We start from the raw sequence: 57,298 nt of genomic DNA, 5'->3' as shown, positions 1-57,298 counted from the left end.
CGGAGGCCACGTATCCGCAGCTGGCGGCCGCCGCGCGGGAGGCGTTCGGCGCCGGCGGGACCGTCGCGGACCTCACCACCGACTGGCTCAACGACCGCGCCGCCACCGTCCGCGCCCACGACAGAACCCCGCTCGCCTGGAACGACGGCTTCTTCCGCGGAACCTCCGTGCAGCCGGCCAAGGACATCCAGGTCGCCTACTGGACCGGCAAGGAGATCGGCGCCCGGCAGCCCGGGGAGTACCTGAGCGCGGGACGCCGACTGATCAACTTCAACGACGAGTTCCTCTACTACGTCCTCGGCCAGCCCAACCAGTTCGTCTATCCCACGGGACAGCGGATCTACGAGCAGTGGACCCCGCGCGTGGTGCGGGGCACCCAGGCGGTCGACGCCGCGTACGACGACCAGATCCAGGGCGGCTACTTCGCCGTCTGGGGCGACTTCCCGAACGCGCAGACCCAGGACCAGGTCGCGGCCGGTGTCCGCATGCCGCTGCGGGCCGTGGTCCAGAAGCTGTGGGACGCGGACCGGCCGCCGCTGTCCTGGACCGGCTTCAAGGCGCTGGCGGACCGGCTCGACTGACCCCGAAGTGGACGTACGGCGCTGGTGAACCGTATGTTCCGCTAGCCGCGCGTGAGCTTCTGGGGAGAGCCGGGCGCGGCCTTCCATGTCACGACCCAGGGGGACGTCCTCACCATGCCCGACATCAGCCATGACCACTTCATCGCGCCGGCCGCCTGGCTGCGGTCGCCGATCGGGCTCGGGTGGGCCGCCGTCGCGGGACTCGGCGCGGTGATCGCCACCGACCTGTTCGCCGTCTGGGCCGACGTCGTCCTGTACGACGTGTCGGGCGACCTCGCGAGCGGCGCCCAGCTCGGTGAGCGCGCCGAGCGCGCGGACCGGCTCTACTCGTTCGCCGGCACCGCCCAGACGGTCGCCCTGCTCACCACCGCCGTGCTGTTCCTGTGCTGGTTCCACCGGGTGCGCGTCAACGCCGAGGTGTTCCAGCCCCTCGGGCACACCAAGAAGCGGGGCTGGGCGATCGGCGGCTGGTTCGTGCCGGTCGTGAACCTCTGGTTCCCGCGCCGCATCACGCTGGACATCTGGGACGCCAGCAGCCCCTGGGGCGCCCGGCGTCCGCACGGCCTGGTCAACACCTGGTGGACGTTCTGGGTCCTGTCCCTGCTCTCCGGCCGGGCCGCCTCCACCGCGAACCGCAAGGCCGACTCCGCCGAGGAGATGCACGAGGCGGTGGGGCAGATGCTGTTCTCCGACGTCGTCGACGTCGCGGCCGCGGCCCTCGCCATCGCCGTGGTGCTGCGGCTGACGCGGATGCAGCACGCGAAGGCCCTCCAGGGACCCGTCCCCCTGCCCGTCTGAGGCGCCGGACACCCCGGATTGTCCGATACGGCTGCGAACTGCCGTACGGCTGTGGTGTATTCGGCCCGAGCCGCAGCCAAGACGCCGGGGGGAACCGGAAATGGGCTACTGGGGGTATTTCGTCGTGGGCCGCAGCGCGCGGCCGCTCGGGGAGCTGGAGGCGCTCGCGGGGGCCGGAGGGCTGAGCCCGCGGACTCGGACGGCCGAGGGCTGGCAGGTGTGGGAGCACCCGGGCGCGCAGGGGGACGTCGGGTCCATGAACGCCCTCGCCCGGGAGACCGGGGCGCCCGCGCTGTTCGGGTACGTGATGGACAGCGACTGCGTGGTCGTGGAGGCGGCCGGGCCGGAGAGCGGGGCGTGGACGACCTGCCTCGCGCGGACCGCGATGGCCACGTACATCGGCGCCGGCGAAGAGGGCCTCACGCTGGAGGACTACTTCCTGGAGCCGGGGGACGCCGCCGAACGGGCCGTCGCCTGGGCCGAGGAGGCCGGGCACGCCGTCGAGGCCGAGCGGGTGCTGGAGGTGCTGACCGCGGAGGCCGATCCCTTGGCCGAAAACCTGTTCTTCCGGCTGCTCGACCGGCTCGCCGTCGTGCCCCTGTGACACTCCGGCGCCGTCGCACGCAGTAAGGGGAAGTGCGGGCTCCGTTAGGGAAGTCCGCAGGCAGAGGGGTCCCGCGGCGCCGACACGTTCCGGACGGGACTGTCGAGGAGGCGTGGATGAGTCTGGTGGAGCTGATCGCTCAGGCGGACGAGCGCGGACTGGCCGCCAGCGGGTTGGCTTGTTTGGACCGGTGCGTACCGCTGCTCGGGGGCGACGACGAGCTGCTGCGGCCCCTGTGGGCGAGCCTCGCCGACACCGGCGACTGGGCCGCGGGCCTGGAGGCCGCCCGCGGCAGGCTCGGCGCCGGTGAGGGCACCGCCGAGGACGAGGCCGCCGTCCTCGCCCGCCGGATGCTCGACGCCGCGCCCGGCGCACCGGACGCCGCCGAGGTACGGCTCTGGGCGGACGCCTGCTCCGTCGCCTCGCTCCAGATCCACCGCATCCTCGACCCCGCCGTGGACGACGACTCCGTGGACTCCCGCCGCGCGGGCCGCACCGACGGCATGCCGCCGCTGGCCGCCGCCGAACTGCGCCGCCAGATCACCGTCCTGGAGGTCCTCGCCGGCCATGGCACGGCCGGGCTGCGCCGGGCCCTGGAGGTGTCCGTGGAGGGCCGGCGCGTGCTGCGGGCGGTGGTGTCCCGACGGGCTCGCGGACGCGGCTGAACCGGGCGGGGCCACGACGACGGCAAGGGGGCCGCGCCGCACGCGGCCGCGCGCCTGAGAGGGTCCTGTGACCACCGTGCGGCGGAGCCGGGTCGGTTCTGCGACGGTCCGGCGAGGGCGGCCGGAACCGGGTGACGATCGGCCCTCCCCGAGCGCTCTTGAGGACGTGACGACACAGCACGCACAGCACGAGACCAGGCCCTCGGCGGCGATGAAGCCGGTGCGATGGGCGGCGGACGCGGTGGCGACCATGCGGGAGGGAGCGCGGGTACGGCTGGACTACTCGGCGCAGAGCCTGTGGCGCGTCGACCGGATGATCGACGACCTGCGGCGCGAGGAGCCCCCGTACGACGCCGTCGCGGCGGTGCTGCGCGGGTTCGGCGCGTACGCCGGTGAGGTGATCGTCCGCCAGACCGGCGCCGAGTGGTGGGCGAGCGGGGGCGAGCACTGGATACGGACGCCCGACGGCCGGCTGTGGGACCCGATCGACGAGGCCCGGCGGGGCTTCGCCGGACACGGGTCGCTGCGGCTGCTGTGCCGGGACGCGGTGGGCGGCGGCGGGCGCGGGTAAGACAGCCGGGGCTCAGGGGGTCGGCGGGCTCGTGGGGTCGGCGGGGCTCTTGGGTCCGGTGGGGCTTGTGAAGCGTCCGGGGCTCGTGAAGCGGCGGGGCCGGGAGGCCGTAGCCGGTCCCTGAGGTGTCCGTGTGGGCAGCGCCACGCCCGTGGCCCGTGATGTTCCCGGGGCGGCATCCGCTGGGACAGCGGGGAGTAGAAGCCGGACGAAGGGGCGGGGCCATGGGGAAGCAGATCAGGCGCGTGCCGTGCGCGAGCGGGATGCGGGCGGAGGCGGCCGCGTTCGTCGCCGGGGTCGGCGCGCGGGGCAGGCTGCCGCTGGACTACTCCGTGGCCAGCCTGCGGGTCGTCGACTTCCTCGTCGACGGCCTGGGCAAGGGCGGCGCCGACCGCGACCGGGTGCACGGGCCGCTGCTGGGGCTGGGCGCCTACGTCGGTGAGGTGCTGGTGCGCCGGGCGGGCGCGGCGTGGGTCGACCTGGACGAGACGCAGCGCGCGTACCTCGGCCAGCCTGTCGGCGTCCGGATGCCCGACGGCCGGGTCTGGAACCCGCTCGGCAAGGTCCTCAACCGCTTCGAGTCGGGCAGCCCCGAGGAGTCCCTGCGGACCTTCTACCTGACCCTGCACGGGCGGGCCCGCAGCAGGAGCGCGACCTGCTGACGAACCGCCGTGGGCGCGGCGGCCCGGGGAAGCGGGGTCTGGTGTGACGCAGTGACAGATCTGCGGCGTCCGGCGCTGTTGACCGTGGGGGAGATCCCGCCAGAGCGATCGTGCCGAAAAGGTGTGCGAACGCCACGCAACGGTATGGACGAGGACAGTTCTTGGGTCGAGGAGGGGAACCCCGCCGCGTGCAGGCCTACGACGGGGAGCTGGGCGCCGCCGTCGCGCGGGCCCAGGAGGGGGACGAGGGCGCCTTCGCGGTCGCGTACCGGATCGTGCAGCCCGGCCTGCTCGGCTACCTCCGCGGGATCGTCGGCGACGACGCCGAGGACGTGGCCTCCGACGCCTGGCTGGAGATCGCCCGCGACCTCGGCCGGTTCAAGGGCGACGGGGCGGGCTTTCGGGGCTGGAGCGCGACCATCGCCCGGCACCGGGCACTGGACCACCTGCGGCGGCAGAAAGTGCGGCCCCGGTCGGCGGCGCTCGAACAGGACCTGCTCGACCTGCCGGGCCCGCAGAGCACCCACGACCAGGCGCTGGAGTCCATCTCCACCGAGTACGCGCTCCAGCTGGTCCGAGGGCTGCCCCGGGACCAGGCCGAGGCGGTGCTGCTGCGGGTGGTCGTCGGCCTCGACGGCCCGGCCGCCGCGCGCGTCCTCGGCAAGCGGCCGGGGGCGGTGCGCACGGCCGCGTACCGGGGTCTGCGGCGCCTCGCGCAGCAGCTGGGGGACGGCAGTGTGACGGATGACGACCCCAGCACGCTGGGGGAGTCGACATGAACGACGACGACGGCGACGGGCCGGACAGGAACAGGGACAGGGACGGAACGGGCATGCGCGAAGGGCGGAGCGGCGGCGGGAGTCCCGGTCGCCGGCAGGTGCACCCCGGCGACACCGCGCCCGGCTCCCCGACCCCGGTCGAGCTGGAGACGTTGCTCGCCGCCGCGGTGCGGGACGACGTGGACCCGTACGCGGACCAGGTCCTCGGCGAGGGCGAACAGCGGGCCGTCGCCGCCTTCCGGGCCGCCCGCGACGCCGGGGCGCACCGGGCCCGCACCCGCCGCCGGGACGACTGGCGGCCCCGCGAGCGGCGCCGGCTGACCCGCTCGCTGCGGACCACGCTCTCGGTCTTCGCGGCGAGCCTCACCGTCGGCGGCGTCGCCTTCGCCGCGATCGGTACGGGCGGCCCGTCGTCCACCGAGGCCGAGGACAGGATCGAGGCGCACACCTCCGCCCCCGCCCGACCGGACACCGCCCCCTCCGCCGAGGGCCCGTCCCCCCGCCCCGACCGTCCGGACACCGCCCAGGACACCAAGGCCCACTGCCGGACCTACGAGCGGGTGCGGGAACGCGGCGCCCTCGACTCCACGGCCTGGCAGCGGCTGGTCGAGGCGGCGGGCGGCGAGGGGAACGTCGCGACGTACTGCGCGCGGCGCCTGGCGGCCACCGAGACCAAGGGCACCGAGTCCAAGGGCACGGCGGACCAGGACAACGGCGGCCAGGCCAAGGGCCAGCCCAAGAGCCAGGGCCGGTCCGGGACCGCGGGCGGAGGCGAGGGCGCGGGCAAGGGCGAGAACAAAGGCGCGGGCGACAGCGGCCCGGACCAGCCCGACACGGCGTCCGGCAAGAAGAAGCGGTAACCGCCGGACCGCAGGGCCCACATGACCTGGACCTCGACCGCGGAGACGGCCAGGGCCGCCACCCCCCACAGGAGAGGCCCCGGCCGTCGCGCGGTACGGGCCGCGCGGCGACCCGTACTTCCTACAGCGCCATGGATGCGTTTTCTGTCACACCCGGGGGCGTACCCGCATCGGTCCGGGCTAGGTGCATCTTGTACGGACATGGACGAGCAGCGGTTTCAGGTCGTAACGTGCCTTTCGCGCCGAGCGGGGAGGCGAGGGATCACCGCGATCGCAGGCGGCCTCGGGGCCGCGACCATCGACTGAGGAACCATGCGTGCTGGGGGATGACGCGGAGCTGACCGCCGCGGTGCTGTCGGCACAGGACGGGGACGAGACCGCGTTCCGGACTGTGTACCGCGCCGTGCACCCCCGGCTGCTCGGATACGTCCGCACGCTGGTCGGCGACCCGGACGCCGAGGACGTCACCTCCGAGGCCTGGCTCCAGATAGCCCGGGACCTGGGACGGTTCAGCGGTGACGCGGACCGGTTCCGCGGCTGGGCCGCCCGGATCGCCCGCAACCGCGCCCTGGACCACATACGCATGCGCGGCCGCCGCCCCGCGATCGGCGGCGACGAGACCGAGCTGACCGGGAAGGCCGCCGAGTCCGACACCGCGGGCGAGGCCATGGAGGCCCTGGCCACCGACAGCACCCTCTCCCTCATCGCCCGCCTTCCGCAGGATCAGGCCGAGGCCGTCGTCCTGCGCGTGGTGGTGGGCCTCGACGCCAAGAGCGCCGCCGAGACGCTGGGCAAACGGCCCGGAGCCGTACGGACGGCCGCGCACCGCGGCCTGAAGAGGCTCGCGGAACTGCTCGGCGCCGATCCGGAATCCGCCGAGGGGGGTCGTCCCGCACGAGCGGGGTCGAGCATCGGGGAGCTCGACGCGCTCCCGCCCCAGCGAGAACCGCACGCCCGTGCGGTGACGTCCGCGAGTGTGACGCATACGCGTCCGCGGACGCAGAAGGACATGTGATGGCCGACAAGCAGTACGGGTGGCTGGACGCCGAAACCGCCGAGCGTCTGCTGCGCGGCGAGTCCCTGGACAACGCTGTCGACGCCGCCGCCCGCGACGAGGCCGAGCGCCTCGCCAAGGCCCTCGGCGCGCTCTCCGCGGCACCCCCGGCGAACAGCGCCGAACTCCCCGGCGAGGCCGCCGCGCTGGCCGCCTTCCGCAAGGCACGCGCGGACCATGACGCGCCTGCCACGGCCTCCGGCCCCGTCGAAGCCCTTAGCCCTGCCGAAGCCCCGGGTCCCGCCACGGCCCCCGGTCGGGCTGAAACTCCCGGCCATGCCATGGCCCCCGGCCAGGCTGAAGCCCTCGGTACTGCCCCGTTCCCCGGCCGGGCTGAAGCCCTCGGTGCTGCCCCGGTCCCCGGTTCTGCCGCCGCCTCCGGTCGGGCTGAAGCCTCCGGTCGGGCTGAAGCCTCCGGTCGGGCTGAAGCCCCCGGTGCTGCCCCGGGCCCCGGTCCTGCCGCCCCCGGCCATGCCGAAGCCCCCGGTCGGGCTGAAGCCCCCGGTCCTGGCACCGCCGCCGCCCCCGCCCATGCAGAAGCCCCCGGCCCTCCCACCGCCCCCGACCACGCCGCCACCCCCGCCATCCGGCCCCCCAGGGACCATCGCGGTCCGTCCGCTCGCCCGCGGCCGCGGGTGCCCGGAGCCGTCGCCCGCCCCTCGGACGGCGACGCCGGTCTGGTCCGTATCGGCGTCCCCGCGCATCGCGCGCCGCGTGTCCGGCGTAGTCGGCCCGTGCGGTTCGGGATGGCCGCCGTGCTCGCCCTCGGCATGGTCGGAGGCGTCACGGTCGCGGCCGCAACCGGAATGCTGCCGACGCCGTTCGGCGACGACGAACCGCGCCCCGGTGCGACGGTGTCGACCGCCGCGACGACGGACCGCCCCCTGGTCTCCCCGCCGCCCGACGACGCGGGTCAGGGCGAGGCGACACCGGACGGCTCCGCGAGCGGCACCCCCGACGACCGCCCCCCGCGCTCCGACGCCGGCGGCGCCCCGAGCACCGACCCCGGCCCCGGCACGCACGACCGCGGCAAGGACGGCTTCGGGTCCCGGTGGGACGGCGCCCCGGCGGCGTGCCGGGACCTGCGCGACGGCAAGCGGCTGTCCGCGGACCGCAGCCGTGCCCTGGAACGGCTGGCGGGCGGCTCCACCAGGGTGTGGAAGTACTGCGAGGGCGTCCTGCGGACCGGCGACGGAAAGGCCGGCCAGGATGGCGGGCGCCAGGAACGGGACCAGGACAAGGACGGTCACGACGGCCACGACGGCCACGACGGTCACGACGGCCACGACGGCCGTGACGGCCGTGACGGTCACGGTGGCGACGACCGGAAGAGCGGTGGCGGTGACGACGGCGCCCCGGGCCGCGGTCACCGTCCGAACGGCGGCCTGTCCACCCCTTCGCCGTCCCCGACGGCCGATGACACCACCCCGCTGCCGAAGCGGGACGCGGTCGCCCCCGAGCCCTCGCCGAACCCGTCGTACACGGCGCTCTGACCCGCGTCCGCACAGGGCGTGGAACTTTTTTCGCGCCCGGTGTGACATTTTCGGCCGCGCCGGCGCTGACATGAGTGAGCCGACTGGTCATCGGCCGTCGCACAGAGCCGGGGTTCCCCCCGTACCCACGGCTCGTGCACCTCGGCGCGGGGGGGGGGGCGCGCCCCCCCCCCCCCCCCCCCCCCCCCCCCCCCCCCGCCCCCCCCCCCCGGGGGGGGGGCCGCCCCCCCGCGGGGGGGCCCCCCCCCCGCCCCCCCCGCGGGGGGGGGCCCCCCCCCGCGGGGGGGGGGGGGGCCGCGGCCCCCCCCCCCCCCCCCCCCCGGGGGGGGGGGGGCCCCCCCCCCCCCCCCCCACGGCTGTTCTGTTTTCCTATTGCTTTCTTATCTCCGCCAGGAATACCGACGGATGGCTCGCAGAAATTTCTGCGTACGGGGTTTCCGGGCCGGTCGGGGCTCGTTAGGCACGGCGTCAGAATTCTCTCTGGTGACGTGAGTTGCCGAAGAAAGGAACACGATGAAGTCCCTGAAGGCTGCCGCCGTTGTTGCCGGTTCCGTGGCCCTCGCCGGTGCTGCCGCGCCCGCGTTCGCCTACAACACCGCCGACGTCACGCCCACCAGCCTCACCGGCGCCGTGAACACGCTCACCAGCGGTCAGCTCGCCCCGGCCGACGTGATGCCGCTCCAGCACCAGTCGAACGCCCTCGACACCGAGAACAAGGACTCCGTGCTCAACACCGTGAAGGGCGCGACCGCCACGCTGAACAACAGCGGTCTGCTCGGTGGGCTTCCGCTGGGTGGCTGACGTATTCCTGCCGCGGGAAAGGGCCGATTCCGTGGTGACGGGAATCGGCCCTTCATGGTGTCCGGCACGCCGTCCCCCGGGTACGTCCGGCGCTGTTCGAGGCCGCGTACCTCGTTCGTGTGGACCGCGTGCGGGATGTCGCCCGGTCGGGTGAGAACGGGCCGGGTGGGCTTCCGGCCCGTCGATATGGTCGCGCGGTGACCTCAACCCGAAGCGAAACCCGCCCCTTCAACGCCGCCGACCTGGGCACGCTCGTCGTGATGGCCTGGAGCGGCGATGCCCCCGACGGCCACATGCCCTACCTCCTCGCCTACACCCTCGGGGACTCGGCGGGCGGCCCGGAGGCCGCCACGGCCGCCGTCGAAGCGCTGCTGGAGAACAACGGGCTGCCCGTCGGCGGCGACCTCGTCGACGGCAACGCCCGGCAGAACCTGCCGGTCAGCCTCCTCGTCGAGGCGGGCACGGCCGTCGTCAACATGCCCGGCTTCAACGCCCAGTGCGCCCCGCCCGAGGAGTGGCTGGAGGCGGTCGCCGAGCGCGGCTTCGCCTACTTCGTCTTCACCACCCGCCCCTGGCCCGAGGCCGAGCCGGGCAAGCCCGTCGACCCCGAGGCCCTGGCCGCCTTCGCCGGCGCCGACGACACCCTGAACGCCGCCGCGCACGTCGTCCTCCCCGCCCGCAGCCTGCGCGGCTGATGACCCGGACCGCGGGCGCCGGCCGCGGTTTCGCCGGGCTGCTGGTGCTCACGGGGGCCGCCGGACTGCTGGCCTCCTGGGTCATCACCCTCGACAAGTTCACGCTGCTCCAGGACCCGGACTTCACCCCGGGATGCAGCCTGAACCCCGTGGTGTCCTGCGGCAGCGTCATGCGCAGCGACCAGGCCTCGGCCTTCGGTTTCCCCAACCCGATGCTGGGTCTGGTCGCCTACGGCGTCGTGATCGCCGTCGGCGTGAGCCTGCTGGCCGGCGCGCGCCTGCCCGGCTGGTACTGGCTCGCCCTCGACGCCGGCTGCCTGTTCGGCGTCGGGTTCGTGACGTGGCTCCAGTTCGAGTCGCTGTACCGGATCAACGCCCTGTGCCTGTGGTGCTGTCTGGCGTGGGTCGCCACCATCGTCCTGTTCTGGTGCGTGACCTCGTTCGCCGTGCGCAACCGGTTCCTGCCCGCACCGGCCCGGGCGAGGTCGTTCCTCACCGAGTTCGCCTGGGTCGCACCGGTGGCGCACCTCGGGGTCGTCGGCGTCTTGATCCTGACCCGTTGGTGGGACTTCTGGACGAGCTGATCAGCAACACGTCGTACTACTGCGGCAGTCGGGCGAATCTTGCCCCGGTGACCGGGCCAGGGTCGTTACGAGGTACGGACGTCGAGCCACACACATCCGGAAAGGGACCGTACCTGAGATGAAGTCGACCACCCGAGGAACCATTGCCGCCGTCATCACGGGCGTCGCGGCCGCGGTGGGCGCCGCCGCGACCCCCGCCGCAGCGGTGGAGACGGTCCCCGTCCCGGTGCCGCTGGACGGCATCGAGAAGTCCCTCAACGTGGAACTGCCCAAGGTCGGCGGCGAGATCCCGCTGCCCATGCCGGGCGCGCCCGAGGGCCCGCGGTACGTCGAGGGCCGCCTCCTGCCCGAGCGGGTCATCCCGCAGCTTCCGGTCAGCGGCGGACTGCCCGGCCTCGGCCTGCACGCCCCCCTGCCGCACCTCCTCGGCGACGACTTCGACCACGTCGGCGTCGGCGCCCCGGCCTCCGACCTGCGCACGCTGGCCCCCGGCCTCGCCCTGGACGCCCCGCTGACCGCCCCGAACGCCGACAACTTCGGCCTGCCGGACACCAAGCTCCCGCAGGTGGGCGTCCTCACGCCGGTCCTCCAGACCGTCCCCGCCGCCGACCTGGTGATGGGCCCGGGCCTCTAGCTCGACCGCTCCCAGGAGCCCGCTCGGACCACTTGATGGTGACCGCGCGGGCTCCTTCGCGGTTACCGCTACGGATCAACCGAACCGGACGAGGAGCACACGATGGTCGTCAGTGTCGGCGCAGTGGCGGTGGGGGCGGAGCCCGCGGGGCAGGCCCAGGGCAGACCCGGCACGGCCCGGGACAGCCGGCGGGACGTGATGAGGGGGCTCCTCGCCGCGGCGGGCGCCCTGGTGCTGGCCCCCGTCGTCGCGGCCTCCCGGCCGACGGGACGGACGGACGACCCCGGGCGCGGCGGCTTCGACGAGACCTACCGCGGCCGGCGCATCCGGGGCGTCGAGACCCCCGGCCGCGACCTCGGCGCCGCCCAGTGGCAGGTCACCGTCGACGACCGCCCCCTGCACCTGATGCGCCGCGCCGACGGCACCTGGCTGAGCATGGTCGACCACTACCGGTCGTACGCGACACCCCTCGACGCCACCCGCGCGGCCGTCGACGAACTGTCGCCGGGACAGCAGCTGCGCGAGAAGACACATATGGGGGGCCACCACCATGGCGTACATCCGTAAGGACGCGAGCACCCTCACGAGCGCCGAGAAACGGCGCTTCGTGAAGGCACTGCTGGAGGTCAAACGGCGGGGCGAGTACGACGAGTTCGTCCGCATGCACATCGACTACTACGTCACCGACGGCGAGGGCGGGCTGCGTACGGCCCACATGGCGCCGTCCTTCCTGCCCTGGCACCGGCGCTTCCTGCTCGACCTGGAGCGGGCGCTGCGCCGCGTGGACTCCTCGGTGACGGTGCCGTACTGGGACTGGACCAAGGACCGCAGGGCGGGCGCGGCGCCCTGGACCACGGACCTGCTCGGCGGCAACGGGCGGCCCTCGGACCGGCGGGTGATGACCGGGCCGTTCGCCTGGTCCACCGGCAACTGGACCCTCACGGAGGGCGTGACCGACGAGGAGTACCTCACCCGGGACCTCGGGCGCGCCCGTGACCCGCTCCAACTGCCCACCAGGAGCGACCTGGAGGCGGCGCTGGCGGACCCGGTCTACGACGTCGCGCCCTGGGACTCGACGTCCACGAAGGGGTTCCGCAACCGGCTGGAGGGGTGGGGGAGCGGGCGCGGGCCCACCGCCTGGCGCAACCACAACCGGGTGCACCGGTGGGTCGGCGGTGTCATGGTCGGCGGCGCGTCCGTCAACGACCCGGTCTTCTGGATGCACCACGCCTTCGTCGACCTCCAGTGGTACCGCTGGCAGCGGCGGCACCGGGGCGCCCGCTACCTGCCCGCGAAGCCGCCGGCCGCCGGGAGCTCCCAGTACCGGCGAATCGTCGCGCGGCACGAGAAGCTGCCGCCGTGGGACGTCACGCCGGACTCGCTGGAGGACGTGAGCGGGATCTATCGCTATGCGTGAGTGAGGGGGCCTGCCGCTCCGCGTGGACGGGGGGCAGGGGTGGGGTGGTGCGTGCGCGGGTGACTCGCCGGGTACGCGGAAGAGCCCCGGCGCTCGGAGTGCCGGGGCTCTTCTGAAGTGACCGGAGGTCAGCGGCCGTAGCCGTGGCCGCCCTTGTGGTCGTCGTTGTCCTTGTCGTGGCCGTCGCTGACGTTGGCGCACGTGTTGCCGAAGGCCGGGTTGAGCAGGGCGATGACGTTGACGGTGTTGCCGCACACGTTGACCGGGATGTGGACCGGAACCTGGACGACGTTGCCGGACGCGACACCGGGCGAGTGGGCGGCGGCGGCCTGCGCGCCCGCGTCCGCCATGGCCATACCGGCGCTGCCGAGCGCCACGGCACCGGCGCCGAGAGCGACACCGGCAGCCTTCGCGATGCGAGACATCACGTTCTCCTTCTGAATCGGTGAGCGCGACAGCATTGCTCGCCGCCGCACTCCCCCTTCAACGTCTCCGTTCACGGCTGGTAACGGTGATCGTGTGCGGATCACCCTTTTCGAAGAGCGGTTCGCGGGGCTAGGCGGTCGGTGGACGGTCGGGACGGTGGGTGGTGGCGGTCGGTGGGCCGGGGGCCGGGGCCGTCGGTGGGCGGGGGCGGAGGCCGCCGGCGGGCGGGAAATCGCTTGGTGCGCCACCGGGTGCCTCCACTAGCCTCCCGGCATGGCTACCGACCGACTCATGCGCCTGTTCACCGACGAGACCCGGGTACGCGCCTTCGCGGCGGTGGCCCTGGGCGCCAGGACCCCGGAGGAAGCCGCGCGGACCGCCGGGCTGTCGGCGCGGGAGACGGCCCTGGCGCTGCTGAAGCTGCGGGAGCGGGGCGTACTGACGGCGGCCGCGGACAGCGGCGAACTGAGCGTGGCGTACGAGGTGTTCAGGGAGCACGCGCGCGTGGAACGGTCGGCGGACGGCACCGTGGACCCCGGCTCGGGGGACGAACGGACGCTGCGGACCTTCGTACGGCAGGGCCGGCTGGTGCGGCTGCCGGCGCAGTGGGCTCGTAAGAAGGTCGTACTCGAGTACATCGCCGAGCAGACCTTCGAGCGAGGTGTCGACTATCCGGAACGGACCGTCGACGAGAAGCTGCGCGGCTGGTGCGACGAGGGCGACGTCGACCATGTGACGCTCCGGCGCTACCTGGTGGACCTGCACCATCTGAGCCGGAGCGAGGGGATCTACCGGGTGGCCGAGGCGGCGTGAGCCCGCCTGCGGGCGGCTGCCGACGTCACGGCAGCCGTCGTACCGGGGAACCCGCGAGGTAGGCCTGGATGTTCTCGACGGCCTGGGCGTAGTACGTCCGGTAGTTGGCCTGGGAGACATAGCCCAGGTGGGGCGTGGCGAGCAGGCGCGGGGCGGAGCGCATCGGGTGGTCGGCGGGCAGCGGTTCGACGTCGAAGACGTCGATGCCGGCGCCGGCGATCCGGCCCTCGTGGAGGGCGGCGAGCAGGGCGTCCTGGTCGACGATCGCCGCGCGCGAGGTGTTGATCAGATACGCCGTCGGCTTGAGAAGGGCGAGTTCGGCGGGGCCGAGCAGGCCTCGGGTGCGGTCGCCGAGGGCGAGGTGCACGGAGACGAAGTCGCTGTCGCGCAGGAGGTCCTCCCGGCTCGGGGCGAGTTCGACGCCCACCTCGTCGGTGCGCTCCCTGGTGAGGTTCTGGCTCCACGCGCTCACCCGCATACCGAAGGCGAGCCCGACCCGCGCCACCCGGCTGCCGATCCTGCCGAGCCCGAGCAGACCGAGTCGACGGCCCTCCAAGTCGGCGCCGACCGTGGACTGCCAGGGGCCGTTCGAGCGCAGGGCGTTGCTCTCCTCGACGATTCCACGGGCGAGGCCGAGCAGCAGCGCCCAGGTGAGTTCGACGGGCGGCGTGGAGGAACTGGCGGTGCCGCACACCGTGACGCCGTGCGCCTCGGCGGCGGCGTGGTCGATGACGCTGTTGCGCATCCCGGAGGCGACGAGCAGCCTCAGCCGGGGCAGCCGGGAGATCAGGGACGCGGGGAAGGGCACCCGTTCGCGCAGGGTCACGACGATGTCGAACTCGGCGAGTACCCGCGCCAGGGCGTCCTCGTCGAGGTGGGTGGTGAAGGACACGACCTCGACGTCGTCCGAGACGGCCGACCAGTCGGCCATCTCGGTCGCCACCCGCTGGAAGTCGTCGAGCACAGCACAACGCAGCCGCACGTCTCGGTCCCTCTCTGCCTGCCCTTGGCGTGTCCCGCCCTTCGCGGGCCAGTATCGACGACGGGGCGCCGGGGACCTCCGCGTGCGGCCGGGCCCGGTTCGGGCAGCAAAAAAGCCCTCCCGGAGGAGAGCTGAGGAAAAAGCGCCCCCGGCAGGACTCGAACCTGCGGCCAAGCGCTTAGAAGGCGCCTGCTCTATCCACTGAGCTACGGGGGCCGGTGTGGTGGCCTCGTGCCTGGTGCCCGGGTGTGGGCTGATCCGTGACGTTGCCGGGGACAAGGATAGGGCTCCCCGCTCCTTGTCCCTGCTGCTTCGCCTCCGTGGCTCAATGTGGAGGTTCAGTGAAGCGGTCCTGATAATCGCAGGCAGGTACGAATCGTGCATCGCTTTTGGCGCCTCGCGCCCCGGGTGTTGTGCACTCGTTATGCCTGGACTGTGCCGTTGTCCCAGTCATCCCTTCCATCCCTTGTGTTCCCTCGGCGCGCAGACATGCTCATATGCTTCAGAAATCCCCTAAAATTGGGCATTCTTCGCATGTGGTGACCTTGGACGTACGGCCTCAGCTGCTCGACGCACTTTCCGCCCTGCGCGACCGTGTCGCCGCCGCACGCTTCCCGCTGCCCCTCGCGGGGGCTCCACGCGCGCGTGCCAACCGCGACGAACTGCTCGCCCAGCTCGACGACTATCTGGTGCCCCGGTTGCGCCAACCCGAAGCGCCGGTGCTGGCCGTCGTGGGGGGATCGACCGGGGCCGGGAAGTCGACCCTCGTCAACTCCCTTGTGGGCAGACGCGTCAGCGAGGCGGGCGTGCTGCGGCCGACCACGCGCACCCCGGTGCTGGTGTGCCATCCGGAGGACCATCACTGGTTCAGCGGGATGCGCGTACTGCGCGACCTCACGCGCGTGTGGGTGCCGCACCGGGAGGCGAGCGACGAACTCCTGCTGCCCGGCGAGGATCCCGCGCGCGTGCTGCGCGTCGAGACCGCCGACTCCCTCCCGCCCGGCCTCGCCCTGCTCGACGCACCCGACGTCGACTCCCTCGTCGCCGACAACCGCACCCTCGCCGCCGAACTCATCTGCGCGGCCGACGTCTGGGTCATGGTGACCACGGCCGCCCGCTACGCCGACGCGGTGCCGTGGCATCTGCTGCGCACCGCCAAGGAGTACGACGTCACCCTCGTCACCGTCCTCGACCGGGTCCCCCACCAGGTCGTCTCGGAGGTCTCCCGGCAGTACGGGGCACTGCTCACCAAGGCCGGGCTCGGCGAGGTGCCGCGGTTCACCGTGCCCGAGCTGCCCGAGTCCGCCTGGGGCGGCGGGCTGCTGCCGGCCAGCGCCGTGGCACCGCTGCGGACCTGGCTGGTGCACCAGACCCAGGACCCGGCCGCCCGCCACCACACCCTGGCCCGTACCGCGCACGGCGTCCTCGACTCGCTCAAGTCCCGGATGCCCGAGCTGGCCGGCGCCGCCGCCGCCCAGTACGCGGCCGCCCTCCGGCTCACCGCCGCCGTGGACGGGGCGTACGACAGCGAGTACGCGCGCGTGCGAGGACGGCTCCAGGCCGGTTCGGTGCTCGCCGGGGACGCGCTCAAGCGGTGGCGCGCCTTCCCCCTCGACTGCACCGCCGGCGAACTGCTCGACGCGCTCGTGGAGAGCCTCGCCGCCCTCCTGGTGTGCGCCGTCGGCGCCGCCGACGAGCGCGTGGACGAGGCCTGGCGGCGCGAACCGGCGGCGAGCGCCCCCGAACTGACCGCACGGGACCCGTCGCTGGAGAGCACCGAGCACCGGATCGGGCTGGCCGTACGACGGTGGCGGCGCGAGCTGGAGGAGTTCGCCGAGGAGGAGGTGCGCGACCTCGACCGGAGTGTCGCGCCCGACCCCGAGGTGATCGCCGCGCTCGTCGCCACCGCGCTGCTGGGCGGCCGCCGGGCACGCACGGCGGGCGAGGGGCTCGCCGAGCGGATCGGGGCGCACGGTGCGCTCAGGCTGCGCGACCGGGGCGGACGGCTGCTCGCCGAGCACCTGGACCGGGTGGTCCAGGCCGAACGTGAGCGCCGGCTCGCGCCCCTCGACGCGCTCGACGTACACCCCGAACCCCAGGCCGAACTGATCGCCGCGCTGTCCGTACTACAGAAGGAGAGGTGACCGTGACCGCCGTCACTGACCAGGACCACACCGATCACACGGAGGACGCCGTCTCCGAGGACACAGGCACCGCGCCGAGGGAGGGCGACGACGCCGTGGACCCCGCCGAGGAGGAGCGTGAGGAGTCCGGCGGCGAGCAGCACGCGCGCACGGCGGACGACCGGGACCCCGGCCGCGAGGAGGCACGGATGGACCGCGTGGAGCGCGCGAAGGGGCGTACGGAACGGGGCGAGGAGGCTGCCGACTCGGCGGAGAGCTGGGACGACGGGCTGATCGCGCGACGGGTCGGGGAGACCACCGGCGCCGAGCCGGTGGCTGTCGTCGAGACCCGGGGCGCCGCCGCCCGGCCCGCGGCCCCGCTGGCGTACGACGGACCCCTGCGGTCGCGTCTGGACGCGCTGCGCGAGCTCGTGGGGCTCTCCCGGACCCGGCTCGACAGCCGGACGCTCGCCGAGGCCGGGCGGGTGCTCGACGAGGCGGCGGCACGGCGCCGACTGTCCGGGCAGCACACCGTCGTCGCCCTCGCGGGCGCGACCGGCAGCGGGAAGTCCCAGCTGTTCAACGCGCTGGCGGGGGTGGCCATCTCGGAGACGGGCGTACGACGTCCCACGACGGCCGCGCCCATCGCGTGCAGCTGGAGCGACGGTTCGGCGAGCCTCATCGAGCGGCTCGGCATCCCGCCCCGGTTGCGGCGGCGCCCCCTGCAGAGCGCCGAGTCGGAGGCACTGCTGCGCGGACTGGTGCTGATCGACCTGCCCGATCACGACTCGGCGGTCGTGCAGCACCGTGAGCACGTGGACCGGATCCTCGGCCTCGTCGACGCCGTCATCTGGGTCGTGGACCCCGAGAAGTACGCCGACGCGATGCTGCACGAGCGGTATCTGCGGCCCATGGCGGGACACGCGGAAGTCATGTTCATCGTCCTCAACCAGATCGACCGGCTGCCCGGCGAGGCCACCGAGCAGGTCCTCGACGATCTGCGGCGGCTGCTCGACGAGGACGGGATCGCGCTGGGCGAGTACGGCGAACCGGGGGCCACCGTGCTCGCGCTGTCCGCGATGACGGGCGACGGCGTCGGCGAACTCCGTGAGGCGCTCGGGCAGTTCGTCGCCGAGCGCGGGGCGCCCGCGCGGCGCATCTCGGCCGACGTGGACGCCGCCGCGTGGCGGTTGCGGCCCGTGTACGCCACCGGGCGGCGCACCGGCCTCAGCGAGGAGGCACGGGACGAGTTCGCCGCACGGCTCGCCGACGCGGTGGGCGCCACGGCGGCGGGCGAGGCGGCCGAGCGGGCGTGGCTGCGCAACGCCAACCGCGCGTGCGGGACGCCGTGGCTGCGGCTGTGGCGGTGGTACCAGGACCGGCTGGAACCGACCACCGGGCGACTGCCGTTGCGCGCCCCGGCCGACGAGGAGGCCACGGCACGGCAGCGCGTCGAGCAGGCGGTGCGCACGGTGGCCGAACGGGCCTCCGCCGGGCTTCCGGCGCCGTGGGCACTGGCGGTGCGCGAGGCGGCCGCGCGGGGCTCCCAGGGGCTGCCCGAGGCGCTGGACGAACTCACCGCGCGCGCGGGACTGCCGCCGGGTCGGCCGCCGCGACCGGGGTGGTGGCCGGCCGCGGTCTTCGCACAGGCGTCCATGACGCTGCTCCAAGTCGTGGGCGGGCTGTGGCTGGTGGGCCAGATCGTGGGGTTCATGGCGCCCAACCTCGGCGTGCCCGTGCTGCTGATGGTGGCCGGGATCATCGGCGGGCCGCTGGTGGAGTGGAGCTGCCGGATGGCGGCACGCGGGCCCGCGCGGCGCTACGGCATGGAGGCCGAGCGGCGGCTCAGGGAGGCGGCCGCCGGGTGCGGGCGGGCCCGGGTGCTGGATCCGGTGGCGTCGGAGCTGCTGCGGTACCGGGAGGTCCGGGAGCAGTACGGGAGGGTGTTGGGGGTGGAGGCGGGGGTGCGGTGACCTCTCGCGAGGGCGGTTCGTGGAGTCCTCGCGAGTTCGTGGAGTCCTCGCGAGTTGGCGTACTCCTCGCGGGGGCGGTTCGCTCTCGTTCGGGTGACGCGGTTGTCCACAGGCGGGCCGGTGGTCCACAGGGCTCGGCGGGCTCGGGCCGGCGGAGGCAGTCTGGCCTCACGGCGATCGCGGCGGACGCGGTCGGCGGAGCAGACGCAGCCGTACGGGACGGGCCCGTCGGCGTATCCGGGAGGGGTTCGAGATGAACGAGACGATCATCGGCGTGGTGGGGAACGTGGCGACGCAGCCGGTGTTCCGGGAGACGGAGAACGGCGCCTCGGCGCGGTTCCGGCTCGCGGTCACCGCGCGCTATCTGGACCGCGAGAGGAGCGAGTGGAAGGACGGGCACACCAACTTCTTCACGGTGTGGGCCAATCGGCAGCTCGCCGCGAACGTGGCGGCCTGTCTGTCGGTGGGGGAGCCGGTGGTCGTGCAGGGCCGGCTGAAGATCCGTTCGGATGTGGTCGACGGCAAGAGCCGGACCTCGGCGGACATCGACGCGGTGGCGATCGGGCACGACATGGCGCGGGGCACGTCCATGTTCCGGCGGGAGCAGAAACCGGAGACGACGGGCCTGCCCGCCCGGCCCGAGCCGAACTGGGCGACTCCGGCCGACGACACCGAGGCCCAACGGGAGCCGGAGCCCGTCGCGGTGACCTGACGTCAGCGGACCGAAGTGCGGCTTATCGGCGAATGCGTACCGAACGACCCCGGTGGATTTGTCGATAAGCCCTGCCCGGCGGCGATCTTGGCGATAACGATTCCGAGTCGGATCGGTCGCCCGACGGCATCACCGGGAACCGTGGTGCGGGCACATATCTAGGATGCCGGGCAGAGCTCGAGGGGCTGCTGATTCTGCTGGTGGGACCGTTCCCCCACGTCAACGGGTCCTGCCAGAAGGGGAATTCTGTGTTTTGTGCGTTGTTGTCCGCGTGCGGGCGAGGAGCGGTCCGCGGTGCCGCCGCGACGCTGGTGTCCGCGCTGGTCGCGGCAGGTGCGCTGGCGGCAGGTGCCGGTCCGGCCGTCGCCGCCGACGGAACGGCACAGAACCAGGGCGGGGCCACCGCGACCATGGGCGGGCTGAAGACGTACGGCGAGGCCGTCCTGCACGACGACTCCGGGGACCTGGAGGTCTCGGCGGGCCTGTTCGAGATGTCCGTCGACGGCGGCGGCACCCTGCAGACGTACTGCGTCGACCTCCACACCCCCACGCAGGCGGACGCCCGGTACGCCGAGACGGCGTGGAGCGGCACCTCGCTCGCCGCCAACAAGGACGCCGGGAAGATCCGCTGGATCCTCCAGAACTCCTACCCGCAGGTGAACGACCTCGCGGCGCTCGCCGCCAAGGCGGGTGTCCCGGGCGGCCTCACCGAGCAGGACGCGGCGGCCGGCACCCAGGTGGCCATCTGGCGCTACTCGGACGCCGCGGACGTCGACGCCGTCGACCCGCAGGCGGAGAGGCTCGCCGACTACCTCCACAAGAGCGCGCGCGACCTGGCCGAGCCCGCGGCCTCGCTGAGCCTGGACCCCGCCGCGGTCTCCGGCCGCCCCGGCGGACTGCTCGGACCGGTGACGGTGCACACCAACGCGGGCAGCGTGACGGTGGCGCCGCCCGCGGACGCGGTGACGGGCGGAGTACGGGTCGTGGGGAAGGACGGTAAGCCCCTGACCTCGGCGGTGAACGGCACGGAGCTGTTCTTCGACGTGCCCGAGGACGCGGCGCCCGGCTCGGCCGAGCTGACCGTGCAGGCGTCCACCACCGTGCCGGTGGGGCGTGCCTTCACCTCCGAGAGCAGGAGCCAGACGCAGATCCTGGCCGGCTCCAGCGAGTCGACGGTCTCGGCGACGGCGAGCGCGACCTGGGCGGATCGGGGTGCGATACCCGCGCTGTCCGCGGCGGAGAACTGCGCCGAGGGCGGCGTGGACATCACGGCGACGAACGAGGGCGACGCCGCCTTCACCTTCGAGCTGTCGGGCATCGAGCACACCATCGCGGCGGGCGAGACGCGCACGGTCACGATCCCGCTCCAGGAGGACCAGGCGTACGACTTCACCATCACTGGCCCCGGCGGCCTCGAGAAGCGCTTCACCGGCGTCCTCGACTGCCGGACCCAGGGCGCCGAGACGGGCGACACGACCCAGACCCTGAGCGAGCCGACCCCCCTCCTGGCGGGCGACGCCGTGACCGGCACCAACCTCGCCGCGACGGGCGGCTCCAGCGCGACACCGGTGATCGCCGGCACGGCCATCGGGCTGGTGGTGATCGGCGGGGCGGCGCTGGTGCTGGTGCGCAGGAAGAAGACGCCTGCGCGGGACTGAGGCGCGGGGTGTCTGACGTTCCGTGACGGCTTGACTACCTGGCGGAGCCGGTCTTGAGAGGCCCTGACGTACGGGTTTCCGTCCGGGGATGGACGTCAGGCAAGATGGGGTGTATCTGCCCACTGTCAGATTTCAAGCTGCCGGACGGTTTCTCTTGGCTGAGTACATCTACACCATGCGCAAGACGCGCAAGGCAATCGGCGACAAGGTCATCCTTGACGACGTCTCGCTGAACTTCCTGCCTGGCGCGAAGATCGGTGTGGTCGGCCCGAACGGTGCCGGTAAGTCGACCATTCTGAAGATCATGGCGGGGCTGGAGCAGCCGTCGAACGGTGACGCGTTCCTGTCGCCGGGGTACAGCGTCGGCATCCTGCTGCAGGAGCCGCCGCTCAACGAGGACAAGACCGTCCTCGAGAACGTCCAGGAGGGCGTCGCGGAGGTCAAGGGCAAGCTCGACCGGTTCAACGAGATCGCCGAGCTGATGGCCACCGACTACAGCGACGCGCTGCTCGACGAGATGGGCAAGCTCCAGGAGGAGCTCGACCACGCCAACGCCTGGGACCTCGACGCCCAGCTCGAGCAGGCCATGGACGCGCTCGGGTGCCCGCCCGGCGACTGGGCCGTCACCAACCTCTCCGGTGGTGAGAAGCGGCGTGTGGCGCTGTGCAAGCTGCTGCTCGAGGCGCCGGACCTGCTGCTGCTCGACGAGCCCACCAACCACCTCGACGCCGAGTCGGTGAACTGGCTGGAGCAGCACCTCGCCAAGTACGAGGGCACCATCGTGGCCGTGACCCACGACCGGTACTTCCTCGACAACGTCGCCGGGTGGATCTGCGAGGTCGACCGCGGCCGGCTGCACGGTTACGAGGGCAACTACTCCAAGTACCTGGAGACCAAGCAGACCCGTCTCAAGGTCGAGGGCCAGAAGGACGCCAAGCGGGCGAAGCGGCTCAAGGAAGAACTCGAGTGGGTCCGCTCCAACGCCAAGGGGCGGCAGGCCAAGTCCAAGGCGCGTCTCGCTCGCTACGAGGAGATGGCCGCCGAGGCCGACAAGATGCGGAAGCTGGACTTCGAGGAGATCCAGATCCCGCCGGGCCCGCGGCTCGGCAGCATCGTCGTCGAGGTCAACAACCTCACCAAGGGCTTCGGCGACAAGGTCCTCATCGACGACCTGAGCTTCACGCTGCCGCGTAACGGCATCGTCGGGGTGATCGGCCCGAACGGCGCCGGCAAGACCACCCTCTTCAAGATGATCCAGGGCCTGGAGCAGCCGGACTCCGGCACCATCAAGGTCGGCGAGACCGTCAAGATCTCGTACGTCGACCAGAGCCGCGCGAACATCGACCCGAAGAAGACCCTGTGGGCGGTCGTCTCCGACGAGCTCGACTACATCAACGTCGGCCAGGTCGAGATGCCGAGCCGTGCCTATGTCTCGGCCTTCGGCTTCAAGGGGCCCGACCAGCAGAAGCCCGCCGGTGTCCTCTCCGGTGGTGAGCGCAACCGCCTCAACCTCGCGCTCACCCTCAAGCAGGGCGGCAACCTGCTGCTCCTCGACGAGCCGACCAACGACCTCGACGTCGAGACCCTCGGCTCGCTGGAGAACGCGCTGCTGGAGTTCCCGGGTGCGGCCGTGGTCGTCTCCCACGACCGGTGGTTCCTTGACCGGGTGGCCACGCACATCCTCGCCTACGAGGGCGATTCCAAGTGGTTCTGGTTCGAGGGCAACTTCGAGTCGTACGAGAAGAACAAGATCGAGCGGCTGGGCGCCGAGGCCGCGCGTCCGCACCGCGCCACCTACAAGAAGCTGACCCGGGGCTGATCGATCTTGCGGCACATCTACCACTGCCCGCTGCGCTGGGCGGACATGGACGCGTACGGCCACGTCAACAACGTGGTCTTCCTCCGCTATCTGGAGGAAGCCCGTATCGACTTCCTGTTCCGCCCGGAGAAGGACTTCAAGCAGGGGTCCGTGGTGGCGCGCCATGAGATCGACTACAAGCGGCAGCTCGTCCACCGGCACACGCCCGTGGACATCGAGCTGTGGGTCACGCAGATAAGGGCGGCGTCCTTCACCATCGCCTACGAGGTGAAGGACGGCGCCGACATCTACGTACGCGCCTCGACGGTGATCGTGCCCTTCGACTTCGAGACGCAGCGGCCGCGCCGGATCACCGCCGAGGAGCGGGAGTTCCTCGAGGGGTACCGGGACGACGCCGAGGAGGAGGCCGTCGCCGCATGACGGTGCTCCATCTCGCCGACGAGGGGGAGGCGGCGGATCTCGCGGCCTTCCTCTCGCGGCTGCTCCACTACGACCGTGGGGCGGCCGTCAGGCTCCAGGCCTCCGGGACCGCGCTCGCGGTGTTCGGGCGGCCGCCGTCCTTCGAGGTGCTGGCGATCCGCGCGGTGCGGCTGGCCAAGCCGTACGAGAACGGGCTGGACGCCACGCTCGATGTGACCGTGTCCGCGGGCGAGTTGCTGGAGACCGTGGACGAGACGGGCGCGACCGCCACGGTGCCGGGGTCTGTGACCGGGCCGCCGTGGGCCGGGGTGCTGCCGCCGCGTGGCGGGTGGCAACCGGTGCCGGGGCTCCCCGCGGCGGATGACCTGCGCGCGATGGTGGGCGCGGGGGTCGCCGAATTCCGGTCCCGTACGCAGCAGTTGGCGGCCGAGAGTCGTACCCGTGCCGAACTCGACCGGATCGGGCGGGAGATCTGGTCCCGGACGGTCGGGGACACCGAGCTGCCGGTGCGGGCCGTGCACGCGGCCCAGTCGCTGGGGTTCCTGCGGTCCGCCACCGAGGAGTTGGCGCTGCTGGCGTCGGGCGCGTGGCTGCGGCTGCGCACGCCCTACGGCTCGATCGCCGTGCGGCGCGCGGGACTCGGCTCCCTGGGCGTCAGCGTCCGCTGAGTCCGCCCGCGGTCGTGTCCCCCGGCGGTCGAAGCACCCCGCGGACACGTCCCCGGGTGCCCTCTCAGGCGTGCTCGCTGTCGTCCGGCCACACGCCGATGTGGTCCGTCTCCAGTTCCAGTGCCACGCGGTCCCGCATGCCCAGGGCCTCGGTGTACTCGGCGGGGAGCTGGAGGCGGCCGGCGCGGTCGAGCATGGCGTACTCGCGGGCCACGACCGTCTCGTGGCCGGTGGTCGCGTCCACCTCGCTGCGGCGCAGCACCTCGGTGGAGGTGCGGCCGTCGCGGATGGCCACCGTGCGGCGGACCTCGCTCGCCACCGCCTGGTCGTGGGTGACGATGACGATGGTCGTGCCGAGCCGCTCGTTGGCGATGCGGAACGCGGCGAAGATCTGCTCCGCGGTGTGGGAGTCCAGCTCGCCGGTGGGCTCGTCGGCGAGCAGGACGGCGGGCGCGTTGGCGAGGGCCACGGCGATCGCCACGCGCTGCTGCTGACCGCCGGACATCTCGCGCGGGTGGCGGTCCCGGCAGTCCGCCACCTCCAGCAGCTCCAGCAGTTCCAGGGCGCGTTCGCCCTGTGCCCTGCGGGCCGCGCGGCCGGACAGCCCGACCCGGCCGGCCAGCTGCATCGGCAGGCTGACGTTCTGGGCCGCCGTCAGGTAGGGGAGCAGGTTGCGGGCCGTCTGCTGCCAGACGAAGCCGACGGTCGTGCGGCGGTAGGCGAGGCGGTCCTTCGGGGTCATCGCGAGCAGGTCGTGGTCGGCGACCCGGGCCGCGCCGGCGGTGGGGGTGTCCAGGCCGGCGAGGATGTTCATCAGGGTGGACTTGCCGCTGCCGGACGCACCGACCAGGGCCATCAGCTCCCCCTCGCGGACCAGCAGATCCAGGCCCTGGAGCGCCTGGACCTCGATGCCGTCCGTGGTGAAGATCCGGACCAGGCGGTCGCAGGTGATCAGGGCGTCGTGGCCGTAGGCGGGGGTGTCGCGGGCCGAGGTCGCGCGGGTGGTCAGGTCGGCGAGGGTCGGGTTCGTGGTCACTGCGGCCTCCTGAAGTCGTCCGGCTTGCTCATCGCGCGTCCCCCGCCCTCAGCTCGCCCACCGAGCCCCGCCTCCCCGACCACCACGCCTGCACCCCGGCCACCCCCACGGTCACCAGCACCACCGCGGCGGCCGGGACCGCCAGGGAGAGCGGGGAGGTGCTCAACTCGGCCCGGCCCGCGGGCGACTGGGCGGTGGCCAGGGCGATGGTGGTCAGATCGATGCCCGGGGACAGCAGGGCCACGGTCGCCCACCCCGTCGATGCGCCGCCCACCGCCGCCAGGAGCGCCTGGGGCAGGGACTCCAGGATCAGCAGCCGCCGGCCCTGGGCGCGGGTGAGGCCCATGGTGCGCAGCCGGGCCAGCAGGGCGACGCGTTCCGGGGCCGCGCGCAGCAGGGACAGCAGCAGGGCGAGGACCGCGTAGCCGGCGCCCGCCAGCACCGCGGCCGTGTAGATGTCCTCGGCGCCCGACTGGAGCGGGGAGCCGGCATAGCGGGCGCGTTCCCGCGACCTCAGCTGGAGGTGCCCCGACCCGTCCGTCACCTTGCGCAGGACGGCCGCGTCGATCCGCGGGCCGGTCAGGAGCAGGGCGGTCGGGCGGGCCGCCGTCCCCGGCAGCGACTCCCGGTCCACGAGCAGGAACTCGGTGCCCGCGACGGCCGGGGTGCGCTCGCGGACCGCCGTGACACGGACGGTGAAGGTGGTGCCGTCCTGGAGGCGCACCTCGATCGGGCGGTCGCCGTAGGTCGCGGCGACCGTGGGGGAGGCCACCGCGGGCAGCGCGCCGCCCGTCGTCGTCAACTCGCCCTGGTCGAAGGGGCCCAGGCCCGTCCGGGAGGCCAGCGCCGTGTAGCCGGCCGGGTCCACGCCCACCAGCGGTGCCGACTCCCGGCCGTCGGCCAGCCGGGCGTCGTAGGCGATGCTCACCGCCGTCACGTCCCGGACGCCCGGCGTACGGCGGACCCGTTCGGGCAGCGCGGCGGGCAGGGGCTCGTCGGCGTCGACGCGGGCGTCGGCGCCGACGGCGAGGAGCGCCGCCCGGTCGCGGGCCTCGCTCACCCCGGACAGGACCGAGCCGCCGAAGGCCGCCGTCGTCAGGGCGGTGAGCAGGGCGAGCAGCGGGAGGACCGCGGAGGCTGAGGTGCGGCCCGCGCGGGCCAGGGAGAGAGGGGCGACCACCCCGCGCAGGCGGCCGGCTGGGCGGGCCAGCCGGCGCAGCGGGAGCGGGTACAGCCGCACCAGGGCCAGGGCCGCGATCACAGCCGTCAACACCGGTGCCACGTACGACAGTTCGCCGCCCTGCGCGCCGCGTCGGCGCAGGGTCTCCACCGCGGCCAGGGCCAGGACCAGCAGGGTGAGTTCGGCGACCGTGCGGCGCCGGGAGGGGCGTGCCGTGGCCACGTCCTCGCGGCCGGTGTGGATCCGTACCACCCGGTGGACGACGAACGCGCGCACGGGCAGCGCGGCGCAGGCGGCGACCGTCACCGCGACGGCCGCCGCGAGCGCGTACGGGGTGCGGCCCTCGGGGATCAGCAGCAGCGCCGCCGTCAGGCCCAGGGCGCCCGCGGGGACGGCCACCGTGGCCGTCTCGGCGAACAGCCGGCCCGCCAGGCCCCGCAGGGACGCGCCGCGGGCCCGCAGCAGGGCGAGTTCGGTGCGCCGGCGGTCGGCCGCGAGCCCGCCCGCCATCAGCAGCACGACGCCCGCCACGGTGCCCGCGCCGACCGCGGCGACGGAGACCAGCGGGGTGACGCCCGCCCGCAGCCGCTCGTAGCCGGTCAGGATCTCGTCGAGGTCGGTGTCCGCGTCCGTGAGCGGGCCGGTCACCTCGCGGATCCTCTGGAGCGCCGGACCGGCCTCCAGGGACGCCACCGCGGTCTTCAGACGGTCGGCGTCATAGGCGTGCAGCTGCGCGGTGTCGGGCGCCAACTGCCAGTAACGCCACGGGTTTCCGGGGGTGCCCAGCAGCGCCGGGGCCGCGTCGGGGGCGAGCAGCAGGGCGCCGAGCCAGTACTTCTCCGCGTTCGCGCCGGGGACGGGGACCAGTGAGGGGCGGTGCAGGACGGGGTGCGTCGACCAGTAGGCGCCGGCCGGGTCGCGCGGGGTGACGATGCCGGTGACCCGGACCACCAGCGGGGCGCGGCCCTCGCCGGGGACGTGGAACCGGGAGCCGACCTCGACGTGCAGGCCGGCGGCCGTCGCCGCGCTGACCGCCGCCTCCACCTCGCGCGTCGCCGCGGTCACCGGCGCCGACGCGCGCGGCAGCCGGCCGGTGACCGCGCCGACGTGGTCCGCGAGGCCCTGCTGGGCGACCAGGGTGACCTGCGCGGGTGTGCCGGTGGGCCGGGGGATCCAGCGGTCCGGCACCTCCATGCTGGTGGTGGTGCGCACGCCGTACGTCGACCGGGAGGGGTCGGGGACCACGGGCCCGGGGACCGTCGCGAGGATCTTCCGGTACTGGTCGGCCAGGGTCGAGGGGCGGACGTCGTGCTCCGAGATGACGCCGTACTCGGGCTGCGCGTACAGCTGTACGGTCGTCCGGTCGGGGCCCGCCTGCTCGACGGCGCGGTGCAGTCCCGCGTCCTCGTAGCGGTCGACCGCGCGCGGGAACGCCGCGGCGAGGCAGGCGGTGAGCGCCACCATCAGGGCGAGGGCGACGGCCGCACCGGGGGCGGCGCGCAGCCGGGTACGGATCCAGGGGGCGCGGGCTCGGCTCACGTCACTCGCCCCCCTGTTCTCGCAACGCCACCACCGGATTCGCCCGCCGTGAGGCCAGCACCCCCGTCACCACCAGCGGGGTCACCGCCACCGCCGCCAGCAGCAACACCACGCGCGGCAGCGGTAGTTCGACCAGGACGCCCGGCACCGGCCGGGTCGCCTCGGAGGTCAGGACGACCAGCGGGATCACCGCGCGGGCCAAGGCCGTGCCGAGCGCCGCGCCCACCAGCAGGGCCAGCGTCACCAGGACGCCCTGCTCGGCGGCGATCGTGCGGGCGAGCCCGCGCCGCGGGGCGCCCAGCGCGCGCAGCACCGCGAACTCCGGGTCCCGTTCCCGCAGCGACCCCGCCGCGCTCACCGCGAACCCGAGCGCGGCCAGCGCCGCCGCCACCCCGGCCGCCGCCGTGAACGCCGCCTCCGGGCCCGCCCCGAACGGGTCGTCCCGCAACTCCTGGGCGATCTCGTCCCGTACGACGACCTGCGCGGGGTCGACGTCCGGGCGGGCCCGCAGCGCCGCCGCGACCTCGGCGGGCCGGTCGGTCGCCAGCCACCACTCCGTCGGCGTCACGCTCTCGCCGTACCGCGCCCCCAACACCCGGTTCACCGACCGCAGATCGACCAGCAAAGCCCCGCCGTCGTTCACGGTCGTCGGCAGCGCCTCGACGGAGGCCACGATCCGCACCGGCAGCGTCCGGCCGCCGAACGGCACGTCCACGCGCTGTCCGGTGCGGGCGCCCGCCGAGGCGAGGTAGCGGTCGGTGGCCACGGCCGTGATCGGGGCCGGGGCGGGCTGGGCGACCCGCAGGCGGACCGTCAGCGAGGCGATGACCCAGGGGTTGTCGGGCGGCAGATACCCGGTGCCGTACGCGACCGTCGGCGCTCCCGAGCCGCTCACGCGCGGCTTGCCGGGCAGGTTGCCGCGGTCCGGCGTCTCGATGATCCCGTCGGCGAGCGACCGGGCCGCCCAGTGGGCGGGCAACTCCAGCCGCCGCACGGCCCTGTCCGGTCGTACCGCCTCCAACCTGTCCAGTGTCAGGCGCTGTTGCTGAGACCGGCCGACCGGGAGGGGCTGGACCAGCTGGACGTCCGTGAGGGTCAACGGGCCGGAGGGGACGGCCAGTTCGAGGGGGTGCGGGCGCCCGTCGCCGGTGACGGTGCCCGCCGGGAGCCGGTAGGGGGTGCCGTGGCGGTCCTCCAGCGTCACCGTCACATCGGCGGCCGTGCCGGCCGCGGCGCCGCTCAGGGTCGCCGTCAGCCGCAGCCGGGAGGTGCCCGCCGGTATCCTCGCGCCCGCCGACGCGCCCTTCGGACCGAGCCCGGCGAGCAGCGGCGCCACCGGGTCGGAGGCCAGGTCCTGGCGCATCAGCACGGTGTCGGAGGTGTGCGCGGTGTCCAGGGCGAGCACGGCCGCCGTGCGGTCGCCGGACAGCGGCAGGTCCGTGCGGACGGCGGGGGCGGCCTGCGTCACGTGCGCGACGGCCGCGTACTCGTCGGTCCGGCCGAGGCCGTCCTGGCCGTTGGCCAGCACCCGCACCGGCACCCCCGCCCGGAAGTCGGCCTGGTCGTCCTGCGAGCGGTCCCAGGAGGCGCCCTGGGCGATCGCCAGCATGCCCAACGCGACGGCGAGGACCAGCAGCAGCACCGGACCCGCGCCGCGGCCCGGGCGGCGGCCGATCTGCCAGCCAGCGAGTGCCGCGGCCAGACCCCGCCCGGCGGCCGCCCGGCGTTCGGCGAGCCGGGCCAGCGGCGGCAGCAGCCGGAGGGTGAGGACCGTACCGGCGAGCAGGGCGAGGGCGGGCGCGGCGACCAGTAGCGGGTCCACGCCGAGGGCGCCGATGGGGGTCCCCCCGCTCGAACGAAGTTGAGAGTGGGGGATGTCGTCGGTCACGGCGCCGGTGGTCTGTCGGCTCAGCTGCCCGTAGGCGACCCCAGCCACCACCAGCAGCCCGAGGTCCGCGCCCGAGTGCAGCGCACCCGGCAGCGCCCGCGCCCGGCCGGTGGCGAAGGACGAGGTCAGCGCGGGCAGGGTCACCGCCAGGGCACAGCCCAGCGCCACCCCCGCCGCCACCAGCCACACCCCGGCCCGGCCGGCGGCCGGCACCTCCAGACGCAGTCCGATCCGGGCCAGCGCGCCCTGTCCGGCGAGCAGCCGGGTCAGCGGCCCCGCCAGCAGCGGCGCGCACACCACCGCGGGCAGGGCGAGCAGCAGCGCCTCGACGGCGGCCAGACCCGCGACCCGGGGCCGGGAGGCGCCGCGGGCCCTGAGCAGCCGCGTCTCGCCCGTGCGTTGGGAACTGAGCAGCCGGGCCACCAGCAGCAGCGCGCAGCCCGCCAGGAGCCCGAGTTGGAGCGCGACGATCAGCAGGGTGGAGCGGGAGACGAGCAGCGCGCGTTCGACGCGGTCGAGGACGGCGGGCAGTTGGGTGTGCGCGGCCGTCGTCCCGCTGAGCGCGGACTCGCCGCGCAGCGCCGAGCCGCCGTCGCGGGCCGCCTCGCGCAGCGCGCCGATCCGCCCGGTCGTCAGGGTCGCGAAGTCGGCCGTCGCCAGCCACCCCGACGCCCCGGCGCTCACCCGGCCGCCGGTCAGTGCCTCGGGGGCGGCGAGCAGGGGGCCGTAGGTCGTGAAGTCGAGCTTGTTGACCCCGCGGCCGCGCAGGTCGTCCAGGAGCTGCCAGTACGGGGCGTCGGTGCGGGCGGGCCGGTACAGGCCGACGATCGTGATCCGCACGTCCGGGCCGCCGAGGCGGTCGACGAGGGTGAGCCGGGCGCCGGGCCCGAGCTTCAGCAGCCGGGCGGCGCTCTGCGGCAGGGCGACCTCGCCGGCGGCGGCGGGCATACGGCCCCCGGTGAGCCGTACCTGGGTGCGGTCCAGGGCCGCGAAGTGCGTCAGATCCGGGTCCCCGGACCTGACGGCGGCGGGCTGGAGGGAACGGGGCAGCGCGTACGGGCCCGACCGGACGAGCGTCCGCACGGTGACCGGCAGCCCGTCGAAGGTCCTCCGCGCCCCTTCGCGTACGGCGGTGTCGGCGGCCTCGCGCTGTCCGGCCGACACGTCGGCCTTGACCACCAGCGCGGTGTCGGCGGCGTTGCGGGAGTCCCCGAGGGAGTGGCGCAGCGCCGCGTCGCCGATCGCGCCCGAGTAGGCGGTGAGGGTGGCCAGGACCGCCGTGGTCAGCAGGACCGCCAGCAGCGCGGCGGCCAGCAGCGGGCGGTGCGCCCGCGCACGCCGCACGACGAACCGCGCGAATCCCCCGAACCCCGTCACCCCGACCCGGCCCCCCGCCGTGTTGCCCAGACCTCCCGGCGATGCTGTCAGAGGGACGTGGGCGTGGGTAAGCGGTTGTGAGCCGGGCTTGACCGGATCGTGATCGGAATGCGGCGCCCTACGACCGGAATCCGGGACTCAGCCGGTCAGCTCGCGGTGTTCACCATCGAGGCCGCCGCGTACGTCAGGTAGTTCCACAGCGTGTGCTCGTGCTCCTCGGACAGACCGAGCTCGTCCACGGCCACCCGCATGTGCTTCAGCCAGGCGTCGTGCGCCGCCCGGTCCACCTGGAACGGGGCGTGCCGCATCCGCAGCCGGGGGTGGCCGCGGTTCTCGCTGTACGTCGTCGGACCGCCCCAGTACTGCATGAGGAACAGCGCCAGCCGCTCCTCGGCCGGGCCCAGGTCCTCCTCGGGGTACATGGGCTTCAGCAGCGGGTCCTCGGCCACCCCCTGGTAGAAGCGGTGCACGAGACGGCGGAAGGTCTCCTCCCCGCCGACCTGCTCGTAGAAGGTCTGCGTCTGCAGCGTGCCGCGCCGGATCTCTTTCACCCGTCCATGGTCTCAGACGGCAGGAACCAGGACCTGGGGCTTAGGACCTTTGCGGGAAGGGGGTGTTCCGGAGGGGTCGGGCGTGGCGCTCGCTTCGGGAGCGGCCGCGCAGGACAGTGGACCCATGGGTGCGCACGCTCACCACCGGGACCTGGACGACCTCGCCGTCGAGGCACGGGCCGCGCTGGTGCGCCGGATCGAGGCGAGCGGGGCCTGGGCGGCCGACCCGGTGTGGCGGGCGTCCTTCGAGGCGGTCCCGCGGCACCTGTTCGTGCCGTACTACTACGTCCGCGACGGGACGGGCGGCCACGAGCGCCGGTGGGGCGAGAGCCCCGACCCGCGCGCCCGGGAGCGCTGGCTGCGCGGGGCGTACGCCGACGCCCCGCTGGCGACCCGGATGCGCGACGGGGAACTGGTCTCCTCCAGCAGCCAGCCCTCGCTCATGGCGATGATGCTGGCCGCCCTGGAGGTCGAGGACGGCGACCGGGTCCTGGAGATCGGCGCGGGCACCGGGTACAACGCGGCCCTGCTCGCGCACCGGCTCGGCGACGACGGGCTCGTCACCACCGTCGACCTGGAGCCGGAGATCACCGAGGCGGCCCGGCAGCACCTGGCCGCGGCCGGTCACCGCCCGCTCGTCGTCACCGGCGACGGGGCGCGCGGGGTCCCCGAACGCGCCCCCTTCGACAAGGTCATCGCGACCTGCACCCTGGCCTCGGTCCCGCAGGCCTGGCTCGCCCAGTGCGCCCCCGGCGCCCACGTCCTGGCCCCGCTCGCCACCGGCCTGATCGCGCTGACCGTCCGGGACGCCGGCCACGCCGAGGGCCGCTTCCTGCACACCCCCGCCTACTTCGTGCCGCTCCGGGGAGAGGGGCGCCCGGAGCCGGAGCCCGTGCCGCTCGGCGGGGTGCCGCGCGCGGCCCGTCAGGACGAGCTGTTCCGTTTCCTGGTGACGCTGAGCCGCGGCAGCCTCGATCCGCGGGAGGCCTACCAGCTGTGGGAGCGCGAGGGCCGGCCGCCCCGGGAGCGGTACGGCGTCACGGTGAGCGGCGGGCGCGAGTGGGCGTGGCTGGACGATCCGGAGGGGCCGTACGCGTGGCCCCTCCGGTGAGGGTCGGGTCGAGGCGGCGGTCAGCCGCGGCGGACCGTGATCGTCGTCCAGGCACCCACGTGCACCCGGTCACCGTCCTGGAGCGGTACCGGCACGAAGGGCTGGATCGGCTCCTCGGAGCCGTTGACCGTCGTGCCGTTCGTCGAGTTCTGGTCGACGACCGCCCACGTGCCGTCGGGCTGCTGGACCAGGACGGCGTGCTGGTGCGAGACGCCCGGGTCCTCCGGCGGCACCGACAGGTCGATGTCGGGGGTGTCGCCGGTGGAGTGCCGACGGCGGCCGATGGTGATCTGGTTGCCGGTGAGGGTGCGCTGCTGCTCCGGCGAGTAGGCGGGGAGGTTGAGTCCCGCGGCCTCGGGGCCGGAACGCTGCATCATCGCCATGAAGTACTCGCGGTCCGGACCGATGGTCGCGACCCACGTGGCGGGCTGCTGCGGGTAGCCCGAGCCGGGCGGGGCCTGGGTGGCACCGGGCTGCGGGTAGCCGTAGCCGCCGCCGGGTCCGCCACCCGGACCGCCGCCGGGGCCGCCGGGCGCGGTGGAGGACGGCGGTGAGATCACCCAGTCGTCGTCACCGCCGCCGAAGCCACCGGGACCGCCGGGGCGGCCCGTCTCCTGCGGGAACGGCGGGGCGGGCGGGCCCCCGGGACCGGACGGCCGGTAGGCCGAGGGGGCGCCACCGGTCGCACCGGGACCGGCGGGCGGGGTCGGGCCGGGAGGCGGGGGCACCGGCCGCGAGGGGTCGCCACCGAAGGCGCCGGGAGCGCCGGGTGCGTTGGGTCCGCCGGGACTGTTGGGTCCGTTGGGACCGCCGGGTCCGCTCGGGCCGTCGTAGCCGCCGGGGCGACCGGGACCGCCCGGTCCGCCGAAGCCGCCTGGGCCGCCGGGGTTGCCGGAGCCGTCGAAGCCGCCCTGGCCGCCAGGTCCCCCTGGGCCGCCCGGGCCTCCCTGGCCACCGGGTCCTCCCGGGGCGCCGGGGCCGTCGTAGCCGCCCGGCCTGCCGGGAGCGCCGGGTCCGCCGGGTCCGTTGGGTCCGTTGGGTCCGCCGGGTCCGCCCTGGCCGTCGTAGCCGCCGGGGCGACCGGGACCACCGGGGCCGCCGAAGCCGCCCTGGCCGCCGGGGTTTCCGGGGTTGCCGGAGCGGTCGAACCCGCCCTGGCCGCCAGGTCCGCCCGGGGCGCCGGGGTTGTTCGGGTTGCCCGGGGCGTTGGTGGCACCGGGGCCGCCGAAGCCACCCGGGCCGCCGGGTGCGTTCGGGTTGCCCTGGCCGGGGCCGCCGGGTCCGCCGGGTCCGTTGGGGCCGCCGAAGCCGCCGGGGGCGTTCTGGCCGGGAGGGCGGGGCGGGCCCGCGGGGTCGCCTCCGAAGGGCGGGATCGGCTCGGCGGGACGGTTCATCTGGGAGGGGCGGGAGCCCTGGTACTCGTAGGAGTCACCGCCGCCGTAGGACGCGCCGGGCGGCGGGCCCTGGAAGCGGACGCCCGGGCCGGGGGCCGGCGGGCGCGGGGCGGCCGGGGTGTACGAGGTGGCCGTGTTGGTCAGGAAGTTCCACCGGCACTCCTCGCAGAACGGCGCGCCGCCCTCGCGGGGGGTGCGGCACTGCGGGCACAGCTCCGGCTCGGGGTCCGGCACGGCCGACAGATGCGGGCGGCCGCCCTGGCCGGCGCCCGGCGGGGGCGGCGGGAAGCCGTAACCGCCGGGGGGTGGCGGGGGAGGGGGCGGAGGTACGGCACCAGCCATGCGGTGACCGCAGACCTCGCACCAGTCGTCGGAACCCGACTGGTGTCCGTTCGGGCAGGTCGGCATGTCGGCGCGTCCCCCTCTCCTTCTGCGTCCAACTAGGGTCGTACTCGGGCAGAGCTAGGTCACTTCTTTACACGAACGGTCTTTGTGGACCGCGTCTCGAGAGTCATCTCGTCAGCCTCCTCGACCTTCGCCTTCAACCGCACAGTACCTGTCGCGGCATCGACCACGTCCACCACCTTCGCAAGCAGTTTCGCAGTATCGGCGTTCCCCGAGGCGCTCGCGAGCTGAACGGCCCGCCCCAGTTTGGCCGTTGCTCCATCCATATCGCCCGCTTTGCGTAGATCGAGCCCTTGTTGGATGGCCTGTGCCAGTTCGGCCTGGCCGGTGTAGTGGGCGACCTGGGGGTTGATCGACGTCGAGGCGACCATGTCGTCGGTCCACACCGCCCGTACCAGCCCCTGGGCGCCCAAGTTCTGCGCGGTGCCGTCGGGTTGGGGCACCACGAGGGAGACCCGGGCGGCCAGCATCTCCTGGCCGAGGTGCGCGACGGGCACCTCGACGCACAGGTGGTAGTCACGGGACTCGTCTCCCCAGGAGCCCGTGGGGTAGTCCCCGGCGCGCGGGCCGGACTCGGTGCGGCGGTCGGTCAACTCCACGACGGTGGGGGCGACCTGCTTGACGAACCTGATGGTCGTGCCGACCGGCGTCCACACCCGCAGGGAGACGTCCGCGACCTCCTTGCCCATGGCCGTCTCCATCATCCGCGTGAAGTCGGCGGCGAGCCCGGCCGGGTCGGCGACGATGTCCGCCGTGCCGAGCAGGGCGGAGGCGATCCCTGTGACTTCGCTCACCACCCAGTCGGTGCCCACACCCCGGGCGTCACAGGTGAAGCGTCCGGCACACGCGTCCAGGGAGGCCTTGAGGTCTTCGGCGGACTCGTGCTCGTTGCGCCCGTCGGTGAGCAGGATGCCGTGCCGGATGGCGACGTCCGCCGAGGACAGCAGCCGGTCGGCGAGCCGCAGCCAGGTGCCGATGGCGGTGCCGCCGCCCGCGCTGAGCTTGCGCAGGGCCTGCTTGGCCTGGTCGCGGGTGGTGGCGTCGGCGACCGCGAGCCGGCCCCCGCCCGGGTACACCTCCTTGGCCACGTGCGTACCGCCGATCACCGCGAAGTGCACCCCGTCGCGCAGGGTGTCGATCGCGGCGGCCGTGGCGTCGCGGGCGTTGCGCATCTTGGTCGGCGGGTAGTCCATCGAGCCCGAGCAGTCGACCATGATCGCCACGGCCGCGTCCGGGCCCTGCCCCGGTCCGTACAGGTGCGGTGCCGTCACCGCGCTGCCGATCGTGCCGCCCCCGGTGGCGGTCACCGTGACGATGGCGTTGACCTCACGGCCGCCTTCCGGCAGGTACTCGTTCTGGTACACGTCCATCGAGAACTGCGGCACGTTCGACTTCGAGAAATTGGCCATGCCTGCTGCATCCCCCTCGCAGACCCCACGGTTGTCGTGAGGTGACGACTGTGTGCGGACCGGTCCCCTCCGGCCCGCTGAGGCATCCCCGTCATCGGCCTCAGGCCGATCCTGCCCCCTGCGGCGGCGCGGGGAACGGCAGGACGGCCACTGTTACGTTGTCGTGGCCCCCGCCGTCCAGGGCGTGACCGACGAGCACCTGCGCGCTGTGCAGCGGTCGCTCGGCGGCGTCCCGCGGTACGGCCTCGGCCATCTCCTGGGCGGCCTCCGCGTAGTTCCACAGTCCGTCGGTGCACACCACCACCACACCCGCGCGGTCCGGCTTGAAGGAAGCGGTGTGCGGCTCCAGTTCGTAGGCGTCCGCGCCGAGCCAGCCGGTGATCGCGTGGGCCCGCTCGTCGGCGTACGCCTCCGCCTCGTTCATCAGCCCCGCCGCGACCATCTGCGCGGCCCACGAGTCGTCCTCGGTGAGCCGGGCCGGCAGCGAGGCGCGGTCCACCGGGACCCAGTAGGCGCGGCTGTCGCCGACCCAGCCGACGACCAGCAGGTCGGAGGTGACCACGGCCCCGACGATCGTGCAGGCCGGGGCGTTCTGGTGAGGGGAGTGCTCACGGGCCGTGGCCGGTTCGGCGGCCAGCGAGTTGACCGCGCGGGAGGCCGCGACGATCGCCTCGTGCATGGCCTGCTGCGGGTGCGTGCCGCGCGGCAGGGCGGCCAGCAGCGAGGCACCGGCCGCGCGGGACGCGGCGAGCGAGGCGTCGTCGGGGCGGGTCGCCGAGGAGACGCCGTCGCAGACGATCGCCACGGCGGCCGAGCGGCCGTCGGGCAGGACGGCGTTACCGATGGCGAACGCGTCCTCGTTGCGGTGGTGGCGCAGGCCCCGGTCGCTGACGGCGGCGATCGGGCCCGACTCCTGCTCCATGTGGTCGCGTTCGCGGGGCTGGGCGTGTCCGCAGTTCTCGCAGTAGCCGTCGTGGTCGACCCGGCCGGCCCGGCAGGCCACGCACACCTTGACGCCCTCCGGCGGGGTCGGTGTCTCCTGGGCGACCCGCGGGTCGGGCGCCTGGAGCGGGTACTCCTCGGGCTCCGAGGGGTGGTCGAAGCGCACACCCGTGACGGGGGAGACCGGGTTGCCGGTGGGCGGCGGCTCGGGGGCCGCCGCCGCGGGCGCGGCCAGCAGCTCCCCGCCGCCGGAGTCGGTGCCCTGGAGGTCCGTCGGCAGATGGGTGGCCGGCGGGGTGTCGGAGCCCGCCGGCGCGGAGGCGCCCGGCCAGGCGGCCCCCTCGGCCGGGCCGGAGCCGTCGATCACCACCGTCGGGGCGTCGTCCGGCGGGGCGGGCACGGCGGACAGGTCGTATCCGCACGCGCCGCAGAAACGGTCACCCGACTCGAGGGGTTCCGCGCAGCTCGGGCACTTCGACAGGGCCGTCGGCTGGGGCATCTGGGACATCAACTACACCCACGTCCGGGGGCGGTAACGGTTGGCACGTTCCACCAGGTCGATCCTCTCCTCGCCGCCCCGGGCCAGCCGGGCCAGCGTGCGGTACGAACGCTCCAGTCCGAAGCGGAGTCCCCGCTCGTCCAGCGCGCTGCCGAGCAGCACTCCGTGTGCGGGTGCGGCGCCCTGACCACCGGAGAGTACCCAGTCCAGGGCGCAGCCCAGGACCTCGGTCGACAACTGCTCGCGGCGCGCCGGATCGAGACCGTACGTCTCCAGCGCCTCGACCTGTCCCGCGGCCGCGGTCAGGTCGTCGAGGAACGCCACCTCACCGGCGGCCGTCGTGCGCCCGCGCAGCCGCGCCCGTACGGCGGCCACCCGGGCGGCGGTGTAGTGGATCGACGACTCCGGGACCGACTCCAGCGTCACCACGGCGCCCCGGCGGTCCCCGCTCGCCAGCTGCACCCGGGCCAGGCCGAAGGCGGCGCTCACATAGCTCGGGTCGGTGGACCAGACGAGGCGGTAGTACTCGGCGGCGTTGTCCAGCTGCCCCAGCACCTCCGCGCACAGGCCGAGGGCGAGCTTCGGCGCGGGCTCGCCGGGGAAGGCGTCGTAGATCGCGTCGAAGGCGAGCGCGGCGGCCTCGTGGTCCCCGGTGACCAGGGAGGCGACCCCGCGGTACCAGACCACCCGCCAGTCGTCGGGCCGCTCCTCCTCCAGTCGCCGCAACGCCTCCAGCGCGGTGTGCGCGTCGCCGTTCTCCAGCCACGCCCGGATCTGCCGGAGCCGCGTCTCGACGGAGGGCGCGGGAGCCGCGGCCAGCGCCCCGAGCAGCTCGGCGGCGGCGGTGGCCATGAGACCCGCGAGGAACCCGGCGTTGGGGTCCGCGGGATCGACCCGGGGCACGGGCAGGGCCAGCGCCGCGGCGGGCGTCGCGACCACCTTGACGAGCGAGGCGGCACCGCCGGGCGACGGCAGGACTCCGCCGGGCGACGGCAGGGCCGCGCCGCCCGGCACGCCGGCGCCCACCGGGGGCAGACCGGCCGGAACAGGGGCGGCGGCGACGCTGGGCACCGCGGGCAGCGCCCGCTCAGGAGCCCCGGCCAACGCCCGGACCCGGCGCCGCGGCTGCGCCACCCGCGCCCCGAGGCGGGACACCTCCCCGTCCAGCTTCGGGAACAACTCCGTGTCCGTCACCCGCAGTTCGGGCCCGAACAGCGTCGACAGGGCCGGCCGGGCACGCCCCGTCTGGAGCGACACCACTTCGCGCAGGACGCCGGTCAGCTGCTCGGCCATCTCCTGCGCGGAGGCGAACCGGCGGGCCGGGTCCGGGTCGGTGGCCCGCACCAGGAGCCGGTAGAAGGACTCGTACTGCCGGAAGACCTCGATGTGGTCGGGGTCGGGCAGGGAGTCCACGAAGACGTTGGTGTAGCCCTGGAAGTCGAACGTCAGCACCGCCAGGGTGCGGGCGACCGTGTACAGGTCGGACGCCACCGACGGGCCGACCTCCGCGACCTCCGGCGCCTGGTAGCCCACCGTGCCGTAGATGGCCGACTCCTCGTCGTCCATCCTGCGCACCGCGCCCATGTCGATGAGCTTGAGCTGGTCCTCGGTCTGGATGGCGTTGTCGACCTTGAAGTCGCAGTACAGCAGGTTGCGGCTGTGCAGATGGCCGAGGGCCTCCAGCGCCTCGATGCCGTACGCGCAGGCCTGCTCCACCGGCAGCGGGTCCCGCTTGCCCGTGGGCGTGCGGCGGCCGTTGGCGATCTCCTTCAGGGACTTGCCGCCGACGTACTCCATGACGATGTAGCCGTCGAGCGAGCCGGTGCGCTGGTCCAGGTGCTCGACGAAGTTGTAGATCCGCACGATGTTGGAGTGCTCGATCTCCGCCAGGAACCGCCGCTCGGAGATCGCCGCGGCCATCGCGTCCTGGTCGCCCGTGTCGAGCAGACCCTTGAGCACCACCCAGCGGTCCGACACCGCGCGGTCCACCGCGAGATAGACCCAGCCGAGGCCGCCGTGCGCCAGACAGCCCACCACCTCGTACTGGCCGTGCACGATGTCGCCGGCCCCGAGCTTGGGAACGAAGGAGTACGGGTTGCCGCACTTGGTGCAGAAGCCCTCCGTGCGGCCCGGCCGGTCGCCGCGGGCACGGCCCACCGGCGCCCCGCAGTCCGAGCGGGAGCAGAACCGCTTGCGCTCGGGGACCTCCGGGTTGTCCAGGACCATCGCGCGCGGATCGGGGCGCGGCACGCCCGGGACCTGCACCAGGCCCACGCCGAGCCGGCTGCGGGCACTGGTGTTGGTCGAGGAGCCGGAACTGCGCACCGACACCGAGCGGCCGGTCGTCCGGCCCGACAGCGAGCGCGAGAGCCGTCCCGACACCGAGCGGCGGGACTTCGACGACTGCGACGACGTACGGGAGCTGGCGCGGGCGCTGGAACGGGAGCTCGCGCTGCCGGAGCCGCCCGTGCCCCTGCCGCCGGCGGTGACCCCGGTCGGCGGGGACCCCACCATGCCCTTCGCCGACACCACCGGCGCCAGACCGCAGGTGTCGCAGTACAGCTCGCCGCCGCCCATGTCCTCGTACGAACCGTCGCAGCCGGGCCGCTGACAGGCCTGCTGTGCCTCACTCATGACGAAGCTTCCCCCCTACGGTCCTCGGGCCCGTCCTGCCCCGGCACCCGCGGGGCGCCGAGCAGTTCGGCGGCCGCCCGCTGATAGCGCAGGACGGCCTGTTCGGCGACGCGCAGATCGCAGGGCGCGCTCCACAGCATGCGGCGCGCCGCGTCGTACCGCTCGATGAGGAACGGGTCCTCGGCGAGGCCGTGCCGGGCGACCTTCGCCTTGTACGCGTCGAGGCGGCCGCGCAGCTCCGCGCGGACCGCCAGCGGCTGGGTGACCGCGCCCAACGACTCGCGGGCACGCAGCAGTTCGTCCTCCGCCTTCTGCTCCAGGGACTCCAAAAGCGGGGACAGGCGGTGCCACTGGCCCTGTCTGCGGTACTCGGCGGCCGTCGCCAACTGCTCCTGGAGCGCGGTCGGCGGGCCGCTGACCACCGGCACTTCCGTCGCGGCGATCTTCGCCAGCACCTCGCCGCGCGCGAGGCGGGCCTCGGCGAGCGTGCGGTCCGCGCGGGAGAGCACGTCACGGAGCCGCACCAGACGCTGCTCGGCGTCCTGCCGGACCGTCAGCACCGCGTCGATCTCCCGGCGCACGTCCTCCAGGGCGCGCGCCTCACGGTCGTAGACCGTGGTGTCGGGCCGGCCGCCGCCCGGCGCCGAACTCCCCTGCGCCGGGATCCAGTACGCCAACGGGTCCGACACCACCTCCTCGCGCAGCCGCGTCAGCGTGCGGGTGATCCGCTCCAGGTCGTCGCCGGCCGGATGCTCGCCCGGCCGTACGCCCACGGAGTGCGCGAGCTTGCGGGTGCGCTGGAGCTCCGCTGCCAGAAGGTCTATCCGCGCGGGCAGCGCCGACCACACCGCGTCGGCGGCGACCACCATGTCCAGGCTCGTCGCGTACAGCTCGTTCATCCGGTCGACCAGCTCGGCCAGGCTGAACTGCTCGCTGAGCTTGCCCGAACCGCCGTGCAGCGTCGGCGCGTTGGCCGTCGCCGCGGCGCTGCCGGCCACCATGACCGACGCGCCGCGCAGCAGCTCCGTCAGCTCCGCCAGATCGGACTGGCTCGACCAGCGGCGGCGGGACCTGATCTCGCGGGCGCCGCGCAACGCGTCCGAGTACGCGTCGAAGTACGCCCACAGCAGCGTGATCGACGCCTCCGCCGACGCCCAGCGGTCCTTGGTGACACCCGTGAGCTCGGCGCCCTCGAGCAGCCTGCGGCCCGCGTGGTCCTGGAGCGCCAGGAGCGAGGTCTCGATCGCCTCGTGCTCCGCGCCGAGCCGCGCCAGCGCACGGTCCACCTCGTCCCGGTCCATCACCGGCCCGGGGGGTCCCGTGACGCCCATCGATCACCTCTCGCTGCTGGGTTGTCGGAGTGGGGGGTTCGTGTTGCGGTTCCGCCTGGCGGGTGTGCCCCGCGTCAGCTCTTGCGCAGGTACTCCGGAGCGGGCGGTTCGGACTTCGCCGAGTCCGTCCCCAGTGTCGCCGACAGCCAGGTGTCGTACGACGCCTGCCAGCCGCCCGCGGTGTCCTTGCGGTAGTCCACCAGGATCTGGTTGACCCGGCGCACCAGGTCGTCGGCGTCGAGCTTCATCGCCACGCCGTAGTACTCGGTCGTGAAGGGGGCGTCGCCCTTGAGCTCCACCGTCGGGTCCTGCGCGGCCTGGCTGGCGGCGAGCGCCCCGTCGGTGACCACGGCGTCGACCTCCCCGAGCTGGAGCCGCACCAGGCAGTCGAGCTGGTTCGGGACGACGGTGGAGGTGATGTCGGTGGAACGGGGCAGCGTCCCCGCCTTCTGGCGCTCGGTCAGCTCCGTGTTGGCCGTCGAACCGGCCGCCGTGCAGACCTTCTTGTCGGCGAGCGTGTCGTCGGGGCCGGTGATCGGCGCCGACTTGGGGGCGAGCACCTGCTGCCCCGTCTTGAAGTACGGGGCGGAGAACGCCACGTCCGCCATGCGGGTGCAGTTGATGGTCATCGTGCGGACCACCATGTCCACCCGGCCCGACTGGATCGCCGGGATGCGCTGGTTGGTCGGGATCGCCTTGAACTGCACGGCGTCCGGGTCGCCGAGGATCTCCTTGGCGATCCGGTGCGCCAGGTCGATGTCGAAGCCCTCCAGGGTGTTGCCGGCCTCGTCGTTGTTGGGGTCGCGGTAACCCCAGCGGTAGCTGTTCTGGTCGACGCCCACGATCAGCTTGCGCTTCTCGCCCTCGCGGGCCTTGATCTTCTCGATGGTGCCGCCGTCCGCGCCCGACGGTGACAGCGTCTGCTTCTCCGGCGCCTTCTCGATCCGCGGGTCCTGGCAGGGGTCGTCCTCGGCCCTGACCTCGCTGCCGTGCGCCACGCCCTGACCGCCGGTGCCCGCACCGCCGCCGGACGGCCGGGTCAGCGGCAGCAGCAGGGCGAGGACAGCGGTGAGGGCGCAGACGACCGCCATCGCCGCCACACCGCCCCAGCCCTTCAGACCGGCTCGCCTACCTCGTGCGTGTGCTGTCCGCATGGGCTTGCCCCCTCTCACCGGTACTCCGACAGCCTGCGGCCGATGCCCAGCACCGCGCCGGCCGCGCCCAGCACCGCGAGCACCGCGGCACCCACCGGGAGACCCGTCATCGCGTCCAGGCCGTCACCGGCCGCCCGCGCGAACTCGGCCTCCTCGTGGTCGAGCGCCCTGGCGAGGTTGTCGTCGACGCTGTCGAAGCACTCGCCCGTCGCGCCCTTGGCGCCGATCACCCGGTCCAGCGCCTCCTGGTAGTTGCCGAACTCGTCCTGCTCACGGGCCGCCGCGTGCCGCTCCTTCCACACCGTCATGTTGCCCTGCGCGGCCGTCACCGGCTTCTTGCCGGAGCTGTCGTCCGCGAGCTTCGCCGCCTGGGCCAGGCCCTTGCCGAGGGTGTTCATGTCGGTCTGGAAATCGTGGTCGTAGGCGTCCACGGTGACCTCTTCGCCCTGGGCGTTCTTGACCGTCCTCGTCTCCGCGCCGCGGGCCACCAGGGTCAGGTTCTCGTTGCCGCGCGCCTTCAGGGACGCGATGCGGGCGTCGTGCAGCACGTTCAGCGAGCGGACGCCGTGGTCGTAGGAGTCGTTCAGGCCCGCGCGCGCCACGCTGTGCCCGACGATCAGCCACAACAGCACGACCGCGGCGGTCGCCGTCGCGGCCACCAGACCGTGGTTCATGACCCGGTTCGTGCGCCGGTAGTTGCGGTGCTGGGCCCAGGCAAGCGCGGCCAGGGCGACGACGCCGAGGCCGATCGCCGCCCAGGGATAGGGCGTGGCGTCGGCGTAGTCGGCGCGCAGACGCTGGTTCTCCTTCTTGTAGAGGTCCTCGGCCGCCGGGAGCATGTCGTTGTGCATCGTGTCGTTCGCGAAGCGCAGCCAGGCGCCGCCGACCGGGAAGCCCTGGCGGTTGTTGGAGCGCGCGCGCTCCACGTACCCCTTGTACGCCGGCAGCAGGCGGTTCAGCTTCGCGACCGTCGCGGCGGCCGGGGAGCCGGGGTCGGAGTTCGCTGCGGCCTTGACCAGGCCCGCCGCGGCCCGGTCGATGTCCCGCTCGTAGCGGTCCCGGGAGGCAGCCGTCTCCTGACCGCCCGCCAGGAAGCCGCTGGACGCGGCGGTGTTGGCGTCGGCGAGGCTGCGGTAGATGTCGGCGGCGGCGCTGCTGAGCGGCTGGCTCTTGTGCAGGACGTCGTCGGCGGCCGCGGCGCGGTCCGTCGTCTGCCAGGCGGTGACGGCGCCGAAGGCGACGACGAGCGCGGCGAGGACGGCGCCGATGATGCGCAGGCGGCCGGGTTCGGTGGTGGCGGCGGCTCGTAGGCGGTCGATGCCTTCGGCGAAGGCGGTGCGGCGGGCCTCCGGCGGTGGGGCGGTGGTGGGGGTGGTCGGGGTGGTGGGTGGCGGCTGGGTGGGGGTGCCGTTGGGCTGGGGCTGTTGGGGCGGGACGGCGGGCATTGTGGGCATGCCCGGGCTCGGTGGTGGTGCCGCGCTGCTTTTCGGCGGGTGTGTCACTGTTGACCTCCCCCATGGTCATCCGTCGCCGCAAGTATCGCTGCCGGGGCCGACATCCGCACCGGGCTTCGCTGGATCTTGATCGGATTGCAGCGCGGTGCGGTGCGGTGCGCCGGGCCGCGGCATGCCTGGGTGCCCGCACCATCCCCTGTCCCCTCACACGCGGGGGGAATGTGTTCGGTTCCAGGTTCGGGGGGTGGGGGTGCGCGCCTGTGCCTGCGGCGGCCTGTGGCTTGTGAGTGGGGGTGCGCGTTGCGCCTCCGCGGTGCGTTGGGGGTCGGGGCCGTACCGGGGGGTGTCCGTCCTCGGTCGGGCGGTGCTGGGGGATTGAGTTGTGCTGTCGGTTGGACGCCCGACACTGCGGGCGGGCACCCCCCGGTACGTCCCCTTCCCGCCGTGGCGCCGGTGCGGGTCGTCTTCGGCCAGCGTCCGCCCTTCCCGCCGTGGCGCCGGTGGCCCGTGCGTGGGGGTGCGTGCTTCCGGGGCCGGTGCGATGCGTTGTTTCTCGGTCGGGTTACGGCTCGTAGTGGGCTCTTAGGCGTGTCTGGGCTTCTGGGGGGGCTTGTGTGTGGTCCAGGCCCAGTAGGGCTGCGCCCAGGACTGGGCTTGCCGTTACCACCTGGGGTACGGCTTTGGGGGCTCGGGTGGTCAGGGCTTCTTTTATGGCGGTGTCCAGTTGGGGGTGGCGGGCGGCCAGGATGCTGCCGCCCAGGAGGACCGGGGTTTCCTCGTGCAGGAGGTCCAGCCTGGTCAGGGCCACCGTGGCCAGGGTGACTATCTCGTCGGCCAGGCGGTCCACCAGGGCACGGGCGATCGGGTCGCCGCTTGTGGCCGTGGTGAAGAGGACCGGGGTCAGCTCGTGGCGGCGGGCCTGGGGGAGGTGGTTCAGGTGGAGGGCCTCGAGCAGGGCGTACATGCTCGGCAGGCCGAAGTGGGCGGGCAGGGTCCGGGCGAGGGCCGTGTGGTCGCCGCGGCCGTCCTCGGCCCTCGCCGCGTGCCACAGGGCCTCCTCGGCCAGGCCCCAACCGCCGCCCCAGTCACCGGAGATGCGGCCCAGGGCCGGGAAGCGGGCGGTGCGGCCATCGGGGCGCATGCCCACGCAGTTGATGCCGGCGCCGCAGACGACCGCCACGCCCCGGGGCTCGGTGACGCCCGCGCGGAGGACGGCGAAGGTGTCGTTGCGGACCTCCAGCGTCGTGCCCCAGGCGCGGGCTTCGAGGGCGCTCGTCAGGCGCTCCTCCTCCACGGGCAGGTCCGCGTTGGCCAGGCAGGCCGAGACGTGGGTCGCGGCGGTGACGCCGGCTGTCTCGAAGACCTGCGTCACCGCTTTTGCGAGGGTGTCCACGGCCTTCTCCACGCCGACCGCCGGGGGGCGGAAGCCGCCTCCGCGCGCGGTGGACAGGACCGTGCCGTCGGGGGCCACGAGCGCCACGTCGGTCTTGCTGTTGCCCGCGTCGATCGCGAGGACGTGTGCGGTCATGCCCACGCGAGGTGCTCCCGGTTGTGGGCGAGGAGCAGGGTGGTGAGTTCCTCCGCGTACGCGTACTGGCCGACCAGGGGGTGGGACAGCAGGGCCCGGAAGACCCGCTCGCGGCCGCCGTGCAGGGCCGCCTGGAGGGCCAGGTCCTCGTAGGCTGTCACCGCCGCCATCAGGCCCGCGTGGAGGGGGTCCACCGCGGGCACCGGCAGCGGGGTCGCGCCCTTGCGGTCCACCGCCGCCTGGACCTCGATCACCGCGTCGTCGGGGAGGAAGGGGAGCGTGCCGTCGTTCAGGGTGTTCACCACCTGGTACGGGCTTCCGGCGCCGGTGAGCAGCGCCGCCGTGAGGTCCACGGCGGCCTCCGAGTAGTAGGCGCCGCCGCGCCGGGAGAGGAGCTCGGGCTTCTCGTCCAGGGCCGGGTCGGCGTACAGCGTCAGCAACTGTTGTTCCATCTCCGCCACTTCGGCGGCGCGGGAGGGCTTGGTCCGCAGTTCCCGGACGACCTCGTCGTGCGCGTAGAAGTAGCGCAGGTAGTACGACGGGACCACGCCCAGGCGGTCCAGCAGGGTGCGGGGCAGGTGCAGGTCGGTCGCGATCGTCTCGCCGTGCCGGGCCAGCAGGCCGGGCAGGACGTCCTCGCCCTCGGGGCCGCCGAGGCGTACGCCGGTCTCCCAGGTGAGGTGGTTCAGGCCCACGTGGTCCAGGTGGATCTCGGTGGGGGCCACGTCGAGCAGGGCGGCGAACTTCCGCTGGAAGCCGATGGCCACGTTGCACAGGCCCACCGCCCGGTGGCCGGCCTGGAGCAGGGCGCGGGTGACGATGCCGACCGGGTTGGTGAAGTCGATGATCCAGGCGCCGGGGTTGGCGCGGCGGACGCGGTCGGCGATGCCGAGGACCACCGGGACCGTGCGCAGGGCCTTCGCGAGGCCGCCCGCGCCGGTGGTCTCCTGGCCGACGCAGCCGCACTCCAGGGGCCAGGTCTCGTCCTGCCGGCGGGCCGCCTGACCGCCTACGCGCAGTTGCAGCAGGACCGCGTCCGCGCCGTCCACGGCCCTGTCGAGGTCGGCGGTCGTCACGATCCGGGCCGGGTGGCCCTGCTTGGCGAAGATACGGCGGGCCAGGGCGCCGATCAGCTCCAGGCGGTCCGCCGCCGGGTCCGTCAGGACCAGCTCGGTCAGCGGGAGGGTGTCCCGCAACCGGGCGAAGCCGTCGACGAGTTCGGGGGTGTAGGTCGAGCCTCCGCCGACCACGGTGAGTTTCATCGCGTTCAACCCTTTACTCCGGTGAGCGTGACACCCTCCACGAACGCCTTCTGCGCGAAGAAGAACACGAGGATCACGGGGGCCATGACCAGGACGGTCGCGGCCATGGTCAGGTTCCAGTCGGTGTGGTGGGCGCCCTTGAAGGACTCCAGGCCGTAGGAGAGGGTCCAGGCGCCGGGGTTCTCCGAGGCGTAGATCTGCGGGCCGAAGTAGTCGTTCCAGGCGTTGAAGAACTGGAAGAGGGCCACCGCGGCGATGCCCGGCCTCGCCATCGGCAGGACGACCTTCAGCAGGGTGCGCAGGTCGCCGCAGCCGTCGACCTTCGCGGCGTCCAGGTACTCGTTCGGGATCGTCATCAGGAACTGGCGGAGCAGGAAGATCGAGAAGGCGTCGCCGAACGCCAGCGGGACGATCAGGGGCCAGAGCGTGCCGGAGAGGTCCAACTGCTTCGCCCAGAACAGGTACATGGGGATCACCACGACCTGCGGAGGCAGCATCATCATCGAGATGACCAGCATCAGCGACAGCGAGCGGCCCCGGAAGCGGAACTTGGCCAGGGCGTACGCCACCGGGACCGAGGAGACGACCACCAGCGCCGTGCCGAGCACCGCGTAGAGGAGGGTGTTGCGCCACCAGGTGAGGAAGCCCGGGGTGTCGAGGACCTTCTGGTAGTTGGACCACTCCCAGGGGTGCGGGACCAGGTCGCGGCTGAGGGCCTGGGAGTCGCTCATGAGCGAGGTCAGCAGGACGAAGACGAAGGGGAGCGTGAAGAACAGGGCGGCCGCGATGCCGAGGGAGTGGACGGCTATCCATTCGAGGACGCTCCTGCGGCGGGCCGTGCGTTCGGCCGGGGAGGTCTCCTTCTCCTTCGACTCCCGTGGTCTGGCCAGCGTTTGGGTCATCCTTCAGTCACCTGCCTGGATCAGGCCGCCCCGGCGTCGCATCAGGAGCGCGGTGAAGGCCATGGAGAGGGCGAAGAGGACCAGGGCCACGACACAGGCCGAGCCGTAGTCGAAGCGTTGGAAGCCCAGGTTGTAGACGAGTTGGGGGAGGGTGAGCGTGGACTTCTCCGGGTAGCCGGGCTCGAACATGGTGCCCGCGCCCTGGATCACGCCCGAGGCGACCTTCCCGGCGACCAGGGGCTGTGTGTAGTACTGCATGGTCTGGATCACGCCCGTGACGACCGCGAACATGATGATCGGGGAGATGTTCGGCAGCGTGATGTGGCGGAAGCGCTGCCAGGCCGAGGCGCCGTCCAACTCGGCGGCCTCGTACTGCTCCTGGGGGACGTCGAGCAGCGCGGCCATGAAGATGACCATCAGATCGCCGATGCCCCACAGGGCGAGCAGGGTGAGGGCGGGCTTGGACCAGGTGGGGTCGTTGAACCAGCCCGGGGCCGGGATGCCGACGCCCTCCAGCAGGGAGTTGACCGGGCCCGTGCCGGGGTTGAGGAGGAAGGCGAAGGCCATGGTGGCCGCTACCGGCGGGGCCAGGTAGGGCAGGTAGAACAGGGTGCGGAAGACACCCGTGGCCGCCTTGATCCTGGTGATGAGCAGACCGACGCCGAGGCCGAACAGGACCCGCAGGGTGACCGTCACGAGCACCAGCCAGAGCGTGTTGCGCAGGGCCGGCCAGAAGTAGGGGTAACTCTCGAAGACGTAGGCCCAGTTCTTCGTCCCGCTCCACGTCGGCGGTCTGAAGCCGTCGTAGTGCATGAAGGAGAAGTAGACCGTGGAGATCATCGGGTACGCGAAGAACACCGCGAAGCCGATCAGCCAGGGGGACATGAAGGCCAGGGTCCGCAGAGCCGACCTGCGGCGCTTCGATGCCAGGGTGACGGTGGCCATCGCTACTTCGCCTGCGCGATGTCCGTGTCGATCTGCTTCGCCGCGGCGGCCAGACCTGCCTTGAGGTCCTTGGCCTTGCCGCTCTCGTAGTCGTAGCCGAACTGCTGGATGGTGGTCAGGTAGACACCGCCGTTGGGGGAGGCGGGCGTTGTCGTGGAGTTCGGGTTCGCCGCGATGTCCAGGAAGGTCTTGAAGCGCGGGTCGTACGTCAGGTCAGGGGACTTGAGGGCGGCCAGCGTGGAGGGGACGTTGTGGATGGCGTTGGAGAAGTTCACCACCGCCTCGGTGTCGGTGGTGATGTACCTGACCAGTTCCCAGGCCGCGTTCTGCTTCTTGCTGGTGGCGGCGATGCCGGTGATGGTGCCGGTGAGGTAGCCCTTGCCGTACTGGTCCGCCTGGTCGTCCGGGACGGGCAGCGGGGCGACGCCGATCTCGAAGTCCGGATCCGCCTCCAGGGCCATGCCCAGGCGCCATTCGCCGTCGAGCTGCATGGCCACCTGGCCCGTGTGGAAGGGGTGCTTGGGACCCCACTCGTCGCCCAGCTTGGACCGGTACTTCTCCAGCTTCCGGTAGCCGCCGAGGTCGTCGACCAGGTTCTTCTGGAGGGTGAAGGAGGCGGCCACGGCCGGGTCCGTGCCGACCGTCGACCTGCCCTCCGCGTCGAAGTAGGTGGGGGAGAACTGGCCCATGTAATGCTCAGTGGTGGTCTCCCAGCCGTGGTAGTTCGGCATGAAGCCGAGCTGCCGGTAGGTGTCGCCCTGGGGGATCGTCAACTTCTTGGCGTCCGCCCGGAACTCGGACCAGGTCCTGGGTGGGCTCGTGATGCCGGCCTTCTTGAACGCCGTCTTGTTGTAGTAGAGGCCGTAGGCGTCCCCCAGCAGGGGTGCCGTGCAGCGGTTGCCCTCGAACCGGGTGTACTCGTTCATCGCGGCCGGGAAGGTCTTGACCGGGTCGATGCCCGACCTCTCGAAGAACGGGTCGAGGTCGACCAGCGCGCCGGAGGAGCAGAACTTGCCCACGGCGTTGGTGGTGAACGAGGAGATCACGTCCGGTGACTTGGAGCCGCCCGCCCGCAGCGCCTGGTTGATCTTGTCGTCCGTCATGTTGCCCACCACGTCGACGTGGATGTTGGGGTGCGCCTTCTCGAAACCGGCGATCAGGGACGTGACCGCCTTCACCTCGGCGGGCGCGCTCCAGGCGTGCCAGAAGGTGAGCGTGGTCTCGGCGGAGGCGTCGTCGTCGGCGCTCGCACCGGACTGGCCGGTACAGGCGGAGGTGGTGAGCAGGACCGTCGAGGCGATCAGGGCAAAAGCCGCTGTTCGGGCGCGCTGAGGCATGGCGAGATCTCCCTGGGGCGGGACGTGGGTGTGAGAGGGGGAGGGGAGGGCTTAGCGCGAGGTGTCGAAGACCTCGTCGCGGGTGGCCGCCAGGGCGCTCTCCAACGCGCCGCGCAGCACGGGGTGTTCGGGGACGCCGCCCATGACCAGGCGGGGGCGGGCCGCGGCCAGCTCCTCCAGCTCGGACTGGACGAGGGCGCGCAGGGCCTCACCGCCGGAGGCGAGCGAGGCACCGCTGAGGACGACGAGTTCGGGGTCCAGGACGGAGACCAGGGAGGCGAGACCGGTGGCGAGCCGGGTCGCGTAGGTCTCCAGCAGGCGTTGCAGGGCGGGGTCCTCGGACTCCGCCGCCCGCCGGACGAGGGTGGCCGCGACCTCGGTGCAGGGGCCGGTGGGCAGGGGCTCGACGCCGAGTTCGCGGGCGAGTTCGGGGAGGGCCTGGGAGCCGGCGAGCTCCTGGTAGCCGCCGCTGCCGGTCCTGCTGACCTGCCGGACCAGGGGGGCGCCCGGCACCGGCAGGAAGCCGACCTCGCCGGCGCCGCCGGTCCAGCCGCGGTGCAGCCGGCCGCCGAGGACCAGGGCGGCGCCGAGACCGCCCTCGTTCCACAGCAGGACGAAGTCCTCGTGCCCGCGGGCCGCGCCCAGGCGCTGCTCGGCCACGGCGACGAGGTTGACGTCGTTCTCGTACTCGACCGGCATCGGCAGCGCGGCGGCGAGTTCGTCGAGCAGGGTCGGGGTGTGCCAGCCCGGGAGGTGGGAGGCGTAGCGCAGGCGGCCGGTGTTGGGGTCGAAGGCGCCCGGGGTGCCGATGACCAGGCGGTGGACGTCGGCGCGGGCCAGTCCCGCCGCCTTCACGGCGCCGTCGAGGGCGTCGGTGACCTGCTGGACGACGCCGGTGCCGGTCCGTCTGCCGGGGGTGGGCAGTTCGTGGGTGCCGATCGTGCGGCCGGTGATGTCGGCGACGGCGGCGAGGACGCGTTCGGGGGTGACGTCGAGTCCGGCCGCGTACCCGGCGGCGGGGTTGACCTCGTAGAGCTGGGCGTTGGGGCCCGGCCGGCCCTCGGTGGTGCCGGAGGCGAGCACGAGACCGGCCGCTTCCAGGCGGGCCAGCAGTTGGGAGGCGGTCGGTTTGGACAGGCCGGTGAGTTTGCCGATCCGGGTGCGGGACAGCCGGCCGTGCTCCAGGAGGAGGTCCAGGGCGGCGCGGTCGTTCATGGCGCGCAGCGTGCGCGGGGTGCCTGCCATGTGTACCCCTCTCCCCGGGACCGTTCAGGGGTGACTGTACGGCGATTGATTGTTAGGAAGGTTTCCTGTCGGATGCAGGGACCATAGGTCCGCGCCGGGAGGGAGTCAAGGGGAGCGCGAAGAACCGCCCCGGCGGGCGACGGGGTCGTCACCTGCCGGGGCGGTCCGGGTGGGGCGGGAGCTGCCTACTGGACGTCGACGTAGTCGCCGGTGGCCTTCGCGGCGGCGGTGGTGGACGTGCCCGCGAAGGCGTAGCGGTAGTAGCCGTCCTTCGACGCCGTCACCGTCGCTCTGAGGGCGCCGCCGGTCGAGGAGGTCGCCGTCTTGACGGTGCTGTAGGTGTCCGAGCCCTTGGGGCGGAACTGGAGGGCGGCCTGCTGGGAGACGTAGCCGGTGTAGGAGCCGGTCTCCCAGTTGGCGCGGGTCAGCTTGCCGGTGACCGTGAGGGTCCTGCCCTTGCGCACCGGCTCGGGGGAGGCGTCGGTGGTGAGCCTGGCGGAGCGCTGGAGCTTGGCGGTGCCCTTGTTGCCCCAGGCCGCGAAGCCGTACTCGACGCTGGTGTGGTCGTCGGAGTCGTCCAGGTCGGAGTCCATCCGGCCGTAGTAGCCGCCGGCCTTCCAGGTGGTGGCGTCCGCCGCGTCGAAGAGGCTGGAGGAGGGGTCGACGACGAGGGTGTCGGAGCAGGACTGCGTGACGGTGGTGGCCGTCGTCGCCGTCGTGGTGCACGTCGGCGACGCGTCGTCCTCGATCACGTTGTCCGAGTCGGCGAGCCCGCCGCGGTAGAGCATGACGCCCGCCGCGTTGTTCTTGTAGTCGATCGTCAGGTCCGCGGGCCGGGTCAGCGTGTACGTCACCGGGACTGTCACGTCGTGGGTGGTGCCGACGACGATCGTGCGGCCCTTGTTCACGACGACGTCCGCGAAGACGAGGTCCGGCGTGGCGGCCTGGGCGGCGGGCACGGCCAGCGCGGACAGGGCCAGGGCACCGGAGACGACGGTGCCTATGGCGAGCTTTCTCATGCGTTTCCCCACATTCAGGGCGGGCCCCCGGGCATGGCGCTCCAGAACAAGGGCCCGCTGATCACCACAACCTATGCGGTGCGGACGGGTGGCGGAAACGCGGAGAAGGTGTGAACAGGATCGATTCCGGCGGCGGCAGGTTCTGACCCCTCACGAACCGCCTTGCGCGGGGGAACGCGGTCGCCTTCACGGGCGCGCCGTCGCGGCGGGGAGCCGGCCGCCCTCCCCGGTGTCCCGCGCCCGCAGCCGGGCGGGCTACTTCGTCACGGCCGGCGGGGTTATCGGGGTGGCCGCCTGGGCCTGCGGGGAGGCGGCGTTGGCGTAGGCCGACGGGGCGGCCATGCCCGCGGTCGGGTCGGCGTCCGGGGCGGGGTCCGCGGGGGCGGCCTGCCCGCCGACGATGGGGATCTGGGCCTCGTCGAAGGCGCGCTTGACCCGCCAGCGCAGTTCGCGTTCCACCGTCAGGGCCTTGCCCGGCATGGTCTTCGCCGAGACGCGCACGACCATGGAGTCCAGCAGCACGCTGTCCAGGCCGAGGACCTCGATCGGGCCCCACAGGAGCTCGTTCCAGGGCTCGGCCTTGCTCATCCGCTCGGCGACCTGGTCGATGGTCTCCTTCACCTTGTCCAGGTCCTCGTCCGCGCGGACCTGGACGTCGACGCCGGCTGTCGCCCAGCCCTGGGAGAGGTTGCCGATGCGCTTGACCTCGCCGTTGCGGACGTACCAGATCTCGCCGTTGTCGCCGCGCAGCTTGGTCACGCGCAGGCCCACCTCGATGACCTCGCCGGAGGCCACCCCCGCGTCGATGGTGTCGCCGACGCCGTACTGGTCCTCCAGGATCATGAAGACGCCGGAGAGGAAGTCCGTCACCAGGTTCCGGGCGCCGAAACCGATCGCCACACCCGCCACACCCGCGGAGGCGAGCAGCGGGGCCAGGTTGATCTCGAAGGTGCCGAGGATCATCAGGGCCGCGGTGCCCATGATCAGGAAGCTCGCCACCGAGCGGAGCACCGAACCGATCGCCTGGGAGCGCTGGCGGCGGCGCTCGGCGTTGACCAGGAGGCCGCCGAGCGCGGTGCCGTCGACCGCCTGGACCGTGCGGTTCATCCGGTCGATGAACTTGGTGATCGCCCGCCGGACCGCCACTCTCAGGGCCGCCGCGATCACCACGATCAGCAGCACGCGCAGACCGATCGCCAGCCAGGTCGACCAGTTCTGCTCGACCCAGCTGGCGGCGTTCGTGGCGCTCTCCTGGGCGTCCTCGAGCGAGGGGACGGCGGGCGTCGTCGACTCCGAGGGGGTCGGGGTCGGCGACACACCGACGGCCAGTAGGACGGCGGGCAAGGACACGGCAGGTACCTCCAGGTGCAGCGTCCGCGGCCCGGCGGATGGACAAGGTCACGGAAAGGTCACCGGGCGGCAGACCCACCACACTAACGGTGCATCGTGGGGGGATCGTTGCAATGTTCGGGGGAGAGACCGTGCTCACCTGGGAATGAAGAAAGGTGTGGTCGAAAACACTCCCAGCCCGTTACCGGGAGATGGTGGCGCTTCCACCAGGGCTGAGGGGAAACTGGCTACAGATCGTCCCGGCGCGAGCCACGTGCCGCCGACGCCCAAGGAGGCATCCGTGCCGCATGTCCTGGTCCTCAACGCGTCGTACGAGCCACTGGGCGTCGTACCGCTCCGCCGCGCGCTCGTCCTCGTCCTGGAGAACAAGGCCGTCTCCCTCGAGGAATCCGGCGCCTATCTGCACAGCGCGTCCGTCACAGTCCCCGCACCAAGCGTGGTCCGGCTCAAGCGATTCGTCCGGGTTCCCTATCGGGGGCCCGTTCCTCTGACCCGCCGCGCGCTCTTCGCCCGCGACGGAGGCCGGTGCATGTACTGCGGTGGCGTCGCAACCAGCGTCGACCACGTCATCCCGCGCAGCCGCGGGGGCAAGCACGTCTGGGACAACGTGGTGGCGTCCTGCCGCCGCTGCAACCACGTGAAGGCCGACCGCCACCTCTTCGAGATCGGCTGGCGGCTGCGCCACAAACCCGCTCCGCCCACCGGTCTGGCCTGGCGCATCATCGGGACCGGCCACCGGGACCCGCGCTGGCTGCCGTATCTCCAACCGTACGGCGCGGAGGACGCCATGGCCCGGATCGACGGCATCTCCGCCTGACGATCCGGGCCTTCGTGCAACCGCGGACGGTCGCACACCGGCCCCGGGGGTCCCCCGTGCCCCCGGGGCCGGCCGTTCGCGCGCTCACGCGTACCGCAGCTCCGCGGGGCTCAGGCGGCGGCGCAGCAACGGCAGCGAGGTGGCCGCGGCCAGCAGGCACGAGGCGTAGATCGCGACGGGGACCAGCAGCGCGGTGTACGGCATGACGTCGGGGACGTTCCCGATGAGCCGGCCGTACCCCACGCCGATCGCCATGCCCCCGGCGCCGCCCAGCAGCAGCGCGGGCGCCAGCGGCAGCGCGGTCTCCAGCAGCAGCGCCCGGCCGAGCACCCCCTGCGGCACCCCGGCGGCGGTCTGCGCGGCCAGGCCCCGGCGCCGGGTGGCCAGCGACTCGGCGGTGCCGACCGCGAGGCCGGACAGGGTGAGCACGAGGGTCACCGCGATCGCGGCGGCCACCAGGTTCAGGCCCGTGGTGTAGTACGACATGCTCGCCGCGAGCTCATCGGGGTTCCTGGAGTCCAGCTCGGCCAGCAGCGACCGCCGCACCCCGACGAACCCCGTCCCGACGACCGTCACCAGCAGCGCCGCCCCATGGGTGCGGGCCGCCGCCCAGGGGTCGTCGCGCAGCCGTTCCGCCGCGATCAGCGTCGCCGCGGTCCGGGCCCGGCGCGCCAGCCACCGGCCGGTCAGCCCGGCCGTCGCCCCGACGACCCCCACCGCGGCCGCGCCGACCAGGAGGAGCGCCCCGGCCACCATCAGCGGCCCGTTCACGACCCTCGCACGGCCGTCCGGCATGTCGGAGAAGGTGCTGACCGAGGCGGCCACCGCCACCACCGCCACGAGCAGCACCCCGCCCGCCAGCAGCAGCCACGACCCGAGCCCCGCCCGCGGCCGCACCCGGCGGACCCAGCCCAGCGGTGAGGCCACCACCCGGCGCAGCGCCAGCGCGGCCGCCGCCGCGCCCAGCGCGGGCACGCCGAGGGCGACCAGCGCGATCCCGGTCCAGGCGAGCCAGGACGGGTGCCGCCACTGGCCGAGCAGCACCGCGACCGAGGTGACGGTGGCCGGCAGCGCGCCGAGCAGACAGGCGAGCCCCGTCTCCAGCGCCGCGATCCGCCGCACCTGCCCGGCCGACGCACCCGCCAGGCGCAGTCCCGCGAGACGCCGGTCGCGGTGCACGGCCCCGATCCGGGCGCACTGACCGAGGAAGCCCAGGACGGGGACCAGCAGGAGCAGCAGGACGACGATGACGCCGGAGCGGGTGCCGGGGTCGTCCAGGAGCCCCGCGGCCACGGGCACGTGGTAGCGGCCCTGGAGCGCGGCGAGGCTCACGGCCGCCAGCGCGAACCCGGTCGCGAGCGCCGCGCCCACCGCGGTCAGCCCGGCCCGCCACCACTCCCGCCGGTCGGAGCCGCGGGTCAGCAGCCAGGCCAGCCGGAGGTCGGATCGGAGGCCGAACCCGAGGTCGGACCGGAGGGAGCCGGGCGCCGCGCCGGAGGTGCCGGGGCGGGGCGTCGGTCCGTCGCGGCGCCCTCGGGGCCGGTCGTGATCCGGGGCGGAGCCGCTTGTGGACACGGCCGCCCCGTGCCCCTGGGGGGTGGAGCCGCTCGTGGACCCCGCCCCGTGCTCCTCCGGGGCGGAGCCGCTCGTCGACACCGCCCTGTGCCCCTGCGGGGCGGAGCCGCCCGTCGACAGCGCCCCGTGCCCCTCCGGGACGCTGCCGGGCCGCAGGTCGTTTCGCCCGGCAGGCCTGGCACCACGGCTCTCGGGGTTCGGCTCGCCGGTCACGCGGCCACCCCCGCCGGGGCCACGACGCCGTCGGTCAGCCGGACCTCGCGGTCCGCGTACGCCGCCACCTGGGCGTCGTGGGTGATCAGAAGGACCGCTGTGCCCTGCTCGCGGGCCGTGTGGACCAGGGCCGTCATCACCTGCTCCCCGGCGAGCGAGTCCAACGCGCCGGTCGGCTCGTCGGCGAAGACCACCCTCGGTCCGGTGACCAGGGCCCGGGCCAGCGAGGTCCGCTGGGCCTGGCCGCCGCTCATCTCGCCGGGCCGCAGCGCCTCCTGGCCGCGCACCCCGAACCGTTCCAGCCACTCCCCGGCCCGCTCGTGGGACTCCTTGCGGGAGGCGCCCGCCAGCATCAGCGGCAGGGCGACGTTGTCGAGCGCGGTCAGCTCGGGGATCAGCTGGCCGAACTGGAAGACCACGCCGAACTCGGTGCGGCGCAGCGTGCTCAGCCGCTTCTCGGACAGGGTGTCCAGGCGCTCCCCGGCATAGCCGACCGAGCCCGCGTCGGGGCGGACGATGCCCGCCAGGCAGTGCAGCAGCGTGGACTTCCCGCTGCCGCTGGCGCCGGTCACGGCCAGGATCTCGCCGGCCCGCAGCTCGACGGAGGCGCCGCGCAGGGCCGTTGTCCTGCCGTGCGCCTTGACGAGGTCGCGGGCCGCGAGAAGCGGCACTTCGTTGCTCATGCTGGGTCGACCTCCGCGGTCAGGGTGGTCAGCCGGCCGGCCGTGGTGGTCATCCAACGGAGGTCGGCGTCAAGGTGGTTGAGGGCGTAGTCCGCCGAGAGCACGGTCGCGAGGTCCGCGCCCTTGGCCGTCTTGACCTGCGTGAGTTCACGCATCCGTGCCATGTGGGCGGTGCGTTGGGCGTCGAGGTAGGTCTCCGGGTCGCCGCCGGAGAGGATCGCGACGACGACCTTGGCGAAGATCTCGTTGGTCACGAAGGGCGCGGGCGGGGTGATCTCCGCGGCCCACTGGGCCAGTTCGCGCCGGCCGTCGTCGGTGGCGCGGTATCTGGTGCGTTCCGGGCCGCCGTCGGAGTCGGTGCCCTCGACCTCGGCGAGGCCGTCGCGGACCAGGCGCTGGAGGGTCGTGTAGACCTGCCCGTAGGCCAGCGGGCGGGCCTGGGGGAAGCGTTCGTCGTGGCGTCGCTTGAGGTCGTAGCCATGGCTCGGCCCCGTGGCGAGCAGCCCCAGCAGGAGGTGGCGGGTGCTCATGGCGATGATTATGCACTGACTACATGTACTGAGTGAATAGTGGTCGGTGATCGCGTACGGGTGGCCGGTCGGTGGGGGGCGGGGACCGCCCCCCCCCCCCCCGCGCCGGCGACCCCAAAAAGCCCAAAGTTTGCCCACAAAAAACACCCCCACAACCCCCCGGGCCGGCCCCAACCCCCCCCCCAGACCAAAAAAC

The 57,298-nt window shown here is 73.5% G+C and carries 50 protein-coding genes and 1 tRNA gene (1 of these 51 cut by a window edge); 26 read left to right on the top strand and 25 right to left on the bottom strand.

What is annotated here, in order from left to right; all coding sequences use genetic code 11:
* The 16 genes from ACH41F_RS31915 to ACH41F_RS31840 form a co-directional block, all read left to right on the top strand.
* Positions 1-581, top strand: the final stretch of a protein-coding gene (locus tag ACH41F_RS31915; protein ID WP_398838623.1) for a glycoside hydrolase family 20 protein. 1,090 nt of this gene lie to the left of the window's left edge; the window shows 581 of its 1,671 coding nt (coding positions 1,091-1,671); its start codon lies beyond the left edge, outside the window; the stop codon is at positions 579-581.
* A 51-nt stretch (positions 582-632) separates the two neighbouring features.
* Positions 633-1,379 (top strand): DUF4328 domain-containing protein, encoded by a 747-nt coding sequence (locus ACH41F_RS31910; RefSeq protein ID WP_391234694.1) that lies wholly within the window; start codon positions 633-635, stop codon positions 1,377-1,379.
* A gap of 100 nt (positions 1,380-1,479) precedes the next feature.
* The gene (locus tag ACH41F_RS31905; protein WP_391234696.1) at positions 1,480-1,983 is read left to right on the top strand and encodes a hypothetical protein; all 504 of its coding nucleotides are present in this window, start codon (positions 1,480-1,482) and stop codon (positions 1,981-1,983) included.
* Between the two features lie 116 nt (positions 1,984-2,099).
* Positions 2,100-2,648, top strand: coding sequence for a hypothetical protein (locus tag ACH41F_RS31900; RefSeq protein WP_391234698.1), 549 nt, complete (start codon positions 2,100-2,102; stop codon positions 2,646-2,648).
* 211 nt (positions 2,649-2,859) lie between these two features.
* Complete coding sequence (locus tag ACH41F_RS31895) at positions 2,860-3,219, top strand: hypothetical protein (RefSeq protein WP_398838748.1); 360 nt, start codon at positions 2,860-2,862, stop codon at positions 3,217-3,219.
* A 224-nt stretch (positions 3,220-3,443) separates the two neighbouring features.
* Positions 3,444-3,881: a hypothetical protein gene (locus ACH41F_RS31890; RefSeq protein ID WP_398838620.1), complete on the top strand. Its 438-nt coding sequence runs from the start codon at positions 3,444-3,446 to the stop codon at positions 3,879-3,881.
* A gap of 161 nt (positions 3,882-4,042) precedes the next feature.
* Entirely contained in the window at positions 4,043-4,660 is a 618-nt protein-coding gene (locus tag ACH41F_RS31885; RefSeq protein WP_391234702.1) for a sigma-70 family RNA polymerase sigma factor, read from the top strand.
* The gene (locus ACH41F_RS31880) at positions 4,657-5,520 is read left to right on the top strand and encodes a hypothetical protein (RefSeq protein ID WP_398838619.1); all 864 of its coding nucleotides are present in this window, start codon (positions 4,657-4,659) and stop codon (positions 5,518-5,520) included. The genes ACH41F_RS31885 and ACH41F_RS31880 overlap by 4 nt, the downstream gene beginning before the upstream one ends.
* A gap of 316 nt (positions 5,521-5,836) precedes the next feature.
* Positions 5,837-6,535 carry an RNA polymerase sigma factor gene (locus ACH41F_RS31875; RefSeq protein WP_398838617.1) on the top strand — a complete coding sequence of 233 codons (699 nt, stop codon included), beginning with the start codon at positions 5,837-5,839 and terminating at the stop codon, positions 6,533-6,535.
* The gene (locus ACH41F_RS31870; protein WP_398838616.1) at positions 6,535-8,067 is read left to right on the top strand and encodes a hypothetical protein; all 1,533 of its coding nucleotides are present in this window, start codon (positions 6,535-6,537) and stop codon (positions 8,065-8,067) included. Before ACH41F_RS31875 ends, ACH41F_RS31870 begins: the two co-directional genes overlap by 1 nt.
* A 513-nt stretch (positions 8,068-8,580) precedes the next feature.
* Entirely contained in the window at positions 8,581-8,868 is a 288-nt protein-coding gene (locus tag ACH41F_RS31865) for a hypothetical protein (RefSeq protein WP_391241129.1), read from the top strand.
* 197 nt (positions 8,869-9,065) lie between these two features.
* Positions 9,066-9,563, top strand: coding sequence for a DUF5949 family protein (locus tag ACH41F_RS31860; protein ID WP_391241131.1), 498 nt, complete (start codon positions 9,066-9,068; stop codon positions 9,561-9,563).
* Entirely contained in the window at positions 9,563-10,147 is a 585-nt protein-coding gene (locus ACH41F_RS31855; protein ID WP_398838614.1) for a vitamin K epoxide reductase family protein, read from the top strand. Before ACH41F_RS31860 ends, ACH41F_RS31855 begins: the two co-directional genes overlap by 1 nt.
* Before the next feature lie 118 nt (positions 10,148-10,265).
* Complete coding sequence (locus tag ACH41F_RS31850; protein ID WP_398838613.1) at positions 10,266-10,781, top strand: hypothetical protein; 516 nt, start codon at positions 10,266-10,268, stop codon at positions 10,779-10,781.
* Between the two features lie 102 nt (positions 10,782-10,883).
* Positions 10,884-11,348, top strand: coding sequence for a tyrosinase family oxidase copper chaperone (locus ACH41F_RS31845; protein WP_391241140.1), 465 nt, complete (start codon positions 10,884-10,886; stop codon positions 11,346-11,348).
* The gene (locus tag ACH41F_RS31840) at positions 11,332-12,198 is read left to right on the top strand and encodes a tyrosinase family protein (protein ID WP_398838611.1); all 867 of its coding nucleotides are present in this window, start codon (positions 11,332-11,334) and stop codon (positions 12,196-12,198) included. Before ACH41F_RS31845 ends, ACH41F_RS31840 begins: the two co-directional genes overlap by 17 nt.
* A gap of 128 nt (positions 12,199-12,326) precedes the next feature.
* Here ACH41F_RS31840 and ACH41F_RS31835 read toward each other — a convergent pair whose 3' ends face one another.
* Complete coding sequence (locus ACH41F_RS31835) at positions 12,327-12,623, bottom strand: chaplin family protein (RefSeq protein ID WP_391241145.1); 297 nt, start codon at positions 12,621-12,623, stop codon at positions 12,327-12,329.
* Between the two features lie 274 nt (positions 12,624-12,897).
* Between ACH41F_RS31835 and ACH41F_RS31830 the strand changes: the two genes are divergently transcribed.
* Positions 12,898-13,437, top strand: coding sequence for a DUF2087 domain-containing protein (locus ACH41F_RS31830; RefSeq protein ID WP_398838609.1), 540 nt, complete (start codon positions 12,898-12,900; stop codon positions 13,435-13,437).
* Positions 13,438-13,462: 25 nt separating this feature from the next.
* Here ACH41F_RS31830 and ACH41F_RS31825 read toward each other — a convergent pair whose 3' ends face one another.
* Both ACH41F_RS31825 and ACH41F_RS31820 read right to left on the bottom strand, forming a co-directional pair.
* The gene (locus ACH41F_RS31825; protein ID WP_398838607.1) at positions 13,463-14,419 is read right to left on the bottom strand and encodes a D-2-hydroxyacid dehydrogenase family protein; all 957 of its coding nucleotides are present in this window, start codon (positions 14,417-14,419) and stop codon (positions 13,463-13,465) included.
* Between the two features lie 143 nt (positions 14,420-14,562).
* Positions 14,563-14,635, bottom strand: a tRNA-Arg gene (locus tag ACH41F_RS31820).
* A 320-nt stretch (positions 14,636-14,955) separates the two neighbouring features.
* Between ACH41F_RS31820 and ACH41F_RS31815 the strand changes: the two genes are divergently transcribed.
* The 7 genes from ACH41F_RS31815 to ACH41F_RS31785 all read left to right on the top strand — a co-directional run bounded on the left by ACH41F_RS31815 (position 14,956) and on the right by ACH41F_RS31785 (position 23,792).
* Positions 14,956-16,563, top strand: a complete 1,608-nt coding sequence (locus ACH41F_RS31815; protein ID WP_398838605.1) for a dynamin family protein — start codon at positions 14,956-14,958, stop codon at positions 16,561-16,563.
* Positions 16,564-16,565: 2 nt separating this feature from the next.
* Positions 16,566-18,515 (top strand): YfjP family GTPase, encoded by a 1,950-nt coding sequence (locus tag ACH41F_RS31810; RefSeq protein WP_398838602.1) that lies wholly within the window; start codon positions 16,566-16,568, stop codon positions 18,513-18,515.
* Positions 18,516-18,768: 253 nt separating this feature from the next.
* Positions 18,769-19,227, top strand: coding sequence for a single-stranded DNA-binding protein (locus ACH41F_RS31805; RefSeq protein WP_398838600.1), 459 nt, complete (start codon positions 18,769-18,771; stop codon positions 19,225-19,227).
* A 263-nt stretch (positions 19,228-19,490) separates the two neighbouring features.
* On the top strand, positions 19,491-20,885 hold the full coding sequence (locus ACH41F_RS31800) for a Cys-Gln thioester bond-forming surface protein (RefSeq protein ID WP_398838597.1): 1,395 nt from the start codon (positions 19,491-19,493) through the stop codon (positions 20,883-20,885).
* Positions 20,886-21,039: 154 nt separating this feature from the next.
* Complete coding sequence (gene ettA / locus ACH41F_RS31795) at positions 21,040-22,704, top strand: energy-dependent translational throttle protein EttA (RefSeq protein WP_391241166.1); 1,665 nt, start codon at positions 21,040-21,042, stop codon at positions 22,702-22,704.
* 6 nt (positions 22,705-22,710) lie between these two features.
* Positions 22,711-23,124 (top strand): thioesterase family protein, encoded by a 414-nt coding sequence (locus ACH41F_RS31790; RefSeq protein WP_391241169.1) that lies wholly within the window; start codon positions 22,711-22,713, stop codon positions 23,122-23,124.
* Complete coding sequence (locus ACH41F_RS31785) at positions 23,121-23,792, top strand: hypothetical protein (protein WP_391241172.1); 672 nt, start codon at positions 23,121-23,123, stop codon at positions 23,790-23,792. The genes ACH41F_RS31790 and ACH41F_RS31785 overlap by 4 nt, the downstream gene beginning before the upstream one ends.
* Positions 23,793-23,856: 64 nt before the next feature.
* Here ACH41F_RS31785 and ACH41F_RS31780 read toward each other — a convergent pair whose 3' ends face one another.
* The 4 genes from ACH41F_RS31780 to ACH41F_RS31765 all read right to left on the bottom strand — a co-directional run bounded on the left by ACH41F_RS31780 (position 23,857) and on the right by ACH41F_RS31765 (position 31,363).
* Positions 23,857-24,828: an ABC transporter ATP-binding protein gene (locus ACH41F_RS31780; RefSeq protein ID WP_398838594.1), complete on the bottom strand. Its 972-nt coding sequence runs from the start codon at positions 24,826-24,828 to the stop codon at positions 23,857-23,859.
* Between the two features lie 28 nt (positions 24,829-24,856).
* Positions 24,857-27,547 (bottom strand): FtsX-like permease family protein, encoded by a 2,691-nt coding sequence (locus ACH41F_RS31775; protein WP_398838592.1) that lies wholly within the window; start codon positions 27,545-27,547, stop codon positions 24,857-24,859.
* Position 27,548: 1 nt separating this feature from the next.
* A complete protein-coding gene (locus ACH41F_RS31770; protein ID WP_398838590.1) occupies positions 27,549-30,812 on the bottom strand; it encodes an FtsX-like permease family protein in 3,264 nt (1,087 codons plus the stop codon).
* A 146-nt stretch (positions 30,813-30,958) separates the two neighbouring features.
* A complete protein-coding gene (locus tag ACH41F_RS31765) occupies positions 30,959-31,363 on the bottom strand; it encodes a globin (protein WP_391241183.1) in 405 nt (134 codons plus the stop codon).
* 124 nt (positions 31,364-31,487) lie between these two features.
* Between ACH41F_RS31765 and ACH41F_RS31760 the strand changes: the two genes are divergently transcribed.
* Entirely contained in the window at positions 31,488-32,474 is a 987-nt protein-coding gene (locus tag ACH41F_RS31760; RefSeq protein ID WP_398838588.1) for a methyltransferase domain-containing protein, read from the top strand.
* A 20-nt stretch (positions 32,475-32,494) separates the two neighbouring features.
* On the opposite strand, the gene ACH41F_RS31755 is transcribed toward ACH41F_RS31760, so the two are convergent.
* The 15 genes from ACH41F_RS31755 to ACH41F_RS31685 form a co-directional block, all read right to left on the bottom strand.
* Entirely contained in the window at positions 32,495-34,276 is a 1,782-nt protein-coding gene (locus ACH41F_RS31755; RefSeq protein WP_398838586.1) for an FHA domain-containing protein, read from the bottom strand.
* A 59-nt stretch (positions 34,277-34,335) separates the two neighbouring features.
* Positions 34,336-35,682 carry a VWA domain-containing protein gene (locus ACH41F_RS31750; protein ID WP_391241191.1) on the bottom strand — a complete coding sequence of 449 codons (1,347 nt, stop codon included), beginning with the start codon at positions 35,680-35,682 and terminating at the stop codon, positions 34,336-34,338.
* 100 nt (positions 35,683-35,782) lie between these two features.
* A complete protein-coding gene (locus ACH41F_RS31745; protein ID WP_398838583.1) occupies positions 35,783-37,135 on the bottom strand; it encodes a PP2C family serine/threonine-protein phosphatase in 1,353 nt (450 codons plus the stop codon).
* Positions 37,136-39,757, bottom strand: a complete 2,622-nt coding sequence (locus ACH41F_RS31740; RefSeq protein WP_398838581.1) for a tetratricopeptide repeat protein — start codon at positions 39,755-39,757, stop codon at positions 37,136-37,138. It abuts the gene before it with no gap.
* Positions 39,754-41,088: a hypothetical protein gene (locus ACH41F_RS31735; protein WP_398838579.1), complete on the bottom strand. Its 1,335-nt coding sequence runs from the start codon at positions 41,086-41,088 to the stop codon at positions 39,754-39,756. The genes ACH41F_RS31740 and ACH41F_RS31735 overlap by 4 nt, the downstream gene beginning before the upstream one ends.
* A gap of 74 nt (positions 41,089-41,162) precedes the next feature.
* Positions 41,163-42,242, bottom strand: coding sequence for a transporter substrate-binding domain-containing protein (locus ACH41F_RS31730; RefSeq protein ID WP_391241203.1), 1,080 nt, complete (start codon positions 42,240-42,242; stop codon positions 41,163-41,165).
* Positions 42,243-42,256: 14 nt separating this feature from the next.
* Entirely contained in the window at positions 42,257-43,687 is a 1,431-nt protein-coding gene (locus ACH41F_RS31725) for a hypothetical protein (protein ID WP_398838746.1), read from the bottom strand.
* 571 nt (positions 43,688-44,258) lie between these two features.
* Positions 44,259-45,230 (bottom strand): N-acetylglucosamine kinase, encoded by a 972-nt coding sequence (locus ACH41F_RS31720; protein ID WP_398838577.1) that lies wholly within the window; start codon positions 45,228-45,230, stop codon positions 44,259-44,261.
* Positions 45,221-46,486, bottom strand: a complete 1,266-nt coding sequence (locus ACH41F_RS31715; RefSeq protein WP_398838575.1) for a 6-phospho-beta-glucosidase — start codon at positions 46,484-46,486, stop codon at positions 45,221-45,223. The genes ACH41F_RS31720 and ACH41F_RS31715 overlap by 10 nt, the downstream gene beginning before the upstream one ends.
* Before the next feature lie 5 nt (positions 46,487-46,491).
* Entirely contained in the window at positions 46,492-47,388 is an 897-nt protein-coding gene (locus tag ACH41F_RS31710) for an ABC transporter permease subunit (protein ID WP_391241211.1), read from the bottom strand.
* 3 nt (positions 47,389-47,391) lie between these two features.
* Positions 47,392-48,333 (bottom strand): ABC transporter permease subunit, encoded by a 942-nt coding sequence (locus tag ACH41F_RS31705; protein WP_391241214.1) that lies wholly within the window; start codon positions 48,331-48,333, stop codon positions 47,392-47,394.
* Positions 48,334-48,335: 2 nt separating this feature from the next.
* Entirely contained in the window at positions 48,336-49,670 is a 1,335-nt protein-coding gene (locus tag ACH41F_RS31700; protein ID WP_398838572.1) for an ABC transporter substrate-binding protein, read from the bottom strand.
* 51 nt (positions 49,671-49,721) lie between these two features.
* A complete protein-coding gene (locus ACH41F_RS31695; protein WP_398838570.1) occupies positions 49,722-50,915 on the bottom strand; it encodes an ROK family protein in 1,194 nt (397 codons plus the stop codon).
* Between the two features lie 185 nt (positions 50,916-51,100).
* A complete protein-coding gene (locus ACH41F_RS31690) occupies positions 51,101-51,934 on the bottom strand; it encodes a hypothetical protein (RefSeq protein WP_398838568.1) in 834 nt (277 codons plus the stop codon).
* 255 nt (positions 51,935-52,189) lie between these two features.
* Positions 52,190-53,284, bottom strand: coding sequence for a mechanosensitive ion channel family protein (locus ACH41F_RS31685; RefSeq protein ID WP_398838566.1), 1,095 nt, complete (start codon positions 53,282-53,284; stop codon positions 52,190-52,192).
* Between the two features lie 280 nt (positions 53,285-53,564).
* Here ACH41F_RS31685 and ACH41F_RS31680 point away from each other — a divergent pair, with 280 nt between their 5' ends.
* On the top strand, positions 53,565-54,101 hold the full coding sequence (locus ACH41F_RS31680) for an HNH endonuclease (RefSeq protein WP_391241230.1): 537 nt from the start codon (positions 53,565-53,567) through the stop codon (positions 54,099-54,101).
* 84 nt (positions 54,102-54,185) lie between these two features.
* Here the strand turns inward: ACH41F_RS31680 and ACH41F_RS31675 are convergent, their stop codons facing one another.
* From ACH41F_RS31675 to ACH41F_RS31665, 3 genes are all read right to left on the bottom strand, one after another.
* Positions 54,186-55,535, bottom strand: a complete 1,350-nt coding sequence (locus ACH41F_RS31675; protein ID WP_398838744.1) for an ABC transporter permease — start codon at positions 55,533-55,535, stop codon at positions 54,186-54,188.
* Positions 55,536-55,885: 350 nt separating this feature from the next.
* Complete coding sequence (locus ACH41F_RS31670) at positions 55,886-56,572, bottom strand: ATP-binding cassette domain-containing protein (protein WP_391241233.1); 687 nt, start codon at positions 56,570-56,572, stop codon at positions 55,886-55,888.
* The gene (locus tag ACH41F_RS31665; RefSeq protein WP_391241236.1) at positions 56,569-57,102 is read right to left on the bottom strand and encodes a helix-turn-helix transcriptional regulator; all 534 of its coding nucleotides are present in this window, start codon (positions 57,100-57,102) and stop codon (positions 56,569-56,571) included. The genes ACH41F_RS31670 and ACH41F_RS31665 overlap by 4 nt, the downstream gene beginning before the upstream one ends.
* Positions 57,103-57,298: the final 196 nt, after the last annotated feature.

Source organism: Streptomyces sp. NPDC020489 (genome assembly GCF_044386545.1).
Classification (GTDB): Bacteria; Actinomycetota; Actinomycetes; order Streptomycetales; family Streptomycetaceae; genus Streptomyces.
This window is presented reverse-complemented; position numbering and strand designations above follow the sequence as displayed.

Bases quoted from the DNA above. Each gene is read 5' to 3' on its own strand.
- ACH41F_RS31895 (WP_398838748.1), top strand. From the start codon at position 2,860: ATGAAGCCGGTGCGATGGGCGGCGGACGCGGTGGCGACCATGCGGGAG.
- ACH41F_RS31850 (WP_398838613.1), top strand. From the start codon at position 10,266: ATGAAGTCGACCACCCGAGGAACCATTGCCGCCGTCATCACGGGCGTC.
- ACH41F_RS31700 (WP_398838572.1), bottom strand. From the start codon at position 49,670: ATGCCTCAGCGCGCCCGAACAGCGGCTTTTGCCCTGATCGCCTCGACG.
- ACH41F_RS31785 (WP_391241172.1), top strand. From the start codon at position 23,121: ATGACGGTGCTCCATCTCGCCGACGAGGGGGAGGCGGCGGATCTCGCG.
- ACH41F_RS31750 (WP_391241191.1), bottom strand. From the start codon at position 35,682: ATGGCCAATTTCTCGAAGTCGAACGTGCCGCAGTTCTCGATGGACGTG.
- ACH41F_RS31870 (WP_398838616.1), top strand. From the start codon at position 6,535: ATGGCCGACAAGCAGTACGGGTGGCTGGACGCCGAAACCGCCGAGCGT.
- ACH41F_RS31695 (WP_398838570.1), bottom strand. From the start codon at position 50,915: ATGGCAGGCACCCCGCGCACGCTGCGCGCCATGAACGACCGCGCCGCC.
- ACH41F_RS31730 (WP_391241203.1), bottom strand. From the start codon at position 42,242: ATGCGGACAGCACACGCACGAGGTAGGCGAGCCGGTCTGAAGGGCTGG.
- ACH41F_RS31845 (WP_391241140.1), top strand. From the start codon at position 10,884: ATGGTCGTCAGTGTCGGCGCAGTGGCGGTGGGGGCGGAGCCCGCGGGG.
- ACH41F_RS31830 (WP_398838609.1), top strand. From the start codon at position 12,898: ATGGCTACCGACCGACTCATGCGCCTGTTCACCGACGAGACCCGGGTA.
- ACH41F_RS31760 (WP_398838588.1), top strand. From the start codon at position 31,488: ATGGGTGCGCACGCTCACCACCGGGACCTGGACGACCTCGCCGTCGAG.
- ACH41F_RS31715 (WP_398838575.1), bottom strand. From the start codon at position 46,486: ATGAAACTCACCGTGGTCGGCGGAGGCTCGACCTACACCCCCGAACTC.
- ACH41F_RS31755 (WP_398838586.1), bottom strand. From the start codon at position 34,276: ATGCCGACCTGCCCGAACGGACACCAGTCGGGTTCCGACGACTGGTGC.
- ACH41F_RS31670 (WP_391241233.1), bottom strand. From the start codon at position 56,572: ATGAGCAACGAAGTGCCGCTTCTCGCGGCCCGCGACCTCGTCAAGGCG.
- ACH41F_RS31855 (WP_398838614.1), top strand. From the start codon at position 9,563: ATGACCCGGACCGCGGGCGCCGGCCGCGGTTTCGCCGGGCTGCTGGTG.
- ACH41F_RS31740 (WP_398838581.1), bottom strand. From the start codon at position 39,757: ATGAGTGAGGCACAGCAGGCCTGTCAGCGGCCCGGCTGCGACGGTTCG.
- ACH41F_RS31805 (WP_398838600.1), top strand. From the start codon at position 18,769: ATGAACGAGACGATCATCGGCGTGGTGGGGAACGTGGCGACGCAGCCG.
- ACH41F_RS31735 (WP_398838579.1), bottom strand. From the start codon at position 41,088: ATGGGCGTCACGGGACCCCCCGGGCCGGTGATGGACCGGGACGAGGTG.
- ACH41F_RS31665 (WP_391241236.1), bottom strand. From the start codon at position 57,102: ATGAGCACCCGCCACCTCCTGCTGGGGCTGCTCGCCACGGGGCCGAGC.
- ACH41F_RS31725 (WP_398838746.1), bottom strand. From the start codon at position 43,687: ATGCCCGCCGTCCCGCCCCAACAGCCCCAGCCCAACGGCACCCCCACC.
- ACH41F_RS31835 (WP_391241145.1), bottom strand. From the start codon at position 12,623: ATGTCTCGCATCGCGAAGGCTGCCGGTGTCGCTCTCGGCGCCGGTGCC.
- ACH41F_RS31840 (WP_398838611.1), top strand. From the start codon at position 11,332: ATGGCGTACATCCGTAAGGACGCGAGCACCCTCACGAGCGCCGAGAAA.
- ACH41F_RS31880 (WP_398838619.1), top strand. From the start codon at position 4,657: ATGAACGACGACGACGGCGACGGGCCGGACAGGAACAGGGACAGGGAC.
- ACH41F_RS31890 (WP_398838620.1), top strand. From the start codon at position 3,444: ATGGGGAAGCAGATCAGGCGCGTGCCGTGCGCGAGCGGGATGCGGGCG.
- ACH41F_RS31690 (WP_398838568.1), bottom strand. From the start codon at position 51,934: ATGAGAAAGCTCGCCATAGGCACCGTCGTCTCCGGTGCCCTGGCCCTG.
- ACH41F_RS31865 (WP_391241129.1), top strand. From the start codon at position 8,581: ATGAAGTCCCTGAAGGCTGCCGCCGTTGTTGCCGGTTCCGTGGCCCTC.
- ACH41F_RS31710 (WP_391241211.1), bottom strand. From the start codon at position 47,388: ATGACCCAAACGCTGGCCAGACCACGGGAGTCGAAGGAGAAGGAGACC.
- ACH41F_RS31905 (WP_391234696.1), top strand. From the start codon at position 1,480: ATGGGCTACTGGGGGTATTTCGTCGTGGGCCGCAGCGCGCGGCCGCTC.
- ACH41F_RS31705 (WP_391241214.1), bottom strand. From the start codon at position 48,333: ATGGCCACCGTCACCCTGGCATCGAAGCGCCGCAGGTCGGCTCTGCGG.
- ACH41F_RS31900 (WP_391234698.1), top strand. From the start codon at position 2,100: ATGAGTCTGGTGGAGCTGATCGCTCAGGCGGACGAGCGCGGACTGGCC.